This is a genomic window from Bradyrhizobium genomosp. I (2014) (assembly GCF_000261685.1).
In the GTDB taxonomy this organism is placed as follows: Bacteria; Pseudomonadota; Alphaproteobacteria; order Rhizobiales; family Xanthobacteraceae; genus Bradyrhizobium.
The window spans coordinates 1-57,671 of sequence record NZ_AJQE01000028.1; the positions used below are offsets into that span (position 1 = coordinate 1).

Consider the following 57,671-nt stretch of genomic DNA (forward strand, 5'->3'; position numbering starts at 1 on the left):
GTCGCGACGCTGGCGCCGCACGCCGACTTCGGCAAGCTCAAGCCGGTGTTCGAGGCGCTGAAGATCGTGCGCGGCGCGCTCGATCCCAGGACCGCGCTGATCGGCTTCTGCGGCGCGCCCTGGACGGTGGCGACCTACATGGTCGCAGGCCATGGCACGTCCGACCAGGCCCCGGCCCGGATGATGGCCTATCGGCATCCCGAGGCGTTCTCAGAGATCATCGACGTGCTGGTCGACAGCTCGATCGAGTATCTGCTTGCACAGCTCTCCGCCGGCGCCGATGCCTTGCAGATCTTCGACACCTGGGCCGGCGTGCTGCCGCCCGCCGAGTTCGCGCGCTGGTCGACCGAACCGACGCGGCGCATCGTCGAGGGCGTGAGGGCCAAGGTGCCGGATGCGAAGATCATCGGCTTCCCCCGCGGCGCCGGCGCGCTGCTACCGGGCTATGTCGAGGCAACCGGCGTCAATGCGGTCAGCATCGACTGGACCGCGGAGCCGGCCTTCATCCGCGAGCGCGTGCAAAGCAGGGTCGCCGTGCAGGGCAATCTCGATCCGCTGGTGCTGATCACGGGCGGTGCCGCGCTCGACCGCGCGGTCGACGATGTGCTGGCCAATTTCGCGCAAGGGCGACTGATCTTCAATCTCGGCCACGGCATCCAGCCGGAGACGCCGATCGCCCATGTCGAACAGATGCTGAAGCGCGTGCGGGGCTGATTTATTTCGCCCCTTCGGGCGCGGCAAAACAAAAACCGCGAAAACAACCCCATGCACAGTAGACAAGTCATTGAAAAGCTTGGGCTGGGATGAGTCACCGCGCGCGTTTGACTCGTCGGGCAAAACAAGCGCAGAACGGCACCATCGCCGGTTGTGATCTCGCAGACGGACTTACCGCGGCCGGCTGCGCTCGATGATCTCGGCGGCGCCCTTCGCCAACAGGTCCAATCCCACCGCACGCCCGAGCTCACGGGGGCGGTTGGCCGGCCCCGTGCGCGAGGCTTCGATGATGGTGTTGCCGGAGAGGTCGAGCACGGATGCGGTGAGCGACATCTGATCGCCCGCGATGGTCGAGAAGCTCGCCACCGGTGAATTGCAGTGGCCGTTCAGCACCCACAGCACCTCGCGCTCGGCATCGGCCGAGGCGTGCGCCGAGGGATCGTCGATCGATGACAGGATCTGCCGCGTCTGCCAATCCCGCGCCGCGCATTCGACCGCGACGATGCCCTGCCCTGCCGCCGGCAGCATCTCTGCCGCCGAAAATTCGTAGGCGATGCGGTTTGCCAGACCAACGCGATCGAGGCCCGAGCGCGCCATGATCAGCGCATCGGCCGGCCCCGCCGCGCCGCCGTCCGGCAGGCGCTGCTTCTCGCCATTGTCGAGCTTGCGCACGCGCGTGTCGGCGGCGCCGCGGAAGTGAATGATCTCGACGTCAGGAAACAGCCGGCGTGCATAGGCGGCGCGGCGGACCGCGTTGGTGCCGATCTTGAAACCCCTGCCGCGCGACTGGCGTAGGGCCTCCAGCGTCACGCCCTCGCGCAGCACCAGCGCATCACTGGGCGGATCGCGCGACAAGGTGGCGCCGATGACGAGGCCCGGCGTGTCCTCGTTGCCCGGCATGTCCTTGAGCGAATGCATCGCCGCCTGCAATTCGCCCGACAGCACGGCGGCGCGGATCTGCGCCACGAAGGCGCCGCCCTTGCCGCCATGCGGCAAGAGCTTGCTGGTCTGGTCGAGATCGCCCGTGGTGTCGAACTTGACGATCTCGACGTCGAGACCGGGTACGGCGGCGGTCAGGCGGCGCGCGATCTCTTCCGTCTGCGCCAGCGCCATGGCGCTCTTGCGTGTGCCGATCCTCAATCGCGTGGCCAAGTCCTGGTCCTTTCGAGATGCGCGTCGTTATCTTAGAGCATGATCTGATCGGAAAACCGGTTCCCACTTTTCCGGATCATGCTCTACCGCGCATCCTCCAATATCATGTCGGAGGCCTTTTCGGCGATCATGATGATCGGCGCATTGGTGTTCCCCGAGACGAGGTCCGGCATGATCGAGCCGTCGACGACGCGAAGGCCGTCGAGCCCCCTCACCCTCAGCCTCTGGTCGACCACCGCGAGCGCGTCGTTGCCCATACGACAGGTCGAGGTCGGATGGTAGATGGTGCTGCCGCGCTCGCGGCAATAATCCAGTATGTCCGCGTCCGTCGATACCTTCGCCCCGGGATCGTACTCGCTGACCACGAACGGCTTCAGCGCCGGCGCGTTCAGGATCTTGCGCAGGATCTTGATGCCCTCGACGTTGGTGGTGCGATCGGTCTCGGTCGACATGTAGTTGATGCGGATCTCCGGCGGCACGGTCGGGTCGGCGCTCTTGATGCGCAAGGAGCCGCGGCTCTCGGGCCGGAGCTGGCAGACCGAGGCGGTGAAGCCGGAGAAATCGTGCAGCTTCTCGCCCATCTTGTCGGTCGAGAACGGCAGGAAGTGGACCTGGATGTCGGGCGAGGCCAGCCGCGGGCTGGTCTTGAAGAATGCGCCCGCCGTGCCCGCTGCGATCGTCAGCCAGCCCTTGCGGAACAGCGCATAGCGCGCGCCGGCCATGGTGCGACGAAGCGGATGATTGATGGTGTCGTTGAGGGTGATCTTCTGCGAGCAGCGCATCACGATGCGCACCTGCATGTGGTCCTGGAGATCGCGACCGACGCCCGGTGCGTCCAGCACCACCTCGATGCCATGCTTGCGCAGGAGATCGGCGGGGCCGACGCCGGAGAGCTGGAGCAGCTGCGGCGAGTTGTAGGCGCCGCTCGACAATACGACTTCCTTCCGCGCCCGGGCGCGGCGCACGTTGGCGCCTTGCCGGTATTCGACGCCGATCGCACGGCGGCCCTCGAACAGCACACGCTGGCCGAGCGCCGAGGTCTCGATCTTGAGATTGCCGCGCGTCTTGGCCGGGCCGAGATAGGCCACCGATGTCGAGGCGCGGCGGCCGTTGTGCGTCGTGGTCTGGAACAGGCCGACGCCCTCCTGTGTGGCCCCGTTGAAATCGGGGTTGTAGGGCAGACCGGTCTCGACCGCGGCATCGATGAAGGCCTTCGACAGCGGATCGGTCACGATCATGTTGGAGACCGGCAGCGGACCGCCGCTGCCGTGATATTGATCGGCGCCGCGCGACTGGTTCTCGGCCTTCTTGAAATAGGGCAGCACGTCGTCGTAACCCCAGCCGGTGTTGCCGAGCTGGCGCCAGCGGTCATAGTCCTCGTGCTGGCCGCGGACATAGAGCAGGCCGTTGATCGAGCTCGATCCGCCCAGCGTCTTGCCGCGCGGCTGGAACACCTGGCGGCCCTTCAGCTCGGGCTCCGGCTCGGTCTGGTACATCCAGTTGACCGTCTTCTCCTTGAACAGCTTGCCGTAGCCGAGCGGCACGTGGATCCAGATGTTGGAATCTTTCGGGCCGGCCTCGAGCAGCAGCACGCTATGCTTGCCGTTTGCGGAGAGCCGATTGGCGAGCACGCAGCCGGCAGAGCCAGCGCCGACGATGATGTAATCGAATTCGGGATCGGACGGCGCGAGGGAGGAATTTGCGTTCATGCGCTACTGTTCTTCTTGTTGGTGTGGGCGTTTCCGTCGTTCACTTAGCACAATCATTCGCGCACGCGCAGCGCCTCGACCAGCGACTTGAACGCACGGGCATATTCCGCGCCGGCCCTTGCGATGTCGGCCCGTCCGGCGCAGGCGACCGCGGCCTCCGTCACTGCGCCGAGCAGCAGCCGCGCCAACGGCTCGACCGGCTGGCGAACGATGAGTCCGGCTTCCATGGCCGCTGCAATCGCGCGCGGCAGCTTGCCGCCGAAATGCCTGGCGTCGATCTCGCGCCAGCGTTCCCAGCCGAGCACGGCGGGACCGTCGCGCAAAATGATCTGGCCGGTCGGGCCCTTCGCGGTCGCCGCAAAGTAATGCTGGGTGCCGGCGACCATCGCGGCGAGCACGTCTTTCTCGGCCCGTGCAGTGCGGTCGATCTCGGCAACGAGGTCGCGCGAGACCTGGTCGAACACGGCTTCGAACACCGCCTCCTTGGTCTTGAAGTGATGATAGACCGCGCCCTTGGCGACGGCGGCTGCCTCGGCGATCTCGTCCATGGTGGTGGCTGCGAATCCTTGCGTCCCGAACAGGCGACGTGCCGACGTCAGGATCGCCTCCGAAGTCGCTGCCCGTCGCTCCGCCTGCTTCGCCATGGGCTCTCGTCTAGAGCGTAATGAATTTAGGTCGACGCGGATTCGCGATCAGCGGCGGTCTTTCCGTTCCCTCCCCCTTGCGGGGAGGGTCAGGGAGGGGGGGTACCACACGGGGATTCTATCCGTCGCTTACCCACCCTTGGTGCATCATCAACAACCGATACCTTTTGCTGAGCTATCCCTCTCCCTAGCCCTCACCCACAAGGGGGGAGGGAACGCACCTACGTGGAGGCTATAGCTATGTCTCATCCATCAGCCTGTAATCTAATTCTCTGCAGGCCACCAGTTGACTTTTCGACCATTGGTCGGTATTTACCGACCATCAGTCGGTTTTCCCGGGAGCACGCTATGCCGAGCCGCGATGTCGTCGAAGCCTTCGCGCAACGGCTGGAAGCCGGGGACTTCATCGGTGCCATCGAACACTTCTGCACCCCCGATGCCGTGACTTACGAGAACAACGCCGCCCCGACGGTCGGCCGCGACAGGCTCGTCGCCAAGGAGCGCGGCGTGCTGGCGGCGTCCAGGGAGGTCAAGGCCGTCCGCGTCGGACCGAGCCTGATCGAAGGCGACCATGTCGCAACCCGCTGGCGCTTCAGCTTCACCAATGCCGAAGGCGTCACGCGGACGCTGGACGAGATCGCCTGGCAGATCTGGCGGGGCGACAAACTGGTCGAGGAGCGCTTCTATTACGACCCGAAGCAGTTGGGGCGCTGACGCGAGGCACACATCAACGCGTACGGCCGTATTGACGCCCGGACCGGAGGCTGGAGATCGCCCGAAGCTCGGTGCCCGGCGATTCCTGCGGGCGGCTTGTCATTTAAGGACCGATCGGTCTATATATCAGCATGAGGCAAAACACCCCAGCGCCGTTGCCCCGTGGCCGGCCGCGAAGTTTCGACATGGACGCCGCTGTCGAACGCGCGATGGATGTGTTCTGGTCGCGCGGCTATCACGCCACGGCGCTGCCCGATCTCCTTCGTGCGACCAGACTGTCGCGGGGCAGCCTCTACGCCGCTTTCGGCGGCAAGCATTCGCTCTTCTTGCGCGCGCTTGATCGTTACATCGCGGATGCCTTGGCGCGGATGGATGTCGAATTCGATCCCCGAAACGACCCGGTCGACGGCCTGCGGGCCTACCTGGCCGGCTACGTCGATCGCACCAGCGGGAGCAACGGCCGGCGCGGATGCCTCCTGGTGGCCACGGCCATGGAATTGGCTGGCGGGGATGCCGAAGTCGGTCGACGCGTTGCGGGCTTCTTCAAGGCGATGGAGGCCAAAGTGACCAATGCACTGTCCCGCGCGAAAGCGGCGGGCAGGTTGGCCGATGGTGTCGAGCCGGCAACGGCCGCCCGGGTTCTCATCTGTTTCGTTGAAGGGCTGCGCGTGGTCGGCAAGACGGCACCGGCACGGACGACATCGCAGGCCGCCGTCGACGCTCTCATCGGCCGTTTCGTCAGGTAAGGACACCGCAACGCTTCCGCTGATGCCGGGCTTATATTTGGACTGATCGGTCTTGAAAGGGACGTGCGCCATGTCTGCCATCCAGATCGTCTGCGCGGTCGCCGTTCCCCTGATCTGGGGTTATCAGTTCGTGGCCATCAAAGTGGGCGTTGCGGAGTTTCCGCCGCTCTTCTTCCTCGCACTGCGCTTTCTGGCCATTACGCTGCTGCTTGTTCCGTTCGTCGACAGGCCCACGCGTCGGCAGCTCGGCCCTGTCGCGGCCATTTCGCTTTTCCTTGGTGGGCTGAATTTCGGGCTCTTCTATGTGGGCCTTGGGCTCGGCTCGGGAAGCATGTCGGCGGTCGCGTACCAACTCGCCACGCCCTTCACCGTCCTGCTGGCCTGGCCGCTGCTCGCGGAGAGGCCGTCACTCGCCACCTGTGCCGGAGTAGTGCTTGCATTCGTCGGCGTGACCGTGCTGGCAGCGGAACCGGGCCCGTCCGCCAATCCGCTTCCGCTGTTGCTTGTGGTTGGAGCAGCTTTCGCCTTCGCGGTATCCACCGTGTTGACGAAACGCTATGGCCCCTTTGATCCCTTGATGCTGATGGGATGGTCGTCGCTGCTCACGGTGCCGCAGGTCATGTTGATGTCGTTGCTGCTGGAATATGGACAGGCGGCGAGCCTCGTGACGGTAGGCGAACGGGGTTGGCTGGCGCTCGCCTACACGGTCTTCATCGGCGGAATCATTGGGTTTGGCCTCTGGTTTTGGCTGATCGCCCGTTGCTCGATGGTTCGCGTCGCGCCCTTCGGTCTGCTGCTTCCGGCATTTGCGTTGCTTTCGAGCGTTGTCTTCCTTGGCGAACGCTTGACGCCAAAGCTGATCATCGGCGGGCTGCTCGCGATTTCCGGGGTCGGCATCACACAAGTAAGGCCGCGCGCTCGCTCAATTTGATCCCGGAAGCTCTTCGCAGTGACCTGCGGGGCTTCGCGGCCAGGGTCAAGCGAACGTCGCCGGGCTGCTGCCGCACGAGTTCAAGAGGATGCGAGCACGGCGCCCTCGCTGCGCGTTGTATCGATTTTGTTATCGATACCGTGAATTGAACACGCAGATGTGGTCACACCGGTCGTGGCAAACGGGGATAATTCATAGTTCGTCAAAGGTTTGCAACGAATTCTCCTGATCGAGCCGGACAACGGCCGGTGTTGCTAGGCCATCGCATGCGGACTCAAACGACCAACTATGTCGCACGGCTGTTCGCCGGCGATCTGTCGGCCTTTGGCGGTCCCGCAACCGACGAGGCCGTGGCCGGGCATATCCGGGCCGAACAGATGTCGCTCGTGCTCGGCTATTCGGTCGGCATCATGCTCGCCAACGCCTGCAACGCCATCGTTCTCGCCATCGCGCTGTGGCAGTCGCCGGCCAAGATCCCGGCCCTGATCTGGGCGGTCACAGTCGCCGGCGCCGCGATCGCTTTCGGGCTGAGATCGCGGGCGGTGCGCCGCATCACCAAGCCGCAATTCGTCTCGCGTCGCGCCATGCACCGGCTGGTGCGCAACGCCTTCATCCTCGGCGCGGCCTGGGGCATCGTCCCGGTCGCCTTCTTCGCCGACGCCTCGACCGGCGGCCAGCTCGTCATCACCTGCCTGTGCTCGGGCATGCTGGCCGGCGGCGCGCTGGCCTTCGCCACCATCCCGATCGCGGCCATCGCCTTCACGGCCCCGATCTTCGTCGGTATCGCCATCTGCCTCGGCAGGAACGGCGATCTGGCCTTTCTCCTGATCGCCTTTCTCGTCGTGGTCTACGGCAGCGTCCTGCTGCGAGGCGTGTTCGTCAATTCGTTCTCGTTCGCGCGGCGCGTGATGCGGCAGATCGAGGCCGAACGCACGGTGCGGCTGGATCCCCTGACCCATCTGCCCAACCGCGTCGCCTTCAACGAAACGCTCGACGCCGCCTTGAGGCGTCTCGCCTTGTCCGGCGAGGAGTTCGCGGTGCTCTTGCTCGATCTCGACCGCTTCAAGGAGGTCAACGACAAGTTCGGCCATCCCGCGGGGGACGAATTCCTGGTCCAGGTCGCGAACCGTCTGCAACGCTGCACGCGTGCGGCCGAGCACGTCGCGCGCATCGGCGGCGACGAGTTCGCGCTGGTCATGGCCAACCTGGCGCGGCCGGAGGATGCGCTCGAAATCGCCGAACGCTTCGTCGCGGCGTTCACCGAACCGTTCCCGCTCGAGGGCCGCCAGATCGTCGGCGCGACCAGCGTCGGCATCGTGCTCGCCCCTCGCGACGGCAACACCGCCCTCGACATCATGAAGAACGCCGACGCGGCGCTCTACCGTGCCAAGAAGGCGGGGCCGGGCTCGGTGTGCTTCTTCGAGGCCAGCGACGACAAGGTGTCGCGCGACCGCAAGGCGCTGCAATCGGACCTCGCGGGTGCGATCGCCAGAGACGAGCTATTCCTGGTGTTCCAGCCGTTCCTCGATCTCGGCGACAACCGCATCACCGGCTTCGAAGCGCTATTGCGCTGGCAGCATCCTTCGCGCGGACTGGTGCCGCCGAGTGAATTCATACCAATCGCGGAGGAGACCGGGCTGATCCACGAGATCGGCGAATGGGTCATCCGCCGCGCCTGTGCGACCGTGGCGCAATGGCCGGAGGAGATCCGGGTCGCCGTGAATTTCTCCGCGGCGCAGTTTCACAACACAGGCATCCTCCAGACCATCGTGCAGGCGCTCGCCGACGCCAGGATCGCCCCGCACCGGCTCGAGATCGAGATCACGGAATCGATGCTGCTGTCGAAATACGGCTCGGCCGCGACCGTCCTGAACGCGCTGCTGGAGCTCGGCGTCACCGTGGCGCTCGACGATTTCGGCACCGGCTTCTCGTCGCTGACTTACCTGCGCAAGCTGCCGTTCAGCCGCATCAAGATCGACCAGTCCTTCATCCGCGACATGCTGGTGCAGCCGGACTGCGCCGCGATCGTGAAGTCGGTGGTTTCGCTCGCGCGCGACCTCAACATCGGCGTTGTCGCCGAAGGCGTCGAGACCGCCGACCAGATCGAATATCTGCGCCAGATCAGTTGCGACGAGGTGCAGGGCTATCTGATCAGCCGGCCGGTGTCGGTCGATGGCGTGCTGGCGCTGCTGGATACGAAGAAATATCGGGCGGTCTACGCGGCGTAGCTGCCAGTGTGGGATGATGACGCTTCCACAGCGTCATGGCCGGCTTGGCCCGGCCATCCACGCCTAACCTCACGGCGGAAGAACGTGGATGCCCGGGACAAGCCCGGGCATGACGACTTCTCCTGGTGTTAAACCGCGTCCGCCCGTAGCAACGTATCCACCGTGATGGTGCCCCGCGCGCGGGAGACGCAGGCGCAGATCTTCTGGTTGCTTTGCTTCTGGTGGTCGCTGAAGAAGACGTCGCGATGGTCGATTTCGCCGTCGACCGCGACCACGTCGATGGCGCAGAGGCCGCATTCGCCGCGCTTGCAGTCGAACATCACGTCATGACCGCCGGCGTTGAGCACGTCCAGCATCGAGCGCTCACGCGGGATTTCGAGCTCGACGTTCGAGTCCTTCAATCGCACGCGAAACGTTTCGGTCGGTAACCGGCCGCTGGAGCCGAAGGTCTCGTAGCGGAGATCGGGGAGCGGATGGCCGGCGCCGATCCAGGCATGGCGCGCGGCATCGAGCATGCGCATCGGACCGCAGAACAGCGCCAGCGTTCCTTGCGGCAACGAGGCGAACAGCGCGTCGAGATCGAGCCGCTTGCCTTCGTCGCTCGCGTGGACGACGAGGCGGTCTCCAAGCATCGCGGCGAGGTCGTCGAGATAGGCGGCCTCGCGGCGCGAGCGCACCGCATAATGCAGCATGACATCCGGCGCCCGGCGCGCCAGCGCCTGCGCCGCGCCGAGGATCGGGGTGATGCCGATGCCGCCGGCGATCAGGCAATAGTTCTTCCGCGTCCAGTCCACGGCGAGCAGCGCGGCGGGCCGGGTGATGTCGAGCCGCGCGCCCGGCCGCAAGGACCACATGTAGCGGGAGCCGCCGCGGGAATCCTCGGCGCGACGCACCGCAATTCTGAAGCCGTGCGAAGAGGCCTCGCCGACCAGCGAATAGGACCGCGTCTCCGGCTGACCGTCGATGGTCACGCTGACATTGATGTGGCTCCCGACCGGATAGGCCGTGACGTCGAACCGGTCCGGCTCGATCAGGAATTCGCGGATGCCGGGCGCAAGGTCGCGGGTCGAGACGAGCGTTGCAGGAATCCAGGTTTCGATGAAGCGCATGGCGACAGCCCTCAATCGGTTGCGGTCTTGATCAGCGCGAGCGCCGGCAGCAGATCGAGATGGGTCCGGTTGCGCAGCGCGAGCCGCAGGTTTCGCACCGCGAGCCGTGCATGCTCGCGCATGACGGCCTCGGCGCGCGCGCCTTCGCGGTTCTCGATGGCGTCGATCACGACGCGATGGTGCTCCTGCGCGATGATCAGGATCTGCTGCGCCTCCGGCAGCGCCGATTGTGCCATCACGAAACCGCTCGGGGACGCAAATGGCAGCGCCGAGGCGCGGTCGATCTGGCGGATCAGCGGCGGGCTGCGCGACAGCTCCGTGAGCAGCGCATGGAAGCGCGCGTTCAGCGAGACATAGGACGAGAAGGCATCGATCGAGATCGGTACCTGGGCAAGCAATTCATCGATCGCAGCCAGGCATTCCTTCAGCGGCTCCAGCTCGCGGGCGGAGACACCGCGCTCGGCGGCAAAGCGCGCAGCCAAACCTTCCAGCGTGCCGCGCAGCTCGATGGAGTCGGAAATGTCGCGCTCCGAAAACGCCTTCACCATGAAGCCGCCGGAGGGGATCGCCTCCAGCAGGCCCTCTTCCTCCAGCCGCACCAGCGCCATGCGCACCGGCGTGCGCGAGGCGCCGGTGGTCTCCACCGCCTGGAGCTCGGAGATGCGCTCGCCGGGGCGCAAGGTGCCGGACAGGATCTGGTCGCGCAGCGCGAGCTGCGCCTTCACGGTCTGCGAGACGGAGCGGTCGGCCTCACGTTCGGCCATATTCTACTCCGCCGCCTGAAGGTGCTGTGGCCCGTTTTCCCTGGCCACCATCCTGTCGATCAGCTTGCGCGACCACATCGCGCCGGCGTCGATGTTGAGGTTGTAGAAGATGCGGCCCGGGTTCTCGTCCATAGCGCGCTGCTGCGCTTCCAGGATCAGCTCGTCCTCACGGAAGATGCCGGAGACACCCTCACGGATCTCGGTGGTGATGCGCTGCTCGCCCAGGCGATAGTTGCGCACGAAGGCCCAGAAATAATGGCAGGTCTTCTCGGTCTCGGGCGTGATGGTGTTGAGCACGAAGCCGTTGACGCCCTGCGAGCGATCGCCTTCCGGCGCGCCGGTGCCTGTCGGCGCGACGCCGACGTCGATCGCGATGGTGCACGGTGCCTCGAACCGGATGATCTGCCAGCGGTCGACGAGACCCGGTTTGCCGAGCTGCCTGGCCCAGAACGGCGGCGGCTCGATGTTCCGCATCCAGCGCGTCACCGTCACCGTCTTCTCGCCATGGGTGACGTCGAACGGCGATTCGGCGACCGCGTCATTGCCGATCGAAGAGCCGTGCACGAAGGTCTCGTGGGTGAGATCCATGAGATTGTCGAGCACGAGGCGGTAGTCGCAATTGACGCGGATGGTCTTGCCGTCGCCGGCCCAGGCCGGATCGTGATTCCAGTGCAGGTCCGGAACCAGCGCGGGATCGGCCAGCGCGGGATCGCCCATCCAGAGCCAGATGTAGCGGTGGCGCTCGACCACGGGATAGGCGCGCACGCAGGCCGACGGGTTGATGGTCTCCTGCGAGGGCATGAAGGTGCAGCGGCCCTGCGCGTTGTATTTCAGGCCGTGATAGCCGCAGACGACGGTGTCGCCTTCGAGCCGGCCCTTGGACAGCGGCACCAGGCGGTGCCAGCAGGCATCCTCCAACGCGGCCACCGCGCCGTCGGCCTTGCGGTACATCACGACATGCTTGCCGCAGATCGTCCGCGGCAGCAGCGCCGGCTTCACCTCGGCATCCCACGCCGCGGCGTACCAGGCGTTCATGGGGAAGGGCTTTGTCATTGGTCTCACTCCCACGGCTTATGAATACGTTTTGTATACAGTAACCGAGGGATGGAATCGTTCAAGGCCGAATTTTGAATATTATATTACCTCTATCATTGTGTATGTATACACATTCTCAGATTTTTGTCTTTCGGCCCCTGGAGGAAAACGCGGATGTGTGCGCTCTTGCCCTCCCCTGGAGGGGGAGGGTCGCTGCGCATGAAGCGGAGCGAAATGCGTAGCGGGGTCGGATGATCTCTCCACATAGGCGCTGCCCGAGAGGAGAGATCACCCCACCCCGCTCGCGCTGTGCGCGATCGACCCTCCCCCTCCAGGGGAGGGTAAGAGAGGCCGCGTCTGGCTTACGCCCCGAACACCTTCGCCAGCCCGACCTTGGCTTCTTCCTGAATCCGCGTCAGGTGCTCGGTGCTGCGGAAACTCTCGGCGTAGATCTTGTAGACGTCCTCCGTCCCCGACGGCCTGGCGGCAAACCAGCCGAAATCGGTCTCGACCTTAATGCCGCCGAAGGGCTGGCCGTTGCCGGGCGCCTTGCTCAGCGTCGCGCGAACCGGATCGCCGGCGAGCTCCTTCAGGCCGAGTTGCTCCGGCGTGACGGACTTCAGGATGTTCTTCTGCGGCCCTGTCGCGGCAACGTCGATCCGCGCGTAATGGGGCATGCCGAACTCGGCGGTGAGATCGCCGAAGAGCTGGCTGGGATCCCGGCCGGTCTTCGCCGTGATCTCGGCAGCGAGCAGGCCGAGGATGATGCCGTCCTTGTCGGTGGTCCACACCGTACCGTCGCGGCGCAGGAACGAGGCCCCTGCACTCTCCTCGCCGCCGAAGCCGAAGCCGCCGGTGAGGAGCCCGTCGACGAACCATTTGAACCCGACCGGCGTCTCCACCAGCTTGCGCCCGAGCTTTTTCGCGACGCGATCGATGATCGAGCTCGACACCACGGTCTTGCCGATCGCGGCATCCTTGCCCCAGTGCGGGCGGTGCGCGAACAGATAGGAAATCGCGGTCGCCAGATAATGGTTCGGATTCACCAGGCCGCCGGTGCGCGTCACGATGCCGTGGCGATCGGCATCGGTGTCGTTGGCAAACGCGATGTCGAAGCGATCGCGCATCCCGATCAGGCTCGCCATCGCGTAGGGCGAGGAGCAGTCCATGCGGATCTTGCCGTCCCAGTCCACCGTCATGAAGCGGAAGGTCGGGTCGATCGCCTCGTTCACCACCGTCGCCTTCAGGCCGTAGCGCTCGATGATCGGATGCCAGTAATGCACGGCGGCGCCGCCGAGGGGATCGATGCCGATGGTGACGCCGGCGGATTTGACGAGGTCGAGATCGACGACATTGCGGAGGTCGGCGACGTAGGGCGTGATGAAGTCGTAGGCACGGACGTTCGACGACTTGCGCGCCCTGGCGTAGTCGATCCGCTTCACGCCCTCGAGGCCGTCGGCCAGGTACGCGTTGGCGCGCTTCTCGACGACACCGGTCACATCAGTGTCAGCGGGGCCGCCATGCGGCGGATTGTATTTGTAGCCGCCGTCCTCCGGCGGATTGTGCGAGGGCGTAATGACGACGCCGTCGGCGAGGCCGCCAGTGCGGCCCTTGTTGTAGGTCAGGATGGCATGCGAGATGACAGGCGTCGGCGTGTAGCCGCCGTCCTTGTCGATCATGATGTCGACGCCGTTGGCGGCGAATACCTCGACGGCGCTGACGAGCGCCGGCTCGGCCAGCGCGTGGGTGTCGATGCCGATGAAGAGCGGACCTGTCAGCCCCTTTTCTCTTCTGTAGTCGCAGATGGCCTGCGTGGTCGCGAGGATGTGGCCTTCGTTGAACGTGTTCCTGAACGAAGAGCCGCGATGGCCCGACGTGCCGAACGCCACGCGCTGCGCCGGATCCGATGCATCCGGCTTGCCAGCGAAATATTCCGTCACCAGCCGCGGAATATTGGTGAGCGCGTCCGGCGAGGCCTGCTTGCCCGCCGCGGGATGAACATCAGCCACTGAAATACCCTCGTCCTGCCGTCACAATAGCGGGACACCATAGCATCGGCCGCGCCACCGCCAAGGGCACAACACGCGCGAAGGGGAAGGCGTTCCTTTGGCGTAACGGTGGCGGATATCCCGCCACCGATCAGAGCGCCCGCGCGCGACAATAACCTCGCGCCGGAGGTCGGTTTGTTAACCCCGGAGCTCTATGACAAACTCATGCTGTGGGATCGGGCACGCTTCAATCCGGGCGCGACGTGGAGACACGTGGCGGTCGCGCTGCTGTTGTCGGCCCCGATCGGCGCACATGCCAGCGACGGCGATATCGACGGGCCGCACACCACGTCGACGATCTCCAACGCCGGGACCGAGCTCGGCGCCGGCGAAACGCCGTCATCCCGGGCCATGATCCGGAAGATCATCGAGAGAGAGACCGCAAACACCAATCTGCCGGCCGATATCGCCGAAGCGGTCGTCTTCGTCGAAAGCGGCTATAACCCGGCGGCCATCGGCAGCGTTGGCGAGATCGGCCTGATGCAGGTGCGGCCCGAGACGGCGGCGATGCTGGGTTTCCGCGGAAACAACGCGGAACTCGCAGAGCCTGATATCAATATCCATTACGGGGTGCTTTACCTCAGCCGGGCCTGGCGTCTGGCGGGCGGGGACCTCTGCCGCGCCCTGATGAAGTATCGGGCAGGTCACGGCGAAGACACGATGACCGCGCGGTCGCAGGTCTATTGCAACCGAGCCCGCAACCGTCTCCTCGCCATGAACGCGATGCCGGCAGGGACCGAAGCTGCGGCCGCTCCGGATCCGGCGCCCCCGGTCGCTGCAGTGGCCGCGGTAAAACCGGCGAGCCGGCCGAAGATGCCGGTACAGCCCAAAGCGGTCTATGCCCGCTACCGTCAAGGCACTGCAGCCGCCAGCCGCGCCTATTGGGCCGCACACGAGGCCCGGATCAGCCAAATCAAGGCGCGCATCGAAGCCAGATGGAAGCGCGTCGCATCGCGTTGACGGCGAGCCGGCTTGCCCCGCCGCGAGCTCCGCATCTACTGTGTGTCGCAAAAATCTGCACCCTGGAGGTGGCGTCATGGAGGTCATACTGCTCGGCACCGGCGGTCCGCGCCCGGACCCGCGCCGCATGGCGACGACCACGCTGATCAGGCTCGGCGACGAGAACATCCTGTTCGACGCAGGCCGCGGCGTCGTGCTGCAGCTCAGCAAGGCGGGCGTGCCGCTCGGCGCCATCAACACGGTCTTTCTCACGCACCATCACTTCGACCACATCGGCGACCTCTACGACGTGATGCTGAATTCATGGATGCACGGGCGCAAGGACGAGCTGCGCATCTATGGACCGCCGGATACCGAGCGGCTCGTCAGCACGCTGATCACGCAGGTCTACGACAAGGACATCACGTGGCGGGACAAGGGCGAGCCCAGCTTCGGCGGCTGGAAGCCTGTGGTCGCAACGGACATCGTGGCGGGTCCCGTTCTCGACACCGGGCGCTGGAAGATCAGCGCCGAGCTGGTCTCGCATGGCGATGGCCTCGACGTGCCGCCGGCCTTTCTCGCGCGCTGGATGTGTCTCGGCTACCGCTTCGAAGCGGAGGGCAAGGTCATTGCAATTTCCGGCGACACCGTCCCCTGCCACGGGCTCGAGCGGCTGGCACAAGGAGCCGATCTGCTGGTCCAGTGCTGCTTCCTCGCCACGCCGGAGATCAACAACGAGCACCTCCGCCGCCTTGCGAAATACACGATCGCCTGCGGCGACACCGTCGGCAAGGTCGCGGCCAAGGCCGGCGTCAAGATGCTCGCGCTGACCCACCACCGGCCGCGCACCGACGATGCCATGTTGAACGCGCTGCTTGAGGATGTCCGAGGCGACTACTCAGGTCCGGTCGTGCTCGGCGAGGATCTCACGCGCATCGAGGTCTGAGGCCCGTCGATCAGCTCGCCCTCCGGCCTCAGGACGACCCGACCTCGATCCGGAACGACAAGCGCTCTTCCTCACCGGGCGCGATATGCATCAGGCCCGGCTTCTCGGCGAACTCGCCGTTGAAGCCGGCCGGGCTAGCATAGCCGCGCCAGGGCTCGATGCAGAGGAACGGCGCGCCCGACGGTTTCGACCAGACGCCGAGCTCGCGAAAGCCACGCCAGGACATTCTCAGCCATGGCCCGCTCGATGCACCCTGCCCCCCGGCATAGCGGACCGAAGTGCTCTCGATCCGGTCGAAGATGATGGCGTCGTCGGTGAACAGGGATTCGGACAGAGCAAGCGAGTTGCCCTTGACCGGGCTCGGCTCCGCTGCCGGCCGCAGCAGTCCACCATCGAGACGGCGGACGGGAGACGGCTCCGCGCTCGCGAAAGTCAGCGCATAGCTCTCCTTTGCCGCGCCGGGCCGGAGCGGCCAATTGAAAGCGGGATGACCACCGAGCGAAGCCGGCAACGTCTCCTTGCCGGTGTTGGCGATCGTGAGCGTCAGATCGAGGCCGGTGTCATCGATCTCATAGGCAGCCGCCAGCCGGAACGCGAACGGATAGAGCGCGCGCGTCGCCTCGCTGTCATGGAGCACCAGCGTGCAGCGGCTCGCGCCGCGTTCTGCCCATACGAAGCGGCTGTCGCGGGCAAAGCCGTGCTGGGTCATCCGATACGTCTTGCCCCGATGCCGCAATTCGTCGTTGGCGAGGCGCCCGACGATCGGAAACAGCAGCGGCGCGTGGCGCGGCCATTCCGGCCGCGCCTGCCAGACGAATTCGAGGCCGCTGCCGTGCTTGAGCGAGCACAGCTCGGCACCGTGCGCCTTGATGGTTGCCGTGAGCCCACCGCTGCCGAGAGAGTAAGTGTCGTCACTCATGCCCGACGTCTACACCGCCACCCCACCGGCAGCAAGGCAGCTCCGATCATGCAGCCGGAACGTTTTGGCTCCGACCGACGCGACGTCATATTTCCGTACCCAACGATTGCTCTGTTGGCTCGATCACCGTCTGCCTCACCGAGGCCGACCCCGGCCTGAAGGCCGGTGAACTCCTATGGTAGCCAATTGAAGTTCTTCATCAACGGCCGCTTTCTGTCGCAAAAGCTCACTGGCGTGCAGCGCTATGCCGCTGAAATGGTCAAGGCGATCGACGTGCTGCTGGCGTCGGAACAAACTCCGGCCTCGCTGCGCAACGCAGATTGGCAATTGCTGACCCCTGCGGACGCAAGCGAGGACCTTCATCTCGATCGAATCAAGATTCGCGCTGTCGGCCGGTTGCACGGGCACGCCTGGGATCAGATCGATCTCGCGCGCGCCGCTGCCGGCGGCCGCTTGATCAGTCTGGCCAATTCCGGTCCCGTCTTCCATCGCGACCACGTCGTCGTGATTCACGACGCCCAGGTCTTTCGCAGACCCGACTTCTTCAACTGGCGCTATTTGACCGTTCATCGCACAATGGGGCGTCTGCTCGCCCGCCACGCAGCCATCGCAACAGTGTCGGCATTTTCCCGCCGAGAGCTTGCTGAGGTGCTGAATCTATCGGCATCGCGCATTCCGGTCTTCCCCAACAGCGCCGAACACTTCGCTGCCACGAAGCCCGACCCAAGCATCCTTGTCCGACTCGGCATTCAGCCGCAAAAATTCTTCCTCTTCGTGGGTTCGAAGACCAAGAACAAGAATCTTTCCGTCGCGATTCGCGCGATCCAGTTGCTCGACCGGGCCGACGTTCCACTGGTCATCGTCGGAGGCGATAACAGCAAGGTCTTTCAGGACAATTCGGGCGAAGGGGTTTCCGGCCTGCTGCTTGCCGGGCGTCTGACGGACAGCGAGATTGCAGCTCTCTATGCACATGCATCGGCGTTCGTGTTTCCCTCGCTCTACGAGGGGTTCGGCGTGCCGCCGCTCGAAGCCATGATCTTCGGTTGTCCGGTCATCGCCTCGACGGCTGACGCCGTCGTGGAGACGTGCGGTGACGCGGCTGCGTATTTTCGCGCCAGCGATGCCGAAGCTCTGAAGCAGCTCCTGCTTGAAAGATTGGCAGCAGGCGCCATCTCCGATCAGGAACGCATGCGTCAGCAGGATCGCGTTGCATTCTATTCGTGGAAGAAATCGGCGAAGGCTTTGCTCGATCATCTCGCGGGGCAGGCGAACGTCGCCAGCGCTGCTTGAAATTTGACGCAACTCGCCTGTGACGCGCAATGGTTTTTGCACAAACGTTTTGCAACTCGCGGCTCGTTGCCTGGTTCCATGAGAACTTTTTCGTTCTGCAACGATCGCGGCGCAACATCACCACATCGCTGCCCCAATATCGCTACGTATTCGAGGAACTGTGCCGCGGTCAGTGAAGTTCAGAACGAGGATCCACGATGTCCGGCCCTCCGACGCAGCCTTATGCAAGACAGACGATGAAAGTGCTGCACGTCGCCGAGACGATCCGTGGCGGGATTGCGAGCTACCTGAACGAGCTGCATCCACAACAACAGGCGAGCTTCGGCGCCGAGAACGTGCACTATGTCGTGCCCTCGGATCATCGTCGCGATCTCGCCGCGGTCGATGACAACCAGATTACGACGTTCGAGCGATCCGGCCGCAGCATAGGCGGGCTATTCCAGATGCTGCGCGCAAGCATGCAAGCGCTGGATGCCTTCAGACCGGACGTGGTGCACCTGCATTCCTCGTTTGCAGGCCTCATGCTCCGGCCCGCGCTGGCGGCCCGCTCGGGCGGACCGCGCGTCGTCTATTGTCCGCACGGCTGGGCGTTTTCGCGCGAGACCGGTCGTCTCAGCCATCTCATGACGAAGGCAGCAGAAAATCTTCTCGCGCGAACGTCGGACCGAATCATCTGCATCTCGGGTGACGAATATAACGAGGCGGTCCGCGCGGGAATTCCCGCCGACCGCCTCACCGTCGTCCACAATGGCATCTCGAAGAGCCGCACGCTGCCGCCCGTTGCGGCGGAATGGACTTCCAAGAAGGTCAAGGTCCTGTTCATCGGACGCCTGGACCGGCAGAAGGGCTTTGATCTCCTGATCGAAGCGGCGCGCTCGCTCGAGCATGTCCTCGACGTCCGCATGGTCGGCGCCTCCGTCGTCAACAAATACGAAGGCCCGACCGTCCCCTCCAACGTGTCCCTGCTGGGCTGGCTGGACCGCCCGACCATCGAGACCCAGCTCGAGGCCGCCGATCTCGTCGTAATCCCGTCACGATGGGAAGCCTTTGGCCTCGTTGCCATCGAGGCGATGCGCGCAGCGAAACCCATTCTGGCGTTCCGCAGCGGCGCATTGCCCGAGATCGTCGTCGATGGCGTCACCGGCGTGCTGTGCGAGCCCGTCGCCGTCCAGCCGCTGGTCGATGGTTTCCGGCGAGCACTGGATCTCGATCTCAAAGTGCTGGGGCAGCGCGGCTACGACCGGTTCAAGCAGTTGTATGACGTTCAGAAGACGCATGGACAATTGCAGCAGGTCTATGTCGAGCTCCTTCAGGACGAACGGACACCGATCGCAACGAAGGCGGGGCTGCAATCGGACCTTTCAAAGAATTTCTGATGATCAACATGCACGCTTGCCCTCGCAGATGCCGGAGATCGCGATGGCGATGCACCAGGCCGGGTTTGGTGTCACCGCCGATGTATCGCGCGTGAGCATGGTCTAGACCATGGCACGCCCGCGCACCTTGATTCGCGACAGTGTCCGCCTCGCGGGCTTCATCTCGTCCATTCTTCTGTCGGCCCCTGCCTGCGCTCAGCACGCTCAACCGCTCGATGCCCGATTTCTGCTGGGTGTCGGCACCCATCAAGGGCTGGGCGGGCCGGTGAGCGCGCGTGGCTACGTCCCTGCAGAGAACATCGCCCAGATCAAGCAGCTCGGCCTCAACTCCTTCCGCGACGACCTTCCCTGGTCCGATTTCGAAACGGCAGGACGCCGAATGGGCTTCACACCCAGACTTGGCAGGCTCGAAGCGCAAGTCCGGTCCGGCGTCGCCCGCCCGCTCCTGATCCTCGCGTTCGGCCATCATCTCGTTCCGAATTCCTCGCCACCGACGACCGATGAGGCGCGGCAGCGGTTCGCCGACTATGCCGCTGCGGCGGCGCAATCGGTCGTGGCGCAGCATCCCCTCTTCGAGCTCTGGAACGAGTGGAACCTGGCGGCCAAGAAAGACGCCGCATTCTCACCGGAGAATTATCTGGCGCTTGCCGAGGCCACACGACCTGCGGTCAAGCGGGTTGCGCCGAATGCGCCTTTCCTGGTTGGAGCGCTCGGCGACGATCCGGGCTGGACATGGACGGAGAAGATGCTGAGGACCGGCGTTCTGCAATATGCCGACGGTGCTTCGATCCATCTCTACAATTTCTGCATGGGCCCGAGCAAACGCACGTCGGCCGAAATCATCGAGCGGCTCACGGCGTTTCACCGGCTCGTCGGCCAGGCGAGCGGGAATCCAGACTTCCCGATCTATGTCACCGAGACCGGCTGGACCACGGCGACCAACAAATGCCAAGTCAGCGAACAGGCCCAGGCCGACAATACGGCACAGCTCATCCTGTGGGCGTCGACCGCGGCACGCTGGCTCAAGGGCATCTGGCTCTATGAGCTCAAGGACAGCGGAAAGAATCCGTCGGAGCTCGAGCACAATTTCGGCCTCTTCCGTTTCGACAATTCGCCAAAGCCCGTCGCCTGTGCGACCCAGGGCGCCTGGGCTTTCATTCGTTCCAGCCTGAGCGCCGAGCGACGAGAGCTCGCCAGCGGCGTCGTGTCGATCAATGCATCCACGGCGTCTGGAGCCAGAGTTGCAGTCTGGTCCGAGGCCCCGGACCGACGTTACGAAATCCGGCTCAAGGACGATCAGGAAGGAGCAACTTTTGCGATGCCGTGCGATTCGGCCGCAAGACCGGTGTCCAGGGCCTGGATTCCGGTTTCGAGCACGCCGGTTCTTATTGCAGTCAACAACGGTACCATTCCCGCCCTGGAGATACGGCCGGCGCGGTAGGCGTAAATTTGCAAACGCGAGGTTATGCGATGAAAGTTCTTTTGACGTCCACGCTTTATCCGACACCTCAGGCACCAAAGATCGTTGGCGGTGCAGAGATCTTCGCGCGACGTTTCGCCGAAGGCCTGGCGCAGCGCGGAGACGAGGTCGAGGTGATACGGGCCGCATCTGCGCCCCAGCAGGCTCGCGAATCCTGCAACGGCATCGACATCTATTCCGCGCCGGTACAGAACATCTATCTGCCTTTCACCGAGCAGAAGAACGTCGCGCTGCGCAGCATCTGGCACGCGGTCGACGACTGGCAGATGCAGGCGCCCCTGATCGCGGAGCGAGTCCGGGCCTTCAAGCCGGACGTAATGCACTCGAACAATTTGTCCGGTCTCACCACCGCGATCTGGCGCGTTGCCGCCCAGCTCGGCGTCCCGGTGCTCCATACGCTTCACGACTATTATCTGACCTGTCCGCGCTGCTCGCGCTTCGACAAGGGACGCTCCTGCGAGCACACCTGCACGAGCTGCGGAATCCTGAGCTATCATCGCAAGCGCGCCACGCATTGGCTCAGTGCCGTGGTCGGCGTGAGCGAGCGCGTCCTGTCCATTCATACCGACATGGGCATGTTCACCGAGACGCCGATCCGTACCGTGATCCGCAACGCCTCGACCGAGCCGCCACGTGAGCCCTATCCTCGTCCAATCTGCACCAAGGAAGTGACGTTCGGGTTCATCGGTCGCCTCACGGAGGAAAAGGGCATCGACAACCTGATGCGAGCACTTGCCATGCTGCCCCATGATCGCATCCGGATGCTGATTGCCGGTCGCGTCAGCGACCAGGAGCAACGACGCCTCAGGGCGCTCGCTCCGGACGCGCGCATCGAGTTCATGGGCTTCGTGTCACCGGACGATTTCTACAGGCAAGTCGACGTGGTCGTAGCGCCATCCATCTGGCACGACCCCGGTCCACTCGTCGTCGCAGACGCCAAGGCAGCTGGCAGGCCGCTGCTCGGAACGCCCTTTGGCGGCATGCCCGAGGTCATCGAGCACGGCGTCACGGGCTGGCTGACCGAAGCCGATCCGCAATCCCTGGCCGACAGCATGCTCGCAATCGCGGCGGATCCGAACAAGATCGACGAGATCAGCCGGCGCCTCATCGCGGATACCAACAAATGGGTATTTGCCGACGTGTTGTCTTCATACAAGAACCTGTATGAGCAATTGCGCGAGCAACGGATGTCGCGCTTGCACGCAGCAACGGCCGAGGCGCCGCTGGGACGGGCTGTCGGCAAGGGGCGCCTCATTCCGAGATGACACGCCTCTTCGCGATGGCGGGCTACGTCTATCAGAGCGCCGCGGCGATCATCCTGATCTTCGCGATCAGTCATCTGTTGCCTGCCGCCGACTACACCAATTTCTCGCTGGCACTGGCCTCGAGCCAATTGCTCTGCGTCCTGATGTTCGAATGGCTGCAGCTCGCCGGACTGCGCTTTCTGGCGGCAGCGAGGGAGAACGAGGCGGCGCGGCTGAGATGGTCGCTCTTTGCCGCTGGCCTGTCGAGTGCCGGCGCGCTCATCGTGGTCGGCAGCTCCGCATCTCTGGCCAGCGTGCTCCCGACCGGGATCATCGCACTGGGCCTCGGCATTTCCGTGCTCCAGGGCCTGACGGATCTCTATTTCCTGTCGGTCCGTCTGTCCGATCGGCTGGGCATCGCGTCCTTTCTTCTGGCGCTTCGTGCCACCGTTCTTCTGACCGGGGCCGCCGCGGGAGCAGCGATTTCAGGAACGGCCGAGGCGGCGCTGCTCGGCGTTGCTGCCGGCCACGCGCTGGGCCTCCTCGCCGGGCTGGTCGCCTACCGCACCCCCCTGGAGCGCGCTTCGCTGCGGACGATGCTTGCCGACTGGAAGGCTTTCTCCCGCTACGGCATGCTTGCCGCGGGCGCGTCGGTCATCCATTTGTCGGTGCCGGTGCTGCTCCGTTTCATCGTCATCGGCCGGCTGGGTGCGACGGGGGCCGGCGCCGGATTTTCGATCGCGCTCGACCTGCTGCAACGTCCCTTCTGGGTCCTCAATGCGGCGATCCACACCGTGAGCTATCCCGAAGTGGTGAACGATTTCGAGCACGGGACCGGCACAAAATCAGTGCAGTCTGCCCGTCGCATGTTCGAGTTCATGATCTGCACGACCCTCGTGCTGCTCGGCGGACTGGTCGGCTTCATTCCAGATGCTGCGCGGATACTGGTGCCGCCGGAGAGCCTGGGTGGATTCCTGGAGACGGCGCCGGCGATCGCCGCCTTCTATTTCCTGCATACCCATTTGCAGGCGACGATCGCGGTTGTCCCCCATCTCGAGAAGCTGGCCACCAGACTGGTCGTCGTCGCGGCCGGCCAGCTCGCCACCGTCGTGGCCCTCGCCCTGGTCGCGGTGTCGGCCGGCCTGTCGCCGCGGGGGGCGGTGAGCTGTGCCTCGCTCGCGACCCTCGCAACGATTCTGGTCGCGCTCGGTCCTACGCTGCGGTTTGAGGCATTCCCGCGCTGGTCATTGGTCATGCAGGCGCTGGTGGCCGCGATCCTGATCGGATCGCTCGGTTCGATGCCGACGGAGCCCACGGCATGGCTCGCCGGCAAGATCGTGTTCGCTGCGTTCGCAACGGCCATCATCGCATGGCGCGGGGACTTTCTCATGCTGGCCCGCCGCAGCTGATCCGCCGCCCTGCAGCCTGAGCCTCAGGTTCCAATACGAAACCAGCCTCCTGTCTCGGCTACCGCAGCGTGTGCGTGCACCATCGTCGGACCTCTACAACCCTCGCGGGCATATCCTACACCTTAACCGCCCATAGAAGCGGCATCTGCAAACTTCCCGTGCAGGAAGCACGAACCGCACGATGAGGCCCCCGTTGAATTGCGGAGAGACGGCGGAGCCCGACATCGAACTCTGCAAGCGTGCCGCATGTTCCTTCGCAACCCGTCGCATGATCCAACCCACACAGCCTGCGCATCAATTCAGCAGCGCAGATCGTGGAAAATCTTGAAAGCGCCTTCCTCACGCCATCGTGCACCGGCATCGCATCAATATTCTGACTGCAACGCGAGAGGGTCTGTTCCTGCGCAAGGAACTCCATTTCACTCGCGATTTGTAGCTTCGATTTTTATCTGAAATTCACACTCGACAGAGAAGCTTGAACGCAAATCCTGCGAGCAATTTTGCTCGCGCTGAAAAACCCGAGTGTGCAATGTCCGACCAAACCATCCTGTCCGCCAGCGGCTTCATCAACTCCATCGGCGTCAACACGCACGCCGGCTTCGGGTGGACCGGCTACAACAATCTCGCGCTGATGGCCGACGACCTGGAATATCTCGGCGTCACCCGTCTCCGCGACGCAATGGGAACCAGCCCGGCTTCACAACCTGTGATTGAAGGCCTCGCCGCCGCCGGTTACAAGTTCGACTTCCTCGCTTCGTCCGCCCTGCCCCAGATGGGTACGACCGGACTTCAGAAGTACATCGTCTCGCTCGAGAAGTTCTTGGCGAGTCATCCGGGCAGCATCAGCGCCATCGAGGGTCTCAACGAGGCCAATCACCAGCCGTTCAGCTATAATGGCAGCTCCAGCCTCAGTGCCGCGGCCCAGTTCCAGAGCGTGCTCTATCAGGCCGTCAAGGGGGACGCAGCGCTGTCCAGCATTCCCGTCTTCAATCTGTCGCTCGCCTACAACGATCCTCAGGGCTACGGCCAGCTCGGCAACATGTCGGGCTCGGTCGACTTCGCCAATGCGCATGCCTATGTCAGCACCAGTCTGACCACCAATAGCTCGCTTGCCGCCACATTGAGCGCCGTCTCCACCGCGGCGCCGGGAAAGCCCGTCGTCATCACGGAGACCGGCTACACCACGCAGGCCAACACCCAATATCTCGGCGTCAACGAGACGGTGCAGGCCAAATCGATCCTGAACACGCTGGTTGATGCCTACAAGGCCGGTGTCGGCGCGACTTATCTCTACGAGTTGTTCGACCGCGACTCCTCCGCCGCCAATACCAACCCGGAAGCGAACTACGGATTGTTCAACTCCGACGGCACGCCCAAGCTCGCCGCGACGGCCATTCACAACCTGACGACCATCCTGGCCGACGACGGCAAGGGCGACCTGCAGCCGACTGATCCGTTGAACTATACCCTGAGCAACATGCCGGCCTCGGGCCACAGCATGGTGCTCGGCAAGAGCAATGGCGCCTACGAGCTCGTCGTCTGGGCCGAGCCGAAGCTCTGGAACGATGCCACCGATACCGAGGTGTCCAATGCGGCCCAGACGGTCACGGTGAACCTCGGCGCCGTCCGTCATACGGTGAAGGTGTACGACACGCTGACGGGGACCACGGCGATGGCCAGCTACACCGACGTCAGCACGATCACCGTTCCGGTCAGCGATCACCCGCTGATCATCGAGGTCGACGCACCTGCGACCACCCCGACGCCCCCGGACACCCGGACCAGCATCAGCGGCACGGCGGCCGAGATCGTTCCGCAACTGTCCGACCTCAGCACGTCGACGGCGCTGCAGAGCATCACGCTGACGGACTCCCACGTGCTGCCGGTTGCCTCGAAGGCGACGATGGATTACGTCATCGCTCATTACGGCAGCGCCCTCTCCAAGATTCAGGGCGGCTATTCGTTCTCGGTGACGAACACAGCCGCGACCTGGATCAACACCAAAACTTACGACGCCAGCGGGGCACTTCTGTCGAAGTCGGACACCGGCGTGAATTCGAGCGGGCAGCCGGCCTCGACCACCGTCGCCCACACCGACGGCTCCAAGGATCTGATCAGTTATACCGGCGGTGTGAAGACGAAGTTCGTACATGTCGGCACCGACGCAACCAGGACCACCGACACCTATAACACCGCTGGAACCCTTCTGAGCGAAGTCGTCCAGAAGTCCGACGGCTATTACTCCACCACGCTCTACACGAGCGGCGTGAAGACCGCCGCCTACGTCAAGAATGCCGACGGCTCGCAGGCCAACTATACGTACGGCATCACGGGCAAGAGCTTCACCACTCAGGTTCAGCACCTCGATGCCTCCGGGAAGGTCACGTCGGTGACCCGCAGCCATGCCGACGGCTCGCTGGATTCGACGCAGGTCTACAACAGCGACGGCAGCAGCGTCATCACCACCTATAGCGCCACCGGCGTCAAGCTGGTCGAGACCACCTATCATGCCGATCACGGCAAGGACGTCTGGACCTACAACATCGCGGGCCAGACCTACGCGACCGAGCACGACGTCTACGACACCACCGGCTTCCTCACCAGCCTGACGCGCCTGCACAGCGACGGCAGCCTCGCCTTCAAGCTGGTTCAGACGCCTGACGGAACCAAGACGACGGATTGGTACAATGCCGCCGGCAGCCTCACCAGCGAGGTGGTGCAGAAGGCGGACGGCACCACCTCGACCACGCTCTACAGCAACGGCGTCAAAACCAACGCCTATGTGAAGAATGCCGACGGCAGCCAGGACAATTATGCCTATGGCATCACCGGCCAGAGCTACACCACGCTGATCCAGCACGTCGATCCGTCAGGCAAGGTCACGGCCGTCACCCGCAAGCATGCCGACGGCACGCTCGACTATACGCAGGTCATCAACGCCGACGGCAGCAGCGTCGTCACCAACTATGATGCTGCCGGAACGCGGACCAAGGAGACGGACTATCACGCCGACGGCAGCAAGGACGTCTTCCTGTTCGACATCACCGGCCAGAACTACACGACCGAGCACGACATCTACGATGCGACGGGCTTCCTCACCACGCTGATCCGCAAGCACGCCGACGGCAGCATGGCGTTCAAGCTGGTGCAGAGCAGCGATGGGACCAAGACGACGAATTGGTACGACGCGAGCGGCGTGCTCACCAGCGAGGTCGTCCAGAAGCCGAGCGGTTACAGCTCGACCACAGTGTACGCCAATGGCGTGAAGACCGCGGCCTACATCACCAACGCGGACATGAGTCACGACAATTACAGCTACAACATCACCGGCCAGAGCTATGCCACGCAGTACCAGCACCTCGATCCATCCGGCCACACGACCGAGGTGATCCGCTGGCATGCCGACAACTCGCTCGACTACACCCAGGTCGTCAACAGCGACGGCAGCAGCGTCGTCACCAACTACGACCCGGCCGGCGTCAAGAAGACGGAAACCGACTACCACGCCGACGGGTCGAAGGACGTCTTCCAGTTCAACGTCGTGGGCCAGACCTACGCCAACGAGCACGACACCTACGATTCGACCGGCTTCCTCACCCACATTGTACGCACCCACGCCGACGACAGCCTGGCCTTCACGCTGGTGCAGAGCGCCGACGGCACCAAGACCTCGGATTGGTACGATGCCAACGGCGTCATCACCAGCGAGGTCACGACCAAGAGCGATGGTTATAATTCCACGACCGTCTATACCGGCGGCGTGAAGACCGCCGCCTACATCAAGAACGCCGACGGCACGTCGGACAACTGGAATTACAACGTCACCGGGCAGTCCTACACCACCCAGCATCAGCACCTCGATGCCTCGGGCAAGCTGGTCGAGCTCACCCGGACCCATGCCGACGGCACGTTGGACTATACCCAGGTCGTCCACGACGACGGCAGCAAGCTGACCGACATCTACGACAGCGTCGGCAACAAGACCCAGGAGATTGCCAACAACGCCGACGGCTCGAAGGACGTCTTCCTGTTCAACTTCAACGGACAGACCGGCACCACGCAGCACGAGAACTACAACACCGCCAATGCACTGCAGTTCATCGACCAGACCAAGACCGACGGCACCCACAACGTCACGGCCGTCGCTGCCGGCGTGACGATCCACGGGGGGGCCGGCAACGACGTGTTCTCGGCCGCGCCAAACTCGACCACCATCGCCTTCGATCATGGCCACGACCAGATTCTCAACTTCCAGGCCGGCGACGGCACGACTCACGACGTGGTCCAGATCTCGAAGCTGCTCGCCGCGGACTACAGTCACCTCCAGATCACACAGTCCGGCACGAACGCGCTCATCACGTTCTCGGCCAACGACACGATCCTGCTGAAGAACGTCTATGTCAGCAGCCTGACGAGCCACGACTTCCTGTTCGTCTGAACGCGGCGAACTGCTGCGCAGACGCGCGCCAACATCGCCAGGGACCGGGACCATGCAGGGTCCCGGCCCTCGTACGTTTGTTGGGCGCCTGCCTCATCGATGAGCAGGCAGCTGACTGCCATCAGCAATTGAATGGGTGCCATGAATTCCGGCGGACAGGCGCGATTGCACCGCATCGGCCGGCGCGATTGCGAACTTGCGTCACAATTCGACTCTAGAACGGAGAAGAACCGCGCAAGGACTCCGAGGCCCGATGGAAGCCAGTGAAGCAAGACGTTTTGTCGTTCTCGACTTCTACCGCTTCGTCGCCGCGCTCGGGGTCTTCATCTTCCACCTGAAGCTGATCGGCCCCGGCATTTCGCCGGTCTGGAACGGATCCTTTGGCCTGTTCGTGGACATGTTCTTCATCCTGTCCGGCTTCGTGATCTCCTACTCCTATCCGGCCGACGCGCGCGGCGTTCGCGCCTATTCCCGGTTCATGATCCGCCGTATCGCGCGGATCTATCCGCTGCACCTGCTGAGCTTGCTCGTCTTCGTGGTGCTGATCGGCGTCGGCCTCGAGCGCACCGCGCGATCAACCTCGCTGGACTTCCTGTATAACCTCCTGCTGCTCCAGGCCTGGGGCGTCGCCGATCATCTCAGCTTCAACTCGCCGTCGTGGTCGATCAGCGCGGAATTCTTCTGCTATCTGATCTTTCCGCTGCTGATGCTGCTCGCACGCAAGGTCCAGCCAGTCGTGCTCGGCGCCATCGTGGCGGCGCTCTATCTGGTCCTTGCCCACGGCCATTTGCCGATCTGGCAGGAACGGTCGCAGATGTACGGCGCCAATTTCGACTACGGCATGCTCCGCGCGCTGCCGAGCTTCCTGAACGGCATCCTGCTCGCCATTCTGTTCCGGATGTCCCGTCCCTACCGGCACAAGAGCGTGGTGTTCGCCGGCATCGGCATGTTCGGCCTTTCCGTGCTCGTCCTCAACGTCTTCGCCAAGCCGGATCTGGCCATTCTGCTGTTCTCCTGCGCCATCCTGCTCACCGCGGTCGGCGAAAGCGCCTTCAAGGCGTTTCCGGGCGCGCGCCTGCTTGGACGACTCGGCAACACCTCATACGCGATCTACATGCTGCACGATGCCGTCCTCATTGCGGTGTTCAAGCCGTTGTGGACCTGGCTCGGACTGGGCCCGGATCAATTTGGCCTGTTCGCCCTGGCGTGCTGTGCGGTCCTCACCATCCTCGCGGACCGCACCTACGCCTATTTCGAAAATCCCGCGCGGCGCCTCATCAACCGCTGGGCTGACACAGGCGTCACGTCCTCGCGCAGGGCTCAGACGGTCGCAGCCGAAACATCCATGCGCTTTGACAACACCGAGCGGGCGGTCAACTGACGCCCTGCCGATCACGAGGAAGGCGTTCAGGCGACCTTGCCGTCAGCCTCCGCCATCCGCATCGCGCCATCGTCCAGCAGCGGTGCGATGTTGGCACGCGACAGCTCCATGACGGCCGGTAGCGCTTGGCGTACCTGCTCGCCGGCGGATTCGTGCGCACCGAGGAAGTGCAGCACAAACTTCTCGAAGCTGTCCCCGACGAGGAACTGGGCCGGCGAAAGCAATAGCGACTCGCTGATGCCGAAGTGCGCGAACAGGCCCTGGAACTTGTCCTGGTAGGTAATCGCCGCGACCGGCGTTCCCTGCCCGAGCGCCGCAATCGCCAGATGCATGCGGCCGGTGATCACGCCGTCGACCAGACCAACAACGGCCTTGATTTCGCCCGCCGACAGCATCTGCTTGACATGGTGCACGTGCTCGCCGAGCGCGGGCTCGAGGCGGTCGGCCAGCGGCCGAAGGCAATTGTCGTCGGCGATCTCGGGCCGGTAGTCATGCGCGAGCAACAGCCAGCTTGCATTGTGCTCGCGGGACAGCCGCGCCATGGCGGCCGCCGCAAGCTCGATCATTTTCCGCAGCTTGGTCGGCTCCGGCTTCTTGAACAGCATCGGGTGCATGTTGAAGACGAAGACCTTGCGCCCCTGCCCGCGCTGTCGCGCGACCGCGGCCGCGATTTCCTTCACGGCGGCGGTGTCCGCTCGCGGCGTCAGCATGAAGGCGGCATCGGCGACGAGACGTGCGCGTTTCCGGGCGAAATCGTCGAAGCGCTGAAGGGATATCGAATCGCGCAGGTTCAAGGCCACACCCGGACCCAGCAGCCGGAACACCTCGCGCAGTGCCTTCGCCGGGCGGGAGTTGAAACTGAAGCCCAGCACGCTGACCTTGGCGCCGAACGCCGCCATCAGGTCGGCAACGAGCAGCATGCGCGCGGCATCCACCGGAGAATAGTAGCCGTCGAGCACGTCGGCGCCCAGAACCAGCCCGAAATCCGGTCTGGTCAGAGACAGCTCCTGTGCCACCGTCTCATAGGAAAACGGCTGCCTCCAGAATTCGAGCGGCTTGAAGCCCATGGCGCGCACGTCCGCGCTGGCCGCTGCGGTGGCGGTGACGATATGGATCTCGAGATTCGGATAGGCCCGCTTCATCTCTCCGGCAGCCGCTTCGATCATGGCCTCATCGCCACGCGACTGATGAACGCTCCAGGGATCGGAGGGAAGCACCACGAGCCGGCGCGGATCGTTGCGCGGTGCGGCGTTGACGCCGACATCCTTCCGCGCGATCTGCCACCTGCGCAACTCCAGCAGATCGAGCGCAAAGGGCGTATTCTTGGCGCTGTTGAGCCAACCCCGAAGCTGCCTGCGCACGGGTACGGGGATCAATTGCTTCACGTCGTCCTCCTCGTCTTCATCAGGCGGCCGCACCGCGCTTCACGACGAAATCAATCAGCGAGAAGAGCTGCTTCCGCCAGAACAGCAGGATGCTCGTCAGATAAGTCGCTCCAAAGCAGGACGACAGCAGCCCAATCCGCAAGTAGGGGTTCATGCCCGGCGTCGCCTCCCGGCACAGGACAACCGCGCCGTAGGCCAGGACGATGGCGCAAAGGCAACCCGCGATGGGGCGCAGAAACTGCCCCCAGCTCAAGCCCAGCAGTCGGAGCGCCAGCGCAAACGTCACGGGCGTCACCACGAGCTGCGCGAACGCGAAGATGGTCGCCAACTGGCCGATGTCGCGCGACGGAAGCAGGAACATTGCGGGCACGACCGCACAGAATTTGAGGATATTCAGCGAAAAGACGTAGTTCGGCTTGCCGAGCGCGCCGAAATAGGCGCTGTTGACGAATTGCACCGTCTGGACAGCGCCGATCAGCATCAGCGGCCTCATCACCGCGTCGCTGCCGCTCCACTTCGCGCCGAACAGCAGCAGGGAGAATTCCGGCGCGATCGCGGCAAGAAGCACGAAGACCGGCGAGCCGATCAGCGCGCCGAGACTGACACTGCGCAGATAGGCGCCAGCGATCCGGTCTCGCTCGTGCGCGATTTTGGACAATGCGCTCAGCGCAACGTCCATGACCGCCTGTGTGAGCAGCTGCATCAGGATGATATAGACCCGCGCACCCACCGTGTAGATGCCGAGAGCGGCGACGCCGTAGAGCGACAGGATGATCATGTCGATCGTGCGGACGATGGCGAAGTCCAGCAACCGGTTCAGCATGACGTGGATGCTGTAGCTTGAGAGCTCGCGAAAGCTCGTCAGATCGTACCCACGCATCGGCAGCCATCGCGGCTGGCTCCAGAGCCACAGGCCGCTGATCGCGCTCTGAACGACCACCTGGATCACGAGGCTGAGGGCGCCAAAGCCGGAATAGGCGCAGGCTATCCCCACGACGCCGGAGACGGCCGTTGCCACCATGGTCCTGACCGCGAGCACGCGAAAATCCATCTGGCGCTTGTAGAGTGCCTCCTGGAACAGGGTGGCAGTGCCGATCGGAAGAGAGAGAGAGGCGGCCGTCAACAGCGGCGCGAGCCCCTTGACGTCGAGCCAATGCTCGATATGCGTCGCGAGCAGAGCGATCAGGGCAGCCAGGACCGCCGAAGCTGCAAACGAGCAGAAAAAGGGCAGCGTCACATCGGCGGGTTCGAGCGTCCGCCGCTGGATCAACGCATCGCCGAAGCCGAATTCCGCGATCGAGCTCAAAAGCAAGAGGATGAAGGCGACCAGCGCCGCAAGACCGAAATCCGCGGGATCGAGCAGCCGCGCCAGCACCAGGAACAGCACGAACGACAACGCACGGCCGCCCCAATTCTGTGCGAGCGACCAAAACAGCGCCACTACGACCTGATGTTGCTTGCCCCGAACGACGTTCATCAACAATTCGACCCAATTCCGACAGATCCAACCACAATCTCAAACGAGACCGCGCGGTGAACGATGACGACACGCGATCATCTGTCTCCGCTCACAACGGCGACCGATTGCTCGCGACAATACGACGGAGTGATGGCAATCAGATGATCGCCATCACGATCGATTTAGAGTGGAAGTGAGTTCAAATCGTGGACTACACTTCCTCAGTCTCTGCGATGTGATGCAAAATGGATGCCTTGATGAATTCGTCCGCCCCGCGTTCGTTCAGTAACTCCAGACGCCTGCGTGTGGCGATCTACGCACCGCATTTTGCGGAATATTCCTACCGTCTCGCATCGGGATTGGCTCGCCATTGCGACGTCCGGCTGGTGCTCAACCGCAAAGATGCCAACCAGCAATGGGAACTGGCCGATATTGCCGTGACGGCTCCATTCGAGACGAGAGTTCGCGACCTGAGCCTGCGCCGCGGCGGCGCGATCGGCATCCCAGCCTCCTTCCTGGACATAATTTCGTTTCGCCCCGACGTGATTCATTGTCACGAAGTTCCGGAGATCTACACGTCCAGGCTGATCCAACTCCTTCGTCCACTCGGCATTCCCTTGGTGTTGACCGTTCATGATGCGATTCCGCATTCGGAAGGCGGCTCCGGTACTTCACCACGCGAAGATGGTTGGCGCGGACGCATGCGCGCAGCCGCGTCGATCGTCACGACGCACGGAGAGAGCTGCATTGCCGATTTTCGCCGTGCCTCGCCCGACTTCAGGGGCGAGACGGTCTCCAGCATGCACGGCGTGCTCATGGTTCCACCGGCCGGTGGCGCGATGACTGCGCCCGAAGCCGCACGCATCCTTTTCTTTGGACGGATGTGGGCTTACAAGGGCCTGGACGTCTTCATCGACGCGATCGACATGTTGGCCCGGCGCGGTGTCGCGCACGAGGCGATCGTTGCCGGGCGCGGCCCCGAGATGACGCGGCTCGGAGCGCGCATGGAGGCGATGCCGACGGTCACGACCATCAACGCCTACATTTCGCCCGCGGATACCGGGCAGCTGTTTCAATCCGCCGCCGTGGTCGCCTTGCCTTATAAGGATGCAACACAGAGCGGCGTGCTCGCATCCGCTTACGGCAATTCTCGTCCCGTCGTCGCCAGCGCCACCGGCGGCATTCCCGACGTGGTGACGGACGGCGTGAACGGCCTCCTGGTTCCTCCCGGCGATGCCACTGCATTGGCCGATGCACTCGAACGCGTGCTGAGCTCGAAGCCGCTTGCCGCGACGCTGACCGACGGCGCGCGGCAAACCGCGACCGGCATCTTGAACTGGGATCGCATCGCCGAGGGATTGCTGGGCTCCTATCGCAAGCTCGCCGGCCGTACCGTGAGCTGATACGACGGGCAGATGGTCTCTCAGACCGATTGCCCGATCTTCAGCGGTCGAAAGACCATGCCGCGGATCGCGCCGTCCAACAGGCGCCGCAGCCTCACCTCGATCAGCTCATAGCTGATCGCGCTCGCAACCAATGACATCACCAGCCCGAGCCCGATGAAGGCGGCCCACAGCAGCCATCGGTCGACACCGACGGCGACCAGCTTCAGGCCGATCACCTGCAAGGGGAAGAGCACGAAGGGATGCACGAGATAGAGGCTGTAGCTGATCTTGCCGACATATTGCAGGGCCGGCGCGCTCAGAGCCTTGCCGAGGCCGGACCCCGGAGCAAGCACCATGCCGAACAGCAGGAAGCCGGGAACGAGCCCCACGAACGGGTGAAACAACACCAGACTCGCATACATGGCTGCTCCGCAAGCAAGGCCTGCGATCAAGCCGAGACGCCCGGGAATCGAGATGCGAAAGCCGGTGGCGCTGAACAGCATGCCGATGCAGAAGAAGGCTGTGATCGGCCAATGCAGCAGGCAGGCGACGCCCAGCAGGATAAGCGGCGCGGCCAGCATCTTGCCACCAACGCGCAGCATCGAAAACGTCGCTGCGAACCAGATGTAGAACGCCCATTCATAGGTCAGTGTCCAGGCATTCTGCTGGGCAATGGGCAAGCCGAGCGCATCCTGCACGAAGAACAGATTGGCTGCGAAGATTGTGAGATAGCTCGTCAGATCGATCCCACGAAAGAACTTGTAGGCCACGATCGGACCGATCGCGAACAGCGCAAGATGCAGGACGACGAACACCGGCATGATGCGCAGGACGCGATCGAAAAAGAACCGCGGCAGCGACCCATGCCGCACCAGGCTGGCCGGGATCAGGAAGCCGCTGATCATGAAGAACAGCTCGACGCCATGCCCGCCGACATTGATCACCGATTGCAGCCAGGGCCAGAGTGGCGGCAGGAAGCCGGGATCCGGGATGTCGTACATGCCGCCCTTCGGCATGTCGTAGAAATGATCCATCAGCACGCTGAGCGCCGCAATGCCGCGAAGCCCCTGCACCGACGGAACGAACGAGCCGTCGTAGGCGCCCCCCGGGTGGTGCGGAACCCCGGTCACTCTGCGGCGCCTTGCGTACTGAGCGCAGGCTCGAGAACCACCTTCTTGCGCCGCGCCGAGCGGAAACGGTGCCCAAAGGCAATGCTGGGCTTCTCGACGAACGTAAACGTCATCCAGCTGACGAGAAGCGACAGAGCCAGGATCACAGCCAGGAAGATCGACCATCCGAGCGGCCCATCGCCGAACCAGACGAGGCGATGGACCAAGACGATCGCGAACGGCGACATCAGATAGACCGAGTAGCTGATGACGCCAACGAACGCCATCGGGCGCCACGCCATTCTCTCGCCGAACACGGCAAAGCCGATGAAGACCAGCGCCGCGCAGACATAGGCCGATCCTATCGAATAGCTGTAGAAGAAATTCTCGTGATACACGCCTCCGAACCGCCGGTCCGACAGGGCGATGGCGAAGATCGTATAGAGGAACGTGCAGCCGAGCACATGGGTCCATCGCAGCTTTCCGCCGATGACGGTGTCGCGGATGATCTTGCCCAGGAACATGGCCGACAGGTTCAGCCCGACCTCCATCACCGAGGAGACGGTCCTGTTCTCCACCAGCAGCGCAGCGGTGGTCCCGACCAGCGCGGCGGCAACGACGATCGTCACCGCCGTGAAGCGCTGGTTCAGCAATCCCAGCGCAAAGAGGATGGTGCACCCGACGTAGAACAGCAGCTCGATCGCCAGCGTCCAGTAGAACACCCACAGGTTCGGGACGTTCACGAAGGTCTGCAACATCGTCACGTTGGCGGCGACCTGCCCCAGCGGATAGACCCTCGACTCCAGCAGCTGCATCGTCACCAGCCCGACCACGAGCGAGGTCCAGTAGGCCGGGTAGAGCCGGAAGAAGCGACTGATCGCAAAGTCCCGCCCCGGTGTGGCGCTGTCCGGAAAGCTGAACGGAATGACGAAGCCGCTGACGAAGAAGAACAGCACGACGCCGAACCGGCCGAAGTTCATGTAGTAGCCGAACACATCGTGGATCGGCCAGTAGAAGGCGCCCGTCGGGTGCTTCTCCACGATGATCTCGAGCACATGCTGGACCAGGACGGACAACACGGCAATGCCGCGGAGCGTATCGATGAAAGCGAGCCGTTTATGCATCATTCGTTCTCACCTGCTTCCGCTCGCCGCCGGTAGATCCGGGCGGAATCCTTCCAATGACGGCATCGGCGGCCGCATGACAATTGGCACGGTCTCCCCCGTCCGTGCGGAGGTCGCACGGCGAGAGAACACCTCGCTGAAGCTCAACGCGATGATCAGCAGGCCGGACGCCGGGCCGTAGTTCAACACCGTGATGGTGAACAGGTTGACGACGAAGATCAGCGTCAGCTTGTAGACGTCGGTCGCTCCGAACGTCGCCCGGAACACCATCACCATGAAGGCCACGAACGGAAGACCGAACATCAGGTAGGTCCCGATGTAGAAATTGTCGACCGGCACCCAGAAATGTGCCAGCGGCGAGAACAGCTTCTGCGGATAGTTGAAGCAGCCCGCGCCGCAGCCGGTGATGAGACCTATCGGCATCAGCTGGTTCATGTAGACGAACGGCAGCTGCCAGCTGTTGTTGATGCGATCGACGATGCTGAACAGCGTCGAATGCGGCACGGCAGCGGTGCCGGACGCGACCACAATCATGAAGAAGGGCACAAAGATCGCGGCAAACGACCAAAGCGCAATGGTCCGGATGGCGGGAAAACGCGACTTCTCCGGCAGCATCCGAACGAGTACCAGCAGGAGCAAATACAGCACGAGGACGATCATGGTCGTCTTGCTCGTGGTCAGCTTGATGGCATAGATCGCGATGGAACCGAACAGGACGCACCACGTCGTGCTCATGCGAATGGACGTGATCGCGAACGAGATCAAGATGAAGAAGGCCGCCATCGTGCTCTCGGCGGCGAAACCTGTCAAACGTTGATCGTCGCCGCCATAGGCCCACCAGAGACGGCCAGCTTCGCGAACTGCGCCGAAGGACTCATATTTGTAGCCCACCCAAGGCATGAGGTAGAACTTCGTTAGAAAAACGCCGACCAGCGAGAGATAGAAGGTCGTGGAGATGACCGACAGTAGCTTCCGGTACCCGCCCAAACTCGAATCACAGAAGCAGAAACCGACGAAGACCGGCAGCATCATCTTGAACGACGACATCGCGGCGTTGACCGTTCCCAGCATGAAGTAGCCGAGCACCAGCGACAGCATGATCTGCACCAGGACGACGGCGGCCATGATGCTGCGATTGCGCAAGATGCAATGGATGACGAACTGCACCAGACACAGAAGTGCAATGCCATCGGGCACGAACCAGAGCGCATCAAGATGCAAGATGCTGGTGTAATAGCGCATCACACCACCGAAAGCGTCCCGAACCAAGTAAGCCGCGAGCGCGATCGCCTCGATGTTGAGGCTGACCACCGTCATCCGGGAGCGCTGCAACGTAAGAGACGTCACGTCTGCCTCAATTCGTCAGTTGCGCCGACGGCGCATGAGAGGAACCGAATCCTGACCGGCCTCCAAGCAGATTTCGCAGCAGCCTGCCTCCTGGAATTTCGACGTAGAGGTAAGTCAGGTTGGCGACTGCCAGCACCGCAGCCAATGAAACAATGAGGTTTAGCGTAGAGGGCAATCCCGCCCAGATCCGATCCAATGCCGCGATCGGCCCTGCTCCGAGCGCCCTCACGGCGTACTCGGCAAACAGAACTACCAGCGCATGAACCATATAGATGGAGTACGAACGGCGCCCGAGCCAAACGAGCGGCTTGGCGGCCAGAATACGGGGTAACGGCAGCGCATTGGGAAAGGCCAGCAGACTACCGAGGAAGATCGCAAAGGTCACGGGCGCAAGGATGGTTGACGCAGGATTGGTCTCTGCCAAGGACACCAGGGCGATACTGGCGATCATGGCGACGAATTGCAGCACACCTTCGACCGCCCGACCCGGCTTGAACGGCAGCCGGTCGACGATCCTGACCGCGAGCACGCCCAGAAAGAAGCTCACGAAGCAGCGCAGAATGCCAAACTCGGTTTGCAGCTCGAGGCTCCTCTTGCCGAGCACGAAGATGATGACGACCAGACTTCCGACCGCGAGCGCCCCGCAGAGCACGTAGAACCACAGCAACGAGCGCATGCGCTGGGCAAAGAGCACGATCAGGCCGAACACCAGATAGGTGTAGAACTCGACGCTGATGCTCCAGCTCGGCCCATTCCAGCTGAGATAGTCGATGAACCCCATCGAATGCAGCAGCAGGACGTTGAGAAAGAAGGAATAGGCGTTGTTCACCTCGAACGCCGCCGGCGCGGCGACGACGACGCCCGCCATGACCAGGCTGATGCGCAGAAGGCGAAACAACAGATTCGCCATCAGCATGACGATGTGCAGCGGATAGACCCGCGCCAGCCGCCGAACCATGAACTCGCGCAGCGAGAAGCGCCCGAAGTCGCTCTCGACGTAGCTGAGCGACATGACCATCCCGCTGAGAACGAAGAACAAATCGACCAGCAGCCAAGCGCTTCTGAAGAACGAGCAGTTGATCCATGCATTGTGCGGGAACGCCGCAAGAAAAGTCGGCATCAGCAGGAGATGGTGAATCACCACCGAAGTCGCGGCAATCCCCCGGATGCTGTCGAGCGGCAGGACATGCGTCTTCTCACGATGAACCAACTCCGTCACATCAGCATTCCATAGCTATTGCACCGCAGCAGTGTGTATCAGGTCTCGCGCATGTTCAATCTCTGCGATCGCGGACTCGCACTCGATGCATGACAACCGACGATACTTTCAATGCTCGCAGATCATTCGGACATGCGAGCGCCAACTTCATGCCACTTTTTGTTTGAGACCCGCGTGCTTCGGGCGCAAATGTCATCAGCTGTGATGATTGCGAGTGTTTGCGTGGAAAGTGTGCGCGAAATTCGGCGCTGTTGCGATGGAGGCCAGTGCTGAGACATTGATCTCTCCGCATGCAAATGTCGCACGGAAACTTTTCTGCAGACAAGGAACAATAGTCGCGCCTGGCGCTTGTGTCGGTTTTGCGACGCGTGCTTGCGGCGCCTCGACATGCGAACGCCTCTTTTGTTTTCAAACTGCAACATTCCTGTGCGCGAACATGCCGATCTCGCAGGCATTGCACATCCTCATTTTGCAACCGGCCGGAAGCAGCTCACGCATTCGGTGTCGGCGATCGATGCATCCAGCTTTTGCGTCGCACAAAAATTGACACAGTTAGCTGCCAGGTTTCGGGTGTTCTCCTACTGCAACAGGGAGGAAGGGACACGGATGGGCTGCGGAGCAACACGTCGTCATATGAAGCCGCGATGGCTCCCGGTCGCCTTGGCAGGTTCTGCTCTGATCGCCATGAGTGTCGATGTTTGCCACGCCCAGTGCGTCGAATTCTCGGACCGAGCCTCGCAGCTCGAACTCGACACCTTCGTAAAGTCGCCGTCGTCGCTTCTGGAGCGACTGCGCAATGACAAGGAGAAGTTGCGATATCGGCTCTCTACTTATATCGCGACGAATCCATCGGTGTTGCCGTCCGTGCAGACGCTCATCTCAGCATCGGCTTCAACCGATCGGTCAGCCATCGGCGCCGCGCTGCGGATTGCCGAAGGACGGTGCACATCGACGAAGCCTGACGCGGCGCGCAAGATCAGGGATTTCGTTCAGCGGATCGGAGATCTCAACGTGCAAGCAGGCTATTCCGCGGCGGGAGAGGACAACTCCGGCGCCCAGCAGGCCCAATCGCAAGGCAAGGGCCTTGCGCAGCCGCCCCGAGGCGGCGCCCTGCTCGACGGCGAATGGAAGACCAAGCTGGCCAACCCATTCAAGCCCGTCCCCCTACCGAATTGATCAGCGATCCCCAAAGGCAGCGAATTTACAGATGTACCAGCCCAGAGAACATTTCCAGTCGGGCCACCGCTTCGGCATCGAATTCGGCGGAGCGGTCCTCAGCTTCGAGCGCGTGGCCGATGTGCTGCGCCGCCAGTGGCCGATCATCGCGGCTTGCGTCGGAGCTTCGCTGGCCCTGGTGATCGTGTACCTGGCCACGGCGCAGCCCATGTATACGGCGAATGCCCGCATCATGATGGATACGCGTCAGGCGCAGGTGCTGGACAAGGACAGCAACACCAGCAGCGCTCTGATCGATACCGGCTATGTCGACAGCCAGGTCGAAATCATCAATTCGGACGACCTGATTCTGTCCGTTGTCCGTCGCCTGAAGCTGACGGAGGATCCGGAGTTCAATGGTTCGAATCCGGGCCTCCTCTCCCTCATCCTCGGCAAGGTCATGTCGCCGTTTCGCTCCGGCGAACCGGCGTCCCAGGAGCGAATCGAACATGCCGTGGTCGAGCAGGTTCAGAAGAATCTGCGGACGGAACGCGTCCTGACGACGTATGTCTTGTCGCTGAACTATCGCGCGCGGAGCCCTGACAAGGCCGCCAAGATCGCCAATGCCATCGCCAATGCCTACCTCGTCGGCGCCCTGGAAGCCAAATATCAGTCCACCAAGCGGGCAACCGAGTGGCTTCAGCAGCGCAGCCTCGAGCTGAGCGAGCAGGCAACGGCAAGTGACCGCGCCGTGCAGACCTTCAAGGCCGAGCACAACATCGTCGGAACCAGCCGCGGCCTGATGTCCGAGCAGCAATTGTCGGACCTGAATACGCAGCTGGTTCAAGCGCGGGCTGCAACAGCCGAGGCCAAGGCCCGCCTCGACCGGATCACCGCGATCTCGGACCAGGACGTCGCACAATCGACGGTGACCGACGCTCTCAACAACTCGGTCATCACGCGGCTGCGCGCGCAATATCTCGATCTCGCGGCCCAGTATGCCGACTGGTCCAAGCGTTACGGCAAGACCCATCTTGCCGCGGTCAATTTGGCCAACAAGATGGAGGAAATCCGCAAGAACATGGCGGACGAACTGCATCGGATCGGAGACGCCTATCGCAGCGACTACGAGATCGCGAAGAGCCGGGAGGCTTCTCTCGACAAAAGCGTGAAGGATCTCGTCGCCCAAGCCGGTCACACCAGCCAGGCCGAAGTCAAGCTGCGCGATCTCGAAAGCGCCGCCGACACCTACCGCAACCTCTACAACAATTTCCTCGAGAAGCTGCAAAGCGCGACGCAGAATCAGAGCTTCCCGCTCAGCGAGGCCCGTCTCATCAGCACCGCCACCAAGCCGGATCGCAAGAGCTCTCCGCGCACGGTCCTGGCGCTGGTGGGCGGCCTGGTAGGCGGCCTCTGTCTCGGCTTCGGCGTCGCATTCGCGCGTGAGCTGCTGAGCGACGTGCTGCGGACCCCCGGCGAGGTCGAGGACGAGCTCGGCGTGAAGTGCCTCGGCGTCCTGCCCGATATCCGACCGTCCAAGAAGGCCGGCCCCTCCGATCTGTCTCGCTACGTCGTCGATCATCCGTTCTCGCGGTTTGCGGAGACGCTGCGCAACATCAAGGTGTCGATCGACGTTGCCCGCCTGACCCGCGAGATCAAGGTGATCGGCATCGTCTCTTCCCTCCCCAAGGAAGGCAAGACGACCGTCGCCGCCAACTTCGCGCAGTTGATCGCTCTCACGGGACACCGCACGGTTCTGATCGACGGCGATCTGCACACGCGCTCGCTGACGCGAGAGCTCGCGCCCAATGCCAAGAGCGGACTGGTGGAGGCGCTGAACGATCCCGCGAGCCTCGGCTACCACGTGCAGCGGAGCAAGGAAACGGGACTGGATTTCCTCCCCTCCGTGGTAGCTTCCCGCATGGTGAATTCGGCGGACGTCATCGGATCGAAGGCGATGGCCGAACTGCTCAAGGTGCTGAGAGAGCACTATGAGTACATCGTGATCGATCTCGCCCCGGTGATGCCGGTGGCGGATTCGAAGGCCGTCAGCTTCCTGATCGATGCCATGGTCTACGTCATCGAATGGGGGCAGACGACACGAAGCGCCCTCCAGGAGTCGGTTTCCGGGTCGGAAGTCCTCCAGAAGAAACTGCTCGGCGCCGTGCTCAACCGCGCCAACCCGAAGATGCTCAAGCGCATCGAGGCCTATAAGGGCAAGCACCACAACAGCTACTACGTCGAGCATGCCTGAGCGGAGGCAGCGCGCCTCCCGTTCGCGCGGGCGGAGGAGGTCGGGCGCCGTGCTTCACCCTCCCCGACACCGATGTGGAGCCTCCCCGGCGGGGTGAGCGGCTCGGCAAATCAGCGCTGATCGTGCTTCAGCTGGACTGGCTCGGATCTTGCCGGCCACAGGGCCGCGCTTCTTCATGGGATCGTTGGTCGAGCCAAATTGCTGCGGGGGAGGATCTCTCTCGTTCGGGAGCTGCCAAGCGGACTTGGTCCCCTGCGCGTCCGGCTCGCTATCTCCGTATTCGTCCGGAATCCACAACTTGCAGTTATTGCTCTAGCCAAAAGCAAGGATTGACGACAAAGATGGTGGCCAGGACAGTGCGGCCATTGGCGACCATCCGTCGAAAAGACGCGACAATCCTGGCCTTGACGCCTCAAATTGCCGAAACTTTAGGCATCTTTCCTTCTCGGCACCCTGAGGCTAATCTCGCCTCATATTCCTTTCCGGTGGCTCGGATGCTGATCGCGCTTACGATTCTGACTATTTGGGTTCTGCTCAACATTCTATTTGTGTTGATCGTAGTTCCCCCGCGCAAGCCGCTCCGGCAGCCGATGACGACGACGCTCTCACCGGCGCCCATCGACCCAAGCCGGCGAGAGATCGAGCAGGACGAACCCTTCTCGATCCGCCACGTCATCGTCTCCGTTGCAATGGGAGCCTTCTTCGTGCTCGTGCCGCCCCTGCTCGCCCTGCGCGATGCCATCATGCGGCTGTTCGGCAAGCCGCCGCGGAATGGAACCTGAGGCCTCGGGTCCGAGGTTCCGGCAATTCAGAAATTGAGCGACTAATAGGCTTCCTGGAACATCACTGCGGATGCTGTGCGGGCCATGATCTTCAGGTCGAGCCAGATGCTCCAGTTGCTAACGTACCAGACGTCATACTCGACACGTTTCTCCATCAGGTCGATCGTCGGCGTTTCTCCCCTGAAACCGTTCACCTGGGCCCAGCCCGTCAGGCCCGGCTTCATGTGATGGCGGTAGACGTACTTGCTGATGAGCTCGTCGTAGTAGTTGTCATGGGCGAGCGCGTGCGGGCGCGGTCCAACCAGTGACATGTCCCCACGCAGCACGTTCCAGAGCTGCGGCAGCTCGTCGATGCTGGTCATCCGCAGGAAGCGCCCGATCTTGGTGACCCGAGCATCCCTCTTGGTCGCCTGGGCAATCGTTTCGCCGTTCTCGCAAACGGTCATGGTTCGAAACTTCCAGATCTCAAACGGCCTGCCGTTAAAGCCGCGGCGCGACTGCCGGAATATGACGGTTCCCGGTGAATCCAGCTTGATCAGCACGGCGACGGTCAGCAGCAGCGGCGTCAGCATCACGAGCGCGAACAGGGCGACACCGATGTCGAGACAGCGCTTTTGCAGCCGCTCGAGAATAGTGAGCGGGGGACGCTGGATCTCAACCGCTACGGTTCCGCTGACCGGCAGAAAAGGTCGGGTCACCAGGTCAGCGACCGGATCGTCCGGCAGCAGGCGAATGGGCTGCGGGACGGCGCGCAGATATGGACCGAGCTTGCGCAGCATCGGCAATTCGTTCCAGTCGATCGCAAGCAGATATTCATCGACATCAGCCGAACGCGACTGACGGATGACGTCGCGGATCTGTCGCTCCCAGTGCCCATCATCCCGGTCGGTTCCGAGCACGAAATGGCGCATGACGTCGAAGCCGTTCCTCCGCAGATCCTTGAAGCGGTTCGAGGTGAAGTCGAGCGGCTTCAGGCTGAGCAGGATCACCTTGCGGTCGACCAGGCGGCTTCTCGCAAAGCTCGTGCCGAACACGGCCTGCCAGCCGAAGCGGAGGCTGATCAAGCCAAGCCCGCCGATCAAGGCGAACACGATGACGGTGCCTCGCGACAGATTGTCCGTCGATTTCAGCAGGAAGGCCGCAACGGCAAGGATCGTGAGCGACGTCAGCCAGATAAACACCGCCATTCGAAGCTGCCATACGAGATTGAGCAGGCGGTGCGTGGAATAGACGTCCCGGAAATAGGCAATCCCGACGAACACCACGCCGACAAACAATCCGGCTCCCACCGATGCGCCGTCGGGAGGCGAAGCGACGGCCATACCATACAACGAAGCACCCGCCGCATAGCTCAACAGGATCAACAGAAAGTCAGCGGCGATGACGACGATCTGAAAAGGCCTCTGAAGAGCGCTGCCGCGCGCGGATGACAGCGCATGAGCGTTCTCAGAACCATAAGTTGCAACAGCCATTCGAACCTCTGCTTATCGAGAGAGTGCCTGACGCTCATCGTGATGCTGAAGACTCGTCAATTCCCCGCACGGAAAGTGTTGATTGATCGCAGCGACATTGTGGCGCTGCACGCAAAACTTTTGCGGCGCACGGACGATGCGTCGTGTTGAAATACGCACGCGAAATTCGACGCGCTGAAAATGTCGTCACAGTGCTGACATATGAGCGAACGGACTGCCCTATTTTGAATCAAGTTCCGCGTCCGATGCGATACCGATCGTTGCATCAACGCTACTTCGCTCAACTTTGAGGCGTTGCGTTGCTCCCGCCGAAGCAAAGCCGAGGCCGGCACGAGAATTTCCCCGGATTTCTATCTATGGATGCATGCAAAGATTTGCTCCGAGTCATGCAGACTTGCCGCAAGCTTCGAAGCAGCGATGCAATTCCTGCGGGCCACTCCTGTTCCTGGACCCCCGCCGTCCCTGCCGCCGAAACAGGGTCGGCAAAAGATGCCGCGCCCTTCTTTTGGCGCGATCAGGTCGGAGAACAAAGGCGCGGCCCCACCGAATTCGCGTTGTTCGTGTTGGATGGAAGCTCTCCGGTGCCTGCGACTTGGGGACATTTTTTCGACCACCCGATCGATTGAGCGCCATGAACCCTCTCGCGCGACCACGCCCGCCGATTCCCAAACCGCAATTGCCGGACGGCGTCCGCATCTATGCGATCTCGGATATTCACGGCTGCGCGCATTTGCTCCAGCCCATGCTGCGGGTGATCGACGCCGACGTCGAGCGCAGCCGGCCGCGCTATGCCGTCGAAGTGTTCATGGGCGATTACATCGATCGCGGCCCGGATACGCGCTCGACCCTCGACATCCTGGTCGAGCGGAGCCGCCGGGGAAATGCGGTCTTCCTCAAGGGCAACCACGAGGCCTTTCTGGTGAGGGTGTTCGAAGACCCTTCCCTGTTCGAGGACTGGATTGCCTTCGGCGGGGCCCAGACATTGATGTCGTACGGACTTGCCCCGCCGGATCTCAAGCGCGACGAACCGGCATCGATCATGCGCGATTTGATTCGCGCGATGCCGACCGAGCATCTGGAATTCCTGGACAACCTGCGGCTGAGCTTCAGTTGCGGAGACTTCTTTTTCGTCCACGCCGGCGTTCGCCCGGGCGTTCCTTTGGCCGAGCAGACGGAGCGCGATCTGCTCTGGATTCGCGAGGAATTCCTCCGGAGCGAGGAGCAGTTCGGCAAGTATATTGTCCACGGTCATACGCCGGTCCGCAGCGCGGAATTCCTGACCAACCGCGTCAACATCGACACCGGCGCCTATGCGACCGGCAACCTCACCCTGATGAGCATCCAGGGAAGCCGCATGCTCGCGGTGTGACACGGACGCGGCATGCCCGCCACGGCGAAGGGCTTCGCCTAGTTCAGCAAGCGGGGCTTCTCCACCCGGGCACGGGTTTCGGCCATCCAATCGTTCCAGGCCCGCTCATGTTTGACGTAGAGCTCGAGCCAACGCTCGTTCTCACCCTCGCGAACACAACGCTGCTCGCCAGCCAAACCAGCGCTCAAGCGAGCATTCGGATTGTCCAGGGTTTCGAATTCGATTGTCTCGGAGATCGTCAACCCAACGAGCACACGCTGTCCGGCGCCATCGACGATGTAGCGCCGAGGCGCGTCCTTCTTGGGTTCACTCATACGTCATGCCCCATTCGTTTCAGTGAGACCCCGGATCCCTGCGCCCCAATCGGACCTTACCTAAAAGGCTCGCCGGGCATGGCCGAATGTCGAGGTGGGAGTCGGCCGGGCCACTCGACGCGAGATGCCGCAGGATGAGTTCGCAGGTCCTCGCTGGACGCGCCAGGCGCGCAATGCGTATCCCAAGATGAGGCCTGTGCCGAAAATGGAAGCGGTGACAAGTGCAGAAGCCATAGGAGTCGTCCCGGATAGTGCGAGACTTATCAAGGCCAAGCAGTGTGTCGACATCATGGTTTTCATCGATTCCTGGCGCCGAAAGATTGTTCAGGCGTGATCTCTCGTGCGCATGCAGCGCTTGTGCCGGCCCGGCGGGCCTCCCATGCATCTCATCTCGGCAGCAACGCTCGAGTTCTTTCCACAAGCGCCACTCTCTATATAGAGAGAGAGTGCTCGCGGCCTTCGCATCCTGTTGCCGTCGAACGGACGCCTCTTTCTCGCGCACGAAATTTAGAGCAATCGAGCCAGCCCACGCCCTTGCAACCATCTGGAACCCGTCGCATTATTTCGTATCTCATTCACGAGGGATACAATCCAATGAACTTCCGCGCCGTTATCTCATCCATTGCCCTGTCTGCCCTCGGCCTCACCTTGGCGGTATCCGTCGCTCCGGCCGCCGAGCTCTCCCTTGCTCCGGCACATCAGCGGTCGGCCCACGTCCAAGGCGGATTTGTGCTATGGGATGACGTCTACCCGCCCGCAATTTACGGCCCCCAGCTTCGCCCGGTCGAGGAAGTCGCAGCCATGAAGGCGCAGGCGCGCCCGGTGTCCCAGCGCTGGTGGGGCTATTGGTACGTCCGGTAGGAAACCGGAGCGAATCGACTTCAGCTACTTGGTGCTGAACACCAAAGGCCCCGGATTGACCGGGGTCGATCGCCTGATGTGAGCCGGCGCATTCTCCAAGGCTGCTTCTCGTCATTTTGGCTCGGGCAAGTATCGCCCAGATGCCTCGCGAGTGACAGCAGGCAAACCTGCAAGCCGAAGACATAGTCTGACGGATCGTACCCAAGTTGGGTCATGCGCAAGACGTCACGGCGCGCCATTTCACCGCTGCAACTCCGGGTCGGCTCTCGCTCACAGATATCACCCGCATCCCGACTGAGGAGGGCTAGCAGTATCCGGCTGCCGTCATGGACCTTCTCGAGATCCTGGGCGATGCGCGACCACATGCGCTCGAACTCGTATCATCCGCACTGACGATCGCGATCCGTCAGCCACGGTCCGCTGCCGGATTGATCAATCGTTCCGATGGCGGCGTGCCGTGTGCCCCCAAGGAACATCGCGCACGGCAAAGCAACCAAAGGACGAATCTTGTTAAGATTGAAACTTGTACTTGTTAGTGTAGGATTAAGGGAGAGTCCGCTATTTCTCCCTTGCGGATTGCAGCATCCCCAACCGTCGTTTTACAGATCCAGCTGGCTGCGCAAAGCGTCACGCTCGTCGAGAAGTTCTCGTAGTTGTCGAGCATTGTCGGATTGAGTCTCCTGCCACTCGATGCGGTCCTCGGCAGTCCACAGGAAAGACTCGCGATTGAACCGAGCTTTCTCTGCCCTATCAAACTCCGTAAAGAGCTTGATGTCGCGCTCAACCTGGTCCAGTTGCTCCTGGAGAGTTCTTGGCATCAGCCGTTCCCTCGGCCCTGCCTCTAGCCCATTTCGATTTTCCGAGTATTCGGCGTAGCGATCAATAGGCATTCACTCCCCTCGGGCGCATGGATCGTCGCTCGGACATCACCGCAGAGGTTGCATTTTCTGGGTCTACATATCCCTACTTTTCGATTGAGGTCAAACGAGGACGGCTGCGGCGCGACGTTTGATCTGGAGCGGCCGAGAGCCGTGATCCGGAATACCTCATCGAGGAACATAGGGGCGGTCATGCCGAGCCCCGAACATCGAAGGTCATGACCTTCCGACAATCCCGTGGACGCGCACTTCGGACTTGCCCGCTTCGCAGGAGCCGCAGTCAGCCGAGCCTAGGCTCTGGCCGCGAGTGCCGAATGAGAGTGCAACAGGATTGCTGCAATTCACTTGCCCTGAGAACAGCTCGCAAGAGCTGCATGTAATTTAACGTTGAATTATGAATTGATTGCAACTCGCGCCCGAGCCGGCCCGTGAGCGCTCCAGGTCGAGAACCAAGGGTGTCGCGCGAAATCTCTCCGGTCGTCGATTCGCCACGGCCGAAGCTCCGAAAATCGCGATGAACCGGTGATGTTCATATCGGACTCCGCGATGACGTCGGCCCAAACGCCCGAGCTTATTGATCGCATCGCCCAACCAACCAATCGCTTCGTTTCATTCCATGGTTGGTGCATCAACGCCCTTTGGTTGGCCGGATGGTGCTGGATCCGTTGCACGTCGATCGCCGGAAGACGACGCAGGACCAGGATCTTGGACCCGCAGCTCAAGCCAACTAGCGGCGCGGATCGGATTGCTCTGAGAGTGCATTGCGGGACTTGTCCCCACCGGACGCGCGGCGATCGCGCACGACCCGCGCGGGCTCGCCAATGGCCACGACCTCGGGAGGAACGTCCCTGAGCACGGTGCTCCGCGCGCCGACGACGGCGCCTCTGCCCACCTTCACGCCCGGCGCAACAAACACGTCGCTGGCGATCCAGACTTGATCGCCGACCGTGATCGGGGCGGTGATGTAGCTGAACGCGATGTCGTCCATGTCATGCGATCCCGTGCAGAGATAGGATCGCTGCGAAATTACCGAATGAGAGCCGATCGAAATGAAATCCAGGCTATACAGTTCGACGTGATCGCCGACCCAGGAAAAGTCCCCTATCTCGGTCTTCCAGGGGTAGGTCACGCGCACCGTCGGGCGCAGCAGCACCTTACGGCCGATCTTTGCTCCGAACAGACGCAACAGAAAACGCCGCCATGCAAAAAAGGGCTGAGGCGAAAGTGCAAAGAGCGTCGATTGAACGACCTGCCAAAGCACCACGACGACCGCTCCCCGTCCGCGAAATCCCGGCGGCACACGAAACTGATCCAACTTCTGGAACTCGCGCATTCTGGTAAATTCGGCCGAGAGGGAGGACTATGTTTCACCCGCTGTCTATAGCGGATGCCTGGGTCCTCAGGTAGGCCTCGTAGGCGCGCCGCATCCCGGCCTCCAACGGAGTCCTGGCCTGCCACCCGAGTGCTGAGAGACGACTGACATCAAGCAGCTTGCGCGGCGTTCCGTCGGGACGCGTCGGGTCGAAGACGACGTCTCCCTGATAGTCGACGATACCGGCGATCATATGGGCGAGCTCAGCGATGGTAATGTCGCTGCCAGTCCCGATGTTGATCGGCCTCTCGTCGGAATATTTCTTCATCAGGTGAATACAAGCATCCGCCATGTCGTCAACGAAGAGAAACTCGCGGCGCGGCGAGCCGCTCCCCCAGACGACGACGCTCTTGTTTCCGGCGACCTTGGCTTCGTGAAAGCGTCGGATCAGGGCCGCTGCGACATGGCTGTATTCCGGGTGATAGTTGTCCCCGGGGCCATAGAGATTGCTCGGCATCACGCTGATGAAGTCGGAGCCATATTGGCGCCGATAAGCCTCCGCCATCTTGATGCCGGCGATCTTGGCGATGGCATAGGGCTCGTTGGTCGGCTCAAGCAGACCAGTCAAGATCGATTCTTCGCGCAGCGGCTGAGGCGCGAATTTCGGATAGATACAGGATGAACCGAGAAACATCAGCTTCTCGGCACCGTTTGCATGTGCAGCGTGGATGACGTTAGCCGCGATTGCAATGTTCTCGTAGATGAACTCGGCGCCAAGCTTGTCGTTCGCGGCAATTCCTCCCACCTTGGCCGCTGCGACGAACACGACCTGCGGCCGCATCCTTGCGAACCAATCGAACACCTGAGCTTGGTTGGTCAGGTCGATTTCGCTTCGCTTCGCGGTGAGCAACCGCACGTCTTCTTGCGCGAGCCTGCGCACCAGTGCAGCACCGACCATCCCACGATGCCCGGCGACGTAGACGCTCTTGCCCTTCAGATCAAACTCCGTGGCTGGCACTCGATCGCTCCCGCCTTGCATCCTTCAGATCGCTTGCCACCATCTCGTGCACCAGCTGGCCGAACGTCCGCTTCGGCTTCCAACCCAGCACCCGGTTCGCCTTGCTGGCATCGCCAACCAGAATGTCCACCTCGGTTGGCCGGAAGTAGGTCGGGTCGATTCGAACCACCGTCTTGCCGCTGCTTCGGTCGACGCCAATCTCATCAACGCCCTTGCCGCGCCATTCGATCTCGCGTCCCACCTCCCTGAAGGAGAGTTCAACCATCTCGCGCACCGAGCGGGTCTCACCAGTGGCAAGCACGAAATCGCCCGGCTTATCCGCCTGCATGATCAAGTGCATCCCTTCGACATAGTCCTTGGCATGCCCCCAGTCTCGTTTCGCCTCGAGATTGCCGAGGTAAAGCGTATCCTCGATCCCGACCTCGATGCGGGCCACAGCGCGCGTGATCTTGCGGGTTACGAACGTTTCACCGCGGATGGGGCTCTCGTGGTTGAACAGGATGCCGTTGCTGGCAAACATCCCGTAGGCCTCGCGGTAGTTGACCGTGATCCAGTATCCGTAGAGCTTCGCGACACCGTAGGGCGAGCGCGGATAGAACGGCGTTGTCTCCCTCTGCGGGATCTCCTGCACCAACCCATACAGTTCGGACGTGGATGCCTGGTAGAACCGCGTATCCTTCTCCATGCCCAGGATGCGGATCGCCTCCAAAAGCCTCAGTACCCCGATTGCGTCGGCGTTCGCGGTGTATTCGGGACTCTCGAAACTGACGCCGACATGGCTCTGCGCCGCCAGATTGTAGATCTCCGTCGGCTTGATCTGCTGCACGAGCCTGATCAGATTGGTGGAATCCGTCATGTCGCCGTAGTGCATCAGGAACGGCACCTCACCAACGTGCGGGTCCCGATATAGATGATCGACACGAGCCGTATTGAAGGAAGACGAACGCCGTTTGATGCCATGAACGACATAACCGAGCGATACGAGGTGCTCGGCGAGATATGCACCGTCTTGTCCAGTAACGCCCGTAATTAGCGCAACACGTCCACTCATATGCAAAAACCTGCCGTTGACCGCCGGGATTGGAGACAAATACGATGATGATAGAATGGCTCAACCACCGGAGACATGTAGAAGCGACCTTCCATGCAGGTCAATCGTAGCCGGCACGGATCATTAACGCAGGAGACATCCTGACGTGTCGCGTCAGGACAGAGGAAGAGCGTCATCGATCGATGCCGCCGCCTTCCCGGAAACCACACCTGGCCCGTGTTCAGATCTGCCCGGCCGACCGCAGATCGAACTCATGCTCGCGATCCAGCGACGCACGATGGTACGGCGGTCCCAACGCTCGATGGAACGCTTTCGTCCCTCTGCACCGAGCCTCTCGCGAAGAGAGGGATCTTCGCTCAACTGAAGAATGGCATCTGCAAGCGATCGAACGTCTCCCGCCGGAACGAGCAGGCCGGCACCCTGCACTTCGGCAGCAAGCCCCGTGCCCCGTTCTGCCATCGCGACGACGGGACGCGCGGACGCAAACATCGCCCCCAACTTGGACGGCAATACGAGATCGGCCGCCTCCGCCCTCTGCGGGACTACGTGAAGGTCGGCCGTCGCCAGCAATTCGTTGAAACTTTCGTTCGGCTGCAGTCCCAGGAAATGGACTCTCGGATTCTCAGAGGCCATCTCCACCAGTCTTGCCTTGTGCGGCCCTTCACCTGCCAGAATGAAATGCAGTCGCGGATTGCGCCGAAGAAGGGCGGCGGCTTCGACGAGGAGGTCAAGTCCTTGCTTCGCCGACATGGTCCCGGAGTAGAGAGCAACGACGTCATCTTCGTCGATATTCAGGGATGTGCGATATCTGGTCTTCTTCGGACGGGGAAATATCGCATCCGTGTCGATCCAGTTCCGGATCTCGGTCGTTCTCTGCGGATCAACGTCTTTGTCCCACAAACGCTCCACCATTTGCGGACAGATGCTGGAAACGCGATCAAACGATCTGAGGACCGCCGCCTCCGCCTTGAGCATCACCTTTCGCAGTGAAGCATTCCGGAGCAGGCCCAGACCGTATGCGGCATCAATCTCGAAGTCTTGTACATGAAGCCACGACTTGGCATCGATACGACGAGCAACAAAGGAAGCAAATCGGGCCGACATCAACGACGGCGCGACTGAAATGATGATGTCGGGCCGCCAGCAATATGCATCGATCAGCGCCGGCACCAGGCTTGTCAGTGCAAAGGACAGGTGATGAATCAGACGCCTTGCACCGGTCGGCTGCCTGGGAACGTAGATCGGCGCTCGCACTACGCTCACGCCCTCCATCATCGAGCGCCTGAAATAGGAGGTATTCAAACCGGCGGGGATGCTCCAGGCCGGATAGTAGGGAGGCGCCGTAACGACCCTCACCTCATGGCCCTCGGCAACAAGGCTTTCGCAAAGCTCCGTATTGTATTTGGCCACACCGATCAGATCGGGAGCGTAATTGATGCCGATCAAAAGAATGCGCATTCAATCCAATTCCTGAACGATAACTCGTATCCAAAACTCGAGACAGCCAAGGATCACCGCATTGGCTCAACAGCCTCCGCTGAACGATCGCTGCCGCGGCGGCTAATCGCCGCTTGAACTCCGGTGCGAAATCAAGGGAACTACGCCTGGTACAGGCCCGCCAATCATCGGAGACGAGCTTCGCTCCACGTCGACACGGCACGGCTTGTGCCAATCTTGGCAGCCTGATCTTGGCAGCCTGACCGAACTCAGCCCCGCAGTCCGTGAACCTTCGGGCCAGAACGTGCGCTTGCGCAACGCGCCAGTCTCTCGCTCCCCACACTTTCGCTGCGAGGTGGTGGCAGCTCTCATTAACGGAGTAAAGAAATGATCATTTTAATGATGAACGCGCACCGCCGAGAGCCGTCAAGCAACAACGGAAGCCTTCCGAGAAACGCCCCTCCTAGTAAGCCCGGCGAAGGATCGGGCTGGTCTCCGCTATACAGACCCGGTCCCAATACCAGCCGTAGGGAGTTTCCACGCGAACTTGAGGGCAACGCCGCCGCGGCACATAGCGGTAAGGATAAGATTGAGCCCAGAAGGTGACCGGCAACACGTGCTCGACCGGCGCCGGGACTACGGGTGCCGAGACTAGGGGTGCCGGCAACTGCATCGCAGCGATTGCCTGCGGCCCGGCCAACAGGACCATTGCCGATACCAACAACCCCAAACGCCGGATAGTCTTCTTCGCCATCGCCTTCCCCTGCGCTCGCCAGCCGGCGACGAAATTCGCCAAACTAGAATATTTCAAAATTCAGCCGGATATCGAGTTTATTGTTTATCAACGGGATCAGAAAAAGGCAACGGACCATGGCGCGCCCATCCACCACCACGGAATGTCTCATCGGGTCCGCTAGAAGGCGCCCGCCCCCTCCTTTTCCGGCGCTCGCCGGTATTCGCCCCTGACGAATTGTTTGCTGACAGCCTGAAACAGCGGCGCGTTCTCCCGGCCAAGACCCGCGAAGACCAGGATGTCGCGCAGCGTTCGCCACCGACTTTCGTCGTATTCGCCTATTCGGGCGCCAACAGGCAGCACAAGCGACCGCTGCTGCTCCAATTCGAACTTGACGCGCTCAGGAACGAGGCGCGACCGGTCAAAATCGACAATGATCGGAATCGCCCGGCTGTAGTCGGCATAGGCAAATTGCCACCCCCGAACCAAGCCGTGCAACAGGTCGGCCATTGCGGACGGCCGGTCTCGAATCAGATCGTTGCTGGCGAAATAAACCTGTCCAGGCACGTGGATTGCGTAGTCCTGAGGTTTCATGACGCTCAATGGGACGTAGTCCGCGCTTGTCTGGCTGGGCTGCTGATCGATCGGGACAACGATTGCGTCCACGTCCCCGGACCTCAACGCCTGGAAGTTGGCCCGGTCGGGGACTTTGACAATCCGACTACGTGGCAATCGAAGCTTGGCCATCATGGCGTCAAAGACGACCTCTGCCTCACTCCCCTCGCGGCAACCGATGCGCTTGCCGATGAGGTCGTCCGGGCGATGCAAGCCCGACCGCTCCAGCGCAAAAATCGCCACCGAGGTGTCGAGAAAGCTGGCTGCAAAGGCAGTGACAGGAGTCCCCCGCCAAACGGCAAGCAAGAACTTCTGACCGGTCGTCACCCCGATTGCATTCTCCCGCGCAACCGTTTCGACGAAACCAGGATCGTCTGGAAGGGCTCTCAATGCGACGCCTCGCCTGAAATAGCCCTCCCTGGCAGCAATCATCTCCCCGGCGAAGCGGGCGGAGTAGGGCCCATCCAGGAAGAAGCCGGCGTGAAACGAGGAATCGGCGGGGGTGTGGACGGGCGCGACATCAGGAACCAAGGCAAAGACAACAAGGCCGGTCGCGGACAGCGCCGCGAGACCAATCGCCACCCGGCGCGTCACCGTTGATCCCGATCGCCGCCGTCGGTGACGCATGCACGTATCCTCTTCCGACCTTCGAATTTTGTGTTCCAAATGGCAGATTTAGGATAATGAGATCACAAGAAGTAAGGTTATTTTTTCATTCGTCTTTCGGCTACTGCCTTTCCTGATAGCACCCAACCCGATCTTTCCTTGTCCTGAGTTGATATTATGACAATTGCATCGGCTCGCCCGACCTCCGCCGCGGACAGTCCGGTAGAAATTCACGTGCTCGACGAGGCGAATCCGGCACGCGCAAGTTTAGCAGTGAGATGGTGGCGACCGAACATTGTTGAACTGCTGGCTCTTGTGGCCGACGCCATCATCATCGTGGCAAGCGGCGCTGGCTGTGCTGCCGGATACCAGATCTATGCGCGGCCGGAGCACGACCAGCTCGACGTCTACACCGCGCTCAGCCTCGTCGTCGCGCTCAACTTCGTGCTTCTGATCAAGGTTCAGCACGGCTACGCTCTCAAGAACTTTACCGACCTGCCGCGGCTATTCAAAAAGACACTGGCAACGTGGACCGCCCTGTTCGGCGCGCTGATCGTTATCACCTTTGCGATAAAGGCCAGCAATCAAATCTCGCGCGGCACGATAATCTCGTTCTACCTGGTCGCGCCAGTTCTGCTTCTGCCGGCGAAGGCAGCCATTGCGCGATTTGTCACGACTGCGTTGCGGAACGGCGGCGCCTTCGCCAGGCGCCGCGCCGTGGCGATCGCCGAGCGCGGGTTGGCATCATCGGAGGCCATGGCAGAACTCACACAGCATGGCTACCGGATCACGCGGATCATGGAGCTCCGCCCGGAGTGTCTGACTTCGCCGTCGTTGATTCCGTCGATCGGTCCGCGCCTTGACGACTTTATCGCCTACGCGCGAGAGAACCAGATCGAACAGGTGTTCCTGCTGCTCAGGTGGGATCATTGGCACGCGATCGACATGATCGCGGACGCGATGAGAATCCTTCCGATACCGGTAAATCTCGTCTCCGATCCAGACGTCTCGAGGTTCTTGCGCTACCCGGTCGCGACGGCCGGAAGCAGCATGATTGCAGAGATACGGCGCGCACCAATTTCGCGGCAAGAACAGGCTCTCAAACGCGCGTTCGACCTGATCGGCGCCAGCCTCGGCCTGCTGGTGTTCGCACCGGTCATGCTGATGACCGCGATCCTGATCAAATGCACATCGAGCGGCCCGGTGCTCTTTCGGCAAACCCGGAACGGCTTCAACGGTCGCGCCTTCAAGATCTACAAGTTTCGGACGATGCGCGTGCTGGAAGATGGGCCGATCATTCCGCAGGCGCGCAGGAACGATCCTCGCGTAACTCCGGTCGGCAGATGGCTACGCAAGACCTCGATCGACGAACTGCCGCAGCTCTTCAATGTCCTGCTGGGCGACATGTCGCTGGTCGGCCCCCGCCCCCACGCGGCTGCGCACAACTCGGAGTATGAGCAGGTCATCAGCAACTACGCGTTTCGCCAACACGTTAAACCAGGCATCACTGGCTGGGCTCAGGTCAACGGCTACCGCGGCGAAACGCTGACCGTCAGTATGATGAAGTCCAGGGTCGACCTGGACCTGTGGTACATCAACAACTGGAGCATCTGGCTCGACGCGAAGATCATCTTGCGCACCGTGGTACAAGTGACTCGCGATCCCGTGGCCTATTGATGTCTTGCCCCGCTTCCCTCCAGTAGAGGCAGCCCATTCATCCAGCGATGCTGCCAATCGTATGGGCGCGCGCCCGATCGTGGATTCGTTCACTCAGAATGAGAATTAGGCAATTAACTTTGTCCTCAAACAAGCTCGCATCAGGGCTCCGCATCATCCTATAACGTTGTGCGATCAGAGCACCACCGCCAAGCCCCAGCGCCCGCCAGCAGCAATCCAGTTTCAGGAAAGATGAAAACCTACCTCATCAAATATTTCGTCCTGGGCAGCGAGCAGGTCATCTTCAGCTTCTCCAATTTCTTCTACCTGGCGGTGATTGCGCGCCGGCTGCCGCTGGCCGAATTCGCCGAGCTGAGCCTTGGATATACCTGCTATCTCATTCTCATTGGCGCTCATCACGCGGTCATCTGCGATCCCATCATCGCGACCGGAATCAGCGCACAGGCCAGTCAACAATCATTGTTGCGGCGCCTGTGGACGGTCAATGTATCCTTTGGCTGCCTGGCACTGGCCGCAGGATGCGCACTCGTCTTGAACAGCAGCACTCACGAGGTGCAAACGCTCACAGTTGTTGCTCTAGCTTGCCTGTTCTTCAGCTTTGCCGGTCCGGTCCAGTTCGTTCGGCGAATTATGCACATTCAGGGACACGTGCAAGCCTCCGCCATCGCAGCAGCGGCTTACGCAACTGTCCTGATCGGGTCAGCCTGGATGCTGCCCCACGTCAATCTGGAATCGCACTTTGCATATACCGTACCCTTCATCCTCGGCAATCTGGTCTTCCTTGTCTCAGCTTGGCGAAACATCCCTCACAAGCTCAACGACAGCCAGAACATCTCCCTGAAGTCCCATTTCCGGGCGGGGTACTCGTTCCTGATCAACAACCTCCTCGGCCTCGCGACGACAAATGTCTATCCGTTCGTGTTCGTGTTTCTGAACTCGCCCGAAGCCGTTGCAAGCTATCGACTGATGTTCGCCGTGATAGCTCCATTCGCTCAGTTGCTTGGCGGGCTCTCAGGATTCATCACGCCGCGCATTGCGGTCGCGAAGATCAGCCAGATTGAAACCCCTCACCTGCTCATCCTGACTCTGATCGTCTTCGCTCCGCTTCCGTTGGCCGTGATGGCAATCTGGTTCGGCAACGACGCGGCCTCTCTCATCTTCGGAGCCAAGTATGCCGCACTCGGAGGTTCCATCCCAGTTGCATTGATCTCGACGAGCTTCGCCCTCGCACTTGCCACCGTGAGCATGTGGCTGAGGGCCAATCAGCGGCTGGGCCTGATGCAGGCCGGCAGCTTGATCGCCGCGGCGATAACCGCCGTCATCGCGATCCCCAGTTGCCTGGCCCTTGGAGTTACCGGCGCGTTCGTCTCCCTGGCGATTGCCAATGGCGCCGCGGCGCTTTGGGTAGCATTCAAGGGAGCCTCGGGCCGTATCCGAACGCAGCCCGGTTAACCTCTCACTTCTGCGACGTCTCGGGCATCGACCCGCGGCGAATTGAGGGGGGTGCAGGAACATAGACAGCGCGTTTGGTGAGGAGGAGCATGACCGCCGAAGCCATGACGGTAGAGCTATGGATTGCCCATTCCGACCACCCCACTTGAAACGGGCCGCGGAGCAAGATCATGCAAAGCATCGGCGAAAGACAGAGAATGAAGTACAGCGGCGACAGCCTTTGGGCAGTGAGGCCGCGACGTTCTACCCGATCGAGAACATAGACGATCGCGACAGACATCAGCATCGCCCCAACAATCCCGAAGCTGAAATAGCCTTCGATCGGCGGCGGAGCCGAGACGTTGTCGGTGCCGAAGCCTTTCAGGATGAAGATGTAGTCATGCATGATCTCACCGACCGTTCTTCCCTTCCCGGCCCAAAGATCGCGGGGAACGAAGAACA

At 62.2% G+C, this 57,671-nt stretch carries 46 protein-coding genes (1 of these 46 running past the window's edge); 23 read left to right on the top strand and 23 right to left on the bottom strand.

Translation table 11 applies throughout. The annotated features are described in order from the left end of the window. Window positions 1-714 (top strand): uroporphyrinogen decarboxylase family protein (locus tag IC50_RS02515; protein ID WP_035700027.1); only part of this gene is annotated, 714 nt, incomplete at its 5' end. A 171-nt stretch (window positions 715-885) separates the two neighbouring features. Here the strand turns inward: IC50_RS02515 and hemC are convergent. The 3 genes from hemC to IC50_RS02530 all read right to left on the bottom strand — a co-directional run bounded on the left by hemC (window position 886) and on the right by IC50_RS02530 (window position 4,219). Continuing rightward, the gene (gene hemC, locus IC50_RS02520) at window positions 886-1,866 is read right to left on the bottom strand and encodes a hydroxymethylbilane synthase (RefSeq protein ID WP_035700029.1); all 981 of its coding nucleotides are present in this window, start codon (window positions 1,864-1,866) and stop codon (window positions 886-888) included. A gap of 83 nt (window positions 1,867-1,949) precedes the next feature. Then, on the bottom strand, window positions 1,950-3,575 hold the full coding sequence (locus IC50_RS02525; protein WP_035700031.1) for a GMC family oxidoreductase: 1,626 nt from the start codon (window positions 3,573-3,575) through the stop codon (window positions 1,950-1,952). A 53-nt stretch (window positions 3,576-3,628) separates the two neighbouring features. Further along, entirely contained in the window at window positions 3,629-4,219 is a 591-nt protein-coding gene (locus IC50_RS02530) for a TetR/AcrR family transcriptional regulator (RefSeq protein ID WP_035700032.1), read from the bottom strand. Between the two features lie 348 nt (window positions 4,220-4,567). On the opposite strand from IC50_RS02530, the gene IC50_RS02535 reads away from it, so the two are divergent. The 4 genes from IC50_RS02535 (at window position 4,568) to IC50_RS02550 (ending at window position 8,838) form a co-directional block, all read left to right on the top strand. Beyond that, the gene (locus IC50_RS02535) at window positions 4,568-4,933 is read left to right on the top strand and encodes a nuclear transport factor 2 family protein (RefSeq protein ID WP_035700034.1); all 366 of its coding nucleotides are present in this window, start codon (window positions 4,568-4,570) and stop codon (window positions 4,931-4,933) included. 185 nt (window positions 4,934-5,118) lie between these two features. Beyond that, entirely contained in the window at window positions 5,119-5,679 is a 561-nt protein-coding gene (locus IC50_RS02540) for a TetR/AcrR family transcriptional regulator (protein WP_239621768.1), read from the top strand. 70 nt (window positions 5,680-5,749) lie between these two features. Next, window positions 5,750-6,610 (top strand): DMT family transporter, encoded by an 861-nt coding sequence (locus IC50_RS02545; protein ID WP_035700037.1) that lies wholly within the window; start codon window positions 5,750-5,752, stop codon window positions 6,608-6,610. 266 nt (window positions 6,611-6,876) lie between these two features. Then, on the top strand, window positions 6,877-8,838 hold the full coding sequence (locus IC50_RS02550) for a putative bifunctional diguanylate cyclase/phosphodiesterase (RefSeq protein WP_035700038.1): 1,962 nt from the start codon (window positions 6,877-6,879) through the stop codon (window positions 8,836-8,838). A gap of 128 nt (window positions 8,839-8,966) precedes the next feature. On the opposite strand, the gene IC50_RS02555 is transcribed toward IC50_RS02550, so the two are convergent. The 4 genes from IC50_RS02555 to pgm form a co-directional block, all read right to left on the bottom strand. Next, window positions 8,967-9,947 carry a PDR/VanB family oxidoreductase gene (locus IC50_RS02555; RefSeq protein ID WP_035700039.1) on the bottom strand — a complete coding sequence of 327 codons (981 nt, stop codon included), beginning with the start codon at window positions 9,945-9,947 and terminating at the stop codon, window positions 8,967-8,969. 11 nt (window positions 9,948-9,958) lie between these two features. Then, on the bottom strand, window positions 9,959-10,711 hold the full coding sequence (locus tag IC50_RS02560) for a GntR family transcriptional regulator (protein WP_035700040.1): 753 nt from the start codon (window positions 10,709-10,711) through the stop codon (window positions 9,959-9,961). A gap of 3 nt (window positions 10,712-10,714) precedes the next feature. Continuing rightward, window positions 10,715-11,764 carry an aromatic ring-hydroxylating dioxygenase subunit alpha gene (locus IC50_RS02565; RefSeq protein ID WP_035700041.1) on the bottom strand — a complete coding sequence of 350 codons (1,050 nt, stop codon included), beginning with the start codon at window positions 11,762-11,764 and terminating at the stop codon, window positions 10,715-10,717. Window positions 11,765-12,108: 344 nt separating this feature from the next. After that, complete coding sequence (pgm, locus tag IC50_RS02570) at window positions 12,109-13,755, bottom strand: phosphoglucomutase (alpha-D-glucose-1,6-bisphosphate-dependent) (RefSeq protein WP_035700042.1); 1,647 nt, start codon at window positions 13,753-13,755, stop codon at window positions 12,109-12,111. 204 nt (window positions 13,756-13,959) lie between these two features. Between pgm and IC50_RS02575 the strand changes: the two genes are divergently transcribed. Next, window positions 13,960-14,754 carry a transglycosylase SLT domain-containing protein gene (locus IC50_RS02575; protein ID WP_035700043.1) on the top strand — a complete coding sequence of 265 codons (795 nt, stop codon included), beginning with the start codon at window positions 13,960-13,962 and terminating at the stop codon, window positions 14,752-14,754. A gap of 76 nt (window positions 14,755-14,830) precedes the next feature. Beyond that, window positions 14,831-15,679 (top strand): MBL fold metallo-hydrolase, encoded by an 849-nt coding sequence (locus IC50_RS02580; protein WP_035700044.1) that lies wholly within the window; start codon window positions 14,831-14,833, stop codon window positions 15,677-15,679. A gap of 28 nt (window positions 15,680-15,707) precedes the next feature. Here IC50_RS02580 and IC50_RS02585 read toward each other — a convergent pair whose 3' ends face one another. Then, window positions 15,708-16,598: an aldose 1-epimerase family protein gene (locus IC50_RS02585; protein ID WP_035700045.1), complete on the bottom strand. Its 891-nt coding sequence runs from the start codon at window positions 16,596-16,598 to the stop codon at window positions 15,708-15,710. A gap of 186 nt (window positions 16,599-16,784) precedes the next feature. On the opposite strand from IC50_RS02585, the gene IC50_RS02590 reads away from it, so the two are divergent. The 7 genes from IC50_RS02590 (at window position 16,785) to IC50_RS02620 (ending at window position 29,216) form a co-directional block, all read left to right on the top strand. Continuing rightward, window positions 16,785-17,888, top strand: coding sequence for a glycosyltransferase family 4 protein (locus IC50_RS02590; RefSeq protein ID WP_035700046.1), 1,104 nt, complete (start codon window positions 16,785-16,787; stop codon window positions 17,886-17,888). Window positions 17,889-18,124: 236 nt separating this feature from the next. Next, window positions 18,125-19,264 (top strand): glycosyltransferase, encoded by a 1,140-nt coding sequence (locus IC50_RS02595; RefSeq protein WP_035700047.1) that lies wholly within the window; start codon window positions 18,125-18,127, stop codon window positions 19,262-19,264. Between the two features lie 109 nt (window positions 19,265-19,373). Next, entirely contained in the window at window positions 19,374-20,705 is a 1,332-nt protein-coding gene (locus IC50_RS02600) for a hypothetical protein (RefSeq protein WP_035700049.1), read from the top strand. Between the two features lie 29 nt (window positions 20,706-20,734). Then, window positions 20,735-22,009: a glycosyltransferase family 4 protein gene (locus IC50_RS02605; RefSeq protein WP_035700051.1), complete on the top strand. Its 1,275-nt coding sequence runs from the start codon at window positions 20,735-20,737 to the stop codon at window positions 22,007-22,009. Continuing rightward, window positions 22,006-23,397 carry a hypothetical protein gene (locus IC50_RS02610; protein ID WP_035700053.1) on the top strand — a complete coding sequence of 464 codons (1,392 nt, stop codon included), beginning with the start codon at window positions 22,006-22,008 and terminating at the stop codon, window positions 23,395-23,397. The genes IC50_RS02605 and IC50_RS02610 overlap by 4 nt, the downstream gene beginning before the upstream one ends. Before the next feature lie 529 nt (window positions 23,398-23,926). Next, on the top strand, window positions 23,927-27,835 hold the full coding sequence (locus tag IC50_RS02615) for an RHS repeat protein (protein ID WP_035700055.1): 3,909 nt from the start codon (window positions 23,927-23,929) through the stop codon (window positions 27,833-27,835). A gap of 253 nt (window positions 27,836-28,088) precedes the next feature. Beyond that, the gene (locus IC50_RS02620) at window positions 28,089-29,216 is read left to right on the top strand and encodes an acyltransferase family protein (RefSeq protein WP_035700057.1); all 1,128 of its coding nucleotides are present in this window, start codon (window positions 28,089-28,091) and stop codon (window positions 29,214-29,216) included. A gap of 26 nt (window positions 29,217-29,242) precedes the next feature. On the opposite strand, the gene IC50_RS02625 is transcribed toward IC50_RS02620, so the two are convergent. Both IC50_RS02625 and IC50_RS02630 read right to left on the bottom strand, forming a co-directional pair. Next, window positions 29,243-30,601 carry a polysaccharide pyruvyl transferase family protein gene (locus IC50_RS02625; RefSeq protein ID WP_244429501.1) on the bottom strand — a complete coding sequence of 453 codons (1,359 nt, stop codon included), beginning with the start codon at window positions 30,599-30,601 and terminating at the stop codon, window positions 29,243-29,245. 19 nt (window positions 30,602-30,620) lie between these two features. Then, complete coding sequence (locus IC50_RS02630) at window positions 30,621-32,078, bottom strand: lipopolysaccharide biosynthesis protein (RefSeq protein WP_035700061.1); 1,458 nt, start codon at window positions 32,076-32,078, stop codon at window positions 30,621-30,623. A 239-nt stretch (window positions 32,079-32,317) separates the two neighbouring features. Here IC50_RS02630 and IC50_RS02635 point away from each other — a divergent pair, with 239 nt between their 5' ends. Continuing rightward, complete coding sequence (locus IC50_RS02635; protein ID WP_244429502.1) at window positions 32,318-33,463, top strand: glycosyltransferase family 4 protein; 1,146 nt, start codon at window positions 32,318-32,320, stop codon at window positions 33,461-33,463. Window positions 33,464-33,483: 20 nt separating this feature from the next. Here IC50_RS02635 and IC50_RS02640 read toward each other — a convergent pair whose 3' ends face one another. From IC50_RS02640 to IC50_RS02655, 4 genes are read right to left on the bottom strand one after another with little or no spacing between them, the layout of a single operon-like run. Then, entirely contained in the window at window positions 33,484-34,575 is a 1,092-nt protein-coding gene (locus IC50_RS02640) for an acyltransferase family protein (protein WP_035700064.1), read from the bottom strand. After that, a complete protein-coding gene (locus tag IC50_RS02645) occupies window positions 34,572-35,681 on the bottom strand; it encodes an acyltransferase family protein (RefSeq protein ID WP_244429503.1) in 1,110 nt (369 codons plus the stop codon). The genes IC50_RS02640 and IC50_RS02645 overlap by 4 nt, the downstream gene beginning before the upstream one ends. Window positions 35,682-35,687: 6 nt before the next feature. Then, complete coding sequence (locus IC50_RS02650) at window positions 35,688-37,025, bottom strand: hypothetical protein (RefSeq protein WP_035700065.1); 1,338 nt, start codon at window positions 37,023-37,025, stop codon at window positions 35,688-35,690. A gap of 7 nt (window positions 37,026-37,032) precedes the next feature. Beyond that, window positions 37,033-38,244, bottom strand: a complete 1,212-nt coding sequence (locus IC50_RS02655) for an acyltransferase family protein (RefSeq protein ID WP_244429504.1) — start codon at window positions 38,242-38,244, stop codon at window positions 37,033-37,035. A 372-nt stretch (window positions 38,245-38,616) separates the two neighbouring features. Between IC50_RS02655 and IC50_RS42880 the strand changes: the two genes are divergently transcribed. From IC50_RS42880 to IC50_RS02670, 3 genes are all read left to right on the top strand, one after another. Continuing rightward, window positions 38,617-39,420 carry a hypothetical protein gene (locus tag IC50_RS42880; RefSeq protein WP_244429505.1) on the top strand — a complete coding sequence of 268 codons (804 nt, stop codon included), beginning with the start codon at window positions 38,617-38,619 and terminating at the stop codon, window positions 39,418-39,420. A 31-nt stretch (window positions 39,421-39,451) separates the two neighbouring features. Continuing rightward, the gene (locus IC50_RS02665; RefSeq protein ID WP_035700070.1) at window positions 39,452-41,653 is read left to right on the top strand and encodes a Wzz/FepE/Etk N-terminal domain-containing protein; all 2,202 of its coding nucleotides are present in this window, start codon (window positions 39,452-39,454) and stop codon (window positions 41,651-41,653) included. Between the two features lie 494 nt (window positions 41,654-42,147). After that, entirely contained in the window at window positions 42,148-42,435 is a 288-nt protein-coding gene (locus IC50_RS02670; protein ID WP_035700071.1) for a hypothetical protein, read from the top strand. Between the two features lie 41 nt (window positions 42,436-42,476). Here the strand turns inward: IC50_RS02670 and IC50_RS02675 are convergent, their stop codons facing one another. After that, window positions 42,477-43,907 carry an undecaprenyl-phosphate glucose phosphotransferase gene (locus tag IC50_RS02675; protein WP_035700073.1) on the bottom strand — a complete coding sequence of 477 codons (1,431 nt, stop codon included), beginning with the start codon at window positions 43,905-43,907 and terminating at the stop codon, window positions 42,477-42,479. Between the two features lie 631 nt (window positions 43,908-44,538). On the opposite strand from IC50_RS02675, the gene IC50_RS02680 reads away from it, so the two are divergent. After that, window positions 44,539-45,276, top strand: coding sequence for a metallophosphoesterase family protein (locus IC50_RS02680; RefSeq protein ID WP_035700075.1), 738 nt, complete (start codon window positions 44,539-44,541; stop codon window positions 45,274-45,276). Between the two features lie 38 nt (window positions 45,277-45,314). On the opposite strand, the gene IC50_RS02685 is transcribed toward IC50_RS02680, so the two are convergent. Then, complete coding sequence (locus IC50_RS02685; protein WP_035700077.1) at window positions 45,315-45,590, bottom strand: hypothetical protein; 276 nt, start codon at window positions 45,588-45,590, stop codon at window positions 45,315-45,317. Between the two features lie 594 nt (window positions 45,591-46,184). On the opposite strand from IC50_RS02685, the gene IC50_RS02695 reads away from it, so the two are divergent. Further along, window positions 46,185-46,451 (top strand): hypothetical protein, encoded by a 267-nt coding sequence (locus IC50_RS02695; RefSeq protein ID WP_035700081.1) that lies wholly within the window; start codon window positions 46,185-46,187, stop codon window positions 46,449-46,451. Window positions 46,452-47,050: 599 nt separating this feature from the next. Here IC50_RS02695 and IC50_RS02700 read toward each other — a convergent pair. The 5 genes from IC50_RS02700 to IC50_RS02720 form a co-directional block, all read right to left on the bottom strand. Then, window positions 47,051-47,341: a hypothetical protein gene (locus tag IC50_RS02700; RefSeq protein ID WP_244429506.1), complete on the bottom strand. Its 291-nt coding sequence runs from the start codon at window positions 47,339-47,341 to the stop codon at window positions 47,051-47,053. Between the two features lie 715 nt (window positions 47,342-48,056). Beyond that, complete coding sequence (locus IC50_RS02705) at window positions 48,057-48,662, bottom strand: WcaF family extracellular polysaccharide biosynthesis acetyltransferase (protein WP_050990857.1); 606 nt, start codon at window positions 48,660-48,662, stop codon at window positions 48,057-48,059. A gap of 34 nt (window positions 48,663-48,696) precedes the next feature. Next, window positions 48,697-49,659 (bottom strand): GDP-L-fucose synthase, encoded by a 963-nt coding sequence (gene fcl / locus IC50_RS02710; RefSeq protein WP_035700082.1) that lies wholly within the window; start codon window positions 49,657-49,659, stop codon window positions 48,697-48,699. Then, window positions 49,640-50,710 (bottom strand): GDP-mannose 4,6-dehydratase, encoded by a 1,071-nt coding sequence (gene gmd, locus IC50_RS02715; protein WP_035700084.1) that lies wholly within the window; start codon window positions 50,708-50,710, stop codon window positions 49,640-49,642. The genes fcl and gmd overlap by 20 nt, the downstream gene beginning before the upstream one ends. Window positions 50,711-50,863: 153 nt before the next feature. Next, entirely contained in the window at window positions 50,864-52,168 is a 1,305-nt protein-coding gene (locus IC50_RS02720; protein WP_050990859.1) for a WcaI family glycosyltransferase, read from the bottom strand. A 581-nt stretch (window positions 52,169-52,749) separates the two neighbouring features. Between IC50_RS02720 and IC50_RS41015 the strand changes: the two genes are divergently transcribed. Then, on the top strand, window positions 52,750-53,064 hold the full coding sequence (locus IC50_RS41015) for a hypothetical protein (RefSeq protein WP_035700086.1): 315 nt from the start codon (window positions 52,750-52,752) through the stop codon (window positions 53,062-53,064). Here the strand turns inward: IC50_RS41015 and IC50_RS02730 are convergent. Further along, window positions 53,061-54,089: an ABC transporter substrate-binding protein gene (locus IC50_RS02730; RefSeq protein WP_244429507.1), complete on the bottom strand. Its 1,029-nt coding sequence runs from the start codon at window positions 54,087-54,089 to the stop codon at window positions 53,061-53,063. The genes IC50_RS41015 and IC50_RS02730 overlap by 4 nt on opposite strands. Window positions 54,090-54,278: 189 nt before the next feature. Between IC50_RS02730 and IC50_RS02735 the strand changes: the two genes are divergently transcribed. Next, entirely contained in the window at window positions 54,279-55,778 is a 1,500-nt protein-coding gene (locus tag IC50_RS02735; RefSeq protein WP_081492327.1) for an undecaprenyl-phosphate glucose phosphotransferase, read from the top strand. Between the two features lie 231 nt (window positions 55,779-56,009). Continuing rightward, window positions 56,010-57,230: a hypothetical protein gene (locus IC50_RS02740; RefSeq protein ID WP_035700088.1), complete on the top strand. Its 1,221-nt coding sequence runs from the start codon at window positions 56,010-56,012 to the stop codon at window positions 57,228-57,230. 4 nt (window positions 57,231-57,234) lie between these two features. Here the strand turns inward: IC50_RS02740 and IC50_RS02745 are convergent, their stop codons facing one another. Continuing rightward, window positions 57,235-57,671, bottom strand: the 3' end of a protein-coding gene (locus tag IC50_RS02745; protein WP_035700090.1) for a hypothetical protein. 1,015 nt of this gene lie beyond the right edge of the window; only the last 437 of its 1,452 coding nucleotides appear in the window; the start codon falls outside the window, past its right edge; the stop codon is at window positions 57,235-57,237.

Excerpts from the sequence above, each read along its gene's own strand:
- IC50_RS02700 (WP_244429506.1), bottom strand. The coding sequence starts at position 47,341 with ATGCCTATTGATCGCTACGCCGAATACTCGGAAAATCGAAATGGGCTA.
- IC50_RS02600 (WP_035700049.1), top strand. The coding sequence starts at position 19,374 with ATGGCACGCCCGCGCACCTTGATTCGCGACAGTGTCCGCCTCGCGGGC.
- IC50_RS02685 (WP_035700077.1), bottom strand. The coding sequence starts at position 45,590 with ATGAGTGAACCCAAGAAGGACGCGCCTCGGCGCTACATCGTCGATGGC.
- IC50_RS02705 (WP_050990857.1), bottom strand. The coding sequence starts at position 48,662 with ATGCGCGAGTTCCAGAAGTTGGATCAGTTTCGTGTGCCGCCGGGATTT.
- IC50_RS02615 (WP_035700055.1), top strand. The coding sequence starts at position 23,927 with ATGTCCGACCAAACCATCCTGTCCGCCAGCGGCTTCATCAACTCCATC.
- IC50_RS02635 (WP_244429502.1), top strand. The coding sequence starts at position 32,318 with ATGAATTCGTCCGCCCCGCGTTCGTTCAGTAACTCCAGACGCCTGCGT.
- IC50_RS02530 (WP_035700032.1), bottom strand. The coding sequence starts at position 4,219 with ATGGCGAAGCAGGCGGAGCGACGGGCAGCGACTTCGGAGGCGATCCTG.
- IC50_RS02605 (WP_035700051.1), top strand. The coding sequence starts at position 20,735 with ATGAAAGTTCTTTTGACGTCCACGCTTTATCCGACACCTCAGGCACCA.
- IC50_RS02670 (WP_035700071.1), top strand. The coding sequence starts at position 42,148 with ATGCTGATCGCGCTTACGATTCTGACTATTTGGGTTCTGCTCAACATT.
- IC50_RS02580 (WP_035700044.1), top strand. The coding sequence starts at position 14,831 with ATGGAGGTCATACTGCTCGGCACCGGCGGTCCGCGCCCGGACCCGCGC.
- IC50_RS02525 (WP_035700031.1), bottom strand. The coding sequence starts at position 3,575 with ATGAACGCAAATTCCTCCCTCGCGCCGTCCGATCCCGAATTCGATTAC.
- gmd (WP_035700084.1), bottom strand. The coding sequence starts at position 50,710 with ATGAGTGGACGTGTTGCGCTAATTACGGGCGTTACTGGACAAGACGGT.
- IC50_RS02585 (WP_035700045.1), bottom strand. The coding sequence starts at position 16,598 with ATGAGTGACGACACTTACTCTCTCGGCAGCGGTGGGCTCACGGCAACC.
- IC50_RS02535 (WP_035700034.1), top strand. The coding sequence starts at position 4,568 with ATGCCGAGCCGCGATGTCGTCGAAGCCTTCGCGCAACGGCTGGAAGCC.
- IC50_RS02665 (WP_035700070.1), top strand. The coding sequence starts at position 39,452 with ATGTACCAGCCCAGAGAACATTTCCAGTCGGGCCACCGCTTCGGCATC.
- IC50_RS02545 (WP_035700037.1), top strand. The coding sequence starts at position 5,750 with ATGTCTGCCATCCAGATCGTCTGCGCGGTCGCCGTTCCCCTGATCTGG.
- IC50_RS02735 (WP_081492327.1), top strand. The coding sequence starts at position 54,279 with ATGACAATTGCATCGGCTCGCCCGACCTCCGCCGCGGACAGTCCGGTA.
- IC50_RS02620 (WP_035700057.1), top strand. The coding sequence starts at position 28,089 with ATGGAAGCCAGTGAAGCAAGACGTTTTGTCGTTCTCGACTTCTACCGC.
- IC50_RS02720 (WP_050990859.1), bottom strand. The coding sequence starts at position 52,168 with ATGCGCATTCTTTTGATCGGCATCAATTACGCTCCCGATCTGATCGGT.
- IC50_RS02675 (WP_035700073.1), bottom strand. The coding sequence starts at position 43,907 with ATGGCTGTTGCAACTTATGGTTCTGAGAACGCTCATGCGCTGTCATCC.
- IC50_RS02540 (WP_239621768.1), top strand. The coding sequence starts at position 5,119 with ATGGACGCCGCTGTCGAACGCGCGATGGATGTGTTCTGGTCGCGCGGC.
- IC50_RS02555 (WP_035700039.1), bottom strand. The coding sequence starts at position 9,947 with ATGCGCTTCATCGAAACCTGGATTCCTGCAACGCTCGTCTCGACCCGC.
- IC50_RS02740 (WP_035700088.1), top strand. The coding sequence starts at position 56,010 with ATGAAAACCTACCTCATCAAATATTTCGTCCTGGGCAGCGAGCAGGTC.
- IC50_RS02645 (WP_244429503.1), bottom strand. The coding sequence starts at position 35,681 with ATGATGCATAAACGGCTCGCTTTCATCGATACGCTCCGCGGCATTGCC.
- IC50_RS02680 (WP_035700075.1), top strand. The coding sequence starts at position 44,539 with ATGAACCCTCTCGCGCGACCACGCCCGCCGATTCCCAAACCGCAATTG.
- IC50_RS02550 (WP_035700038.1), top strand. The coding sequence starts at position 6,877 with ATGCGGACTCAAACGACCAACTATGTCGCACGGCTGTTCGCCGGCGAT.
- IC50_RS02630 (WP_035700061.1), bottom strand. The coding sequence starts at position 32,078 with ATGAACGTCGTTCGGGGCAAGCAACATCAGGTCGTAGTGGCGCTGTTT.
- IC50_RS02695 (WP_035700081.1), top strand. The coding sequence starts at position 46,185 with ATGAACTTCCGCGCCGTTATCTCATCCATTGCCCTGTCTGCCCTCGGC.
- IC50_RS02560 (WP_035700040.1), bottom strand. The coding sequence starts at position 10,711 with ATGGCCGAACGTGAGGCCGACCGCTCCGTCTCGCAGACCGTGAAGGCG.
- IC50_RS02595 (WP_035700047.1), top strand. The coding sequence starts at position 18,125 with ATGAAAGTGCTGCACGTCGCCGAGACGATCCGTGGCGGGATTGCGAGC.
- IC50_RS02575 (WP_035700043.1), top strand. The coding sequence starts at position 13,960 with ATGCTGTGGGATCGGGCACGCTTCAATCCGGGCGCGACGTGGAGACAC.
- IC50_RS02565 (WP_035700041.1), bottom strand. The coding sequence starts at position 11,764 with ATGACAAAGCCCTTCCCCATGAACGCCTGGTACGCCGCGGCGTGGGAT.
- IC50_RS02610 (WP_035700053.1), top strand. The coding sequence starts at position 22,006 with ATGACACGCCTCTTCGCGATGGCGGGCTACGTCTATCAGAGCGCCGCG.